The sequence below is a fragment of the Lacrimispora xylanolytica genome (assembly GCF_026723765.1).
In the GTDB taxonomy this organism is placed as follows: domain Bacteria; phylum Bacillota; class Clostridia; order Lachnospirales; family Lachnospiraceae; genus Lacrimispora; species Lacrimispora xylanolytica.
The window spans coordinates 2,875,828-2,933,498 of record NZ_CP113524.1; the positions used below are offsets into that span (position 1 = coordinate 2,875,828).

The window sequence follows — 57,671 nt, forward strand, 5'->3', positions numbered from 1 at the left end:
ATTGCCAAAATCATCCCCCAGACCCCTGCTACAGATCCGCCTATGGAGATGCCAATGACGATCAAAGCCGGACTAAGAGAAAAGGAATTCCCCATTAATTTAGGCTGAATCACATTTCCATCAATCTGCTGTGTAATTAATAGAACCACTGCAGTGATCAGGCCAGTGCCAATGCCATTGGTGCTGGCGACTACGATGACCGCTATGATGGAACCGAATATAGAACCAAAGTAAGGAATTATATTAAGAATCGCCAGCATCATGCCTAAGGCCACTGCATGCCTGGATCCTAAAACGGAAAATTCAATGGTGGTTATTATGCCAAGAATACAGGAATCTAAAAGCTGGCAGGCAATGAATTTCTTAAAGCTTTCGCTTATAATATTGCCGTACTTACCAATCACCTCTCTCGTTTTCCTTGGAAGAAAAAGTCTGGAAACACGGGACATATAATTCTTGAAATTATGTGTTTCCACCAATAAATATATAGAAGTGATGATGGCGATCACACTGCTGAAAATAACGGAAGTGAGACCAAACACAACATTTAAAGATGATAAAATATTGGTAAGCCCTATACTTTCTAACAGGATTTTGAGGCTGATTTTACTGGTCACCGTTTCTAAAATCGTATCCAGGACCTCGGTATTTTCAATGGGCAATTGCTTGATGGCTGTGATTGCATTGTTGTAATACGTGTTAAAATTAACGATAAAATCCGTGATATTCCTTTGAAGGGACGGAATAATGATGTTCATTGTTATGCTAATGATAACAATTAATAAAACATACACAATTAAGATACTGACTGACCTTGCTCTCTTCTTCCAGAACACAGATTTAGATCGCTTGAAATTTCGTTCCAAAGCAGAACAGGGAATATTCAGCAGATACGCAATGATGAATCCATAGAAAAATGGCATTAATATATTCATCCCAGCTTTTAACCAGCTCATAACGCCTGATACGTTCATGATTATTTTATAGGATATAATAACTAAGATGGCCAGCAGTAATCTGGATAAAAATCGTTTTGTTGTTGTTTTGTTGAGAAAATCTAAAATAACGAACCTCCTGACTATTTAATTACGGCCCGAAAAAGGTAATAAAAATACCTGCGATCAGGGCAGAACCTATGGTGCTGGAAACAATCGGCCCCATGGCATGCATGAGCAGATGATTATGGGGATTGTATTCCTGACCAAGCTTCTGGGAAACACGGGCTGCCATAGGCATGGCAGATACCCCTGAATTACCGATAAGAGGGTTAACCTTACCGCCTGTGATTTTACATAGCAGCTTTGCAATTAGGACTCCGCCTACGGTACCAAAGGCAAATGCGAATAGTCCAAGACAGATTATGAGAATCGTCTGAGGATTGATAATTCTATCTGCAGTAGCTGTAGAGCCTACGGAAATACCAATAAGCAGTGTCAAAATATTCAGCAGGTCATTCTGCAAGGTCCGTACATATCGTTCTGTCACACCGCTTTCCCTGATGATATTACCTAGCATCAGCATGGCAATTAAGGTTCCTGCTGCCGGTACGATTAGCAGCGTGGCGAATGTAATACCAAAGGAAAAAATCAGTTTTTGACGGCGTGTCACTCTTTTTGACTCCGGCATCACAATGACCCGCTCTTTTTCCGTGGTAAGCATACGCATAATGGGCGGCTGAATCAGAGGCACCAGGGCCATATAAGAATATGCCGCTATGGTAATAACAGGCAAAAGCTGGGGTGCCAGAAGCTCAGCCGTATAGATGGAGGTCGGTCCATCAGAACTGCCGATAATACCAATGGCTGCTGCTTCCTGTAAACTGAATCCGTCAAATGCCGGTACAACACTAGAAAGTCCCTTTCCCACCAGCAAGGCTCCTCCCAAAGCTGCAAAGATACCAAGCTGTCCTCCAAGTCCTATGAGTGCACTCTTAGGTGATGAGATGAGAGGTGTAAAATCCGTCATGGCTCCGATACACAAAAAGACCAGTGGAGGATAGATTCCAAGAGAAATTCCCTGATATAAATAATAAAGCAGCCCGCCCTTATCGTGTGCGGACAAGCCGGATAAAGGGAGATTTGCTATGGCCATACCAAATGCCAGGGGAAGAAGCAATAAGGGTTCATATTTCTTTTCTATTGCTAAGTAAGCCAGAAATAACGCAAGTACTACCATAACAAACTGAGGTACGGTGAGATGCATGAAACTAAGACTAGAAAGAAATTTATTTAAGAACATCGATAGTATCATCTCCTACTTTATTAGATATTTGTATAGCCTTCACTGTTGATAATGGCCTCTAACTTCTGGCCTTCCCTGCACATCGTGCATTCCCCCATACTGTATACCTGATACCCAGGAATGTCTTCCCTTGTAAACATGGAATGAATTACCTGTTCATCACCTGCCGGGTATGCGTTAAATAAAGCAGAGATCCCTGCGATTACCCCTCCATAATACGTGATACAATCCAGAGCGCGGCCAATCGTCGTACCACTGGAAATGGAGGCCACCAGCAAAACAATTTCCTTGTCTCTGATATACTGCTGGACGTTGCATTGAAATAACAGCTTACCGTTTGCACTGATCACCGGCTTTAATACCCGGATTTCTTTCCCGGTGTTAATGACACCTACTCCCTCCTGCATAAGCTCTTCTGCCAAATAAGCGCCAATTACTTCAGTTCCCTCCATACAGACAATGGTATCCACTGAAACATTCGCCAGATACGGTATGGACAGCTCCCTTGCCACATCTTTCGCTATGACAGCATTGGTCTTTAATTCACTGACATCAAGATAATGACTGATATGAAAGTGATTGGTAGTAAAATGTCCTGGTATTACCTTCATGGATATGAGGGGATTTTTAGTTAACGAAACACTATAAGCTCTGTCTTCCATTTTTTCTCCTTTATTCATGCCTTGTATTTAAAAAAATGCACCCACTTTAATAGTAACATAGAATGGATGATAAGAGCAAGCCCTCCAGCCATTAAGTGCCGTAAAATCAGGGTTCTTAAGGAATACTGTGTATATAAACAATATTATTATGGATTATATCCTTTTTTTGGTAATTATTATGCCGAAAATGATAAGTTTTCTAATTATGTATAAAAATACAATTTATTGATTGATGTATTCACTTTACTATGGTATAGTGTTAATGAATGTTTAGCCACATTCGTACAATGTTCAACAGAGCCATCCTCATATCGTTGGCTCTGTTCTTTGTTTTTTTTTGCTGAGAGCACTATCGAAGCCAGGAAAGTAACAAAAGGCCATAACAGGACATGGTATCCTGTCAGGGCCTCTTTGCATTTATATTAATACATATTAATGATTGCCTTTTAATAGCAATAGAAAATTATCAGCTAAACCGTGTAGCTTTTCTCTACTGCCCGATGTTCTGGCATAAACCCGAACGCCAAGTAAAGTACTATGAAGAATTTCAGCCAGGGAATCTGCACTGAGGCTGCATGAAAATTCTCCATCCTTTTGCCCTTTTCGTATCAGTTCTCCCATGAGTCTCTCTGATTGCGCAAGTGCTTCCTCTGCCTTTTCATCTACTTCCTTATCCCGCATTGCCATCTCAGTAACTGCATTAACAATAAAGCAACCACATGGGTGTTCTTCAGTGCCGTCAATCATAAGACTAAATATATTTTTGATTCCTTCCCTGGCGGTCTTTGCCTGTGAGATCACACAGTTTAATGCTTCTGAGGTGTTTAAGCTATAACAGTCTATGGCTTTTAAGTACAACGAATGCTTGTCGCCAAAGGTATCATATAAGCTTTTTCGATGAATTCCCATATGCTCGACCAAATCGCTCATTGATGTCTTCTCATATCCCTGAAGCCAAAATAATTCCATGGCTTTTTTAAGAACCTCATCTTCCTCAAATTCCTTGTTACGTCCCATTGCCCTACCTCCTGTTTTTACATCATAACATTTATAGAACGAACGGCCAAGTATTTTCAGGAAAATATCATTTAATCGTTGAAAAATGATACGGATAACGGCTGTCTTTCTGTAAAACGTTTGAATTTATTCTTTGGGTATCCTACCATGACACAGCCTGTTATCTTCTTTTCTTCCGGAATATGTAACAGCTTATTAAGCGGAGAATCTTCACTAAGGGCACATAACTCCAATAACCCAGCCCAGCAGGATCCTAAGCCTAAAGAGGGAGCGTATAACTCCAGATAAGTTAATGAAAAAATCGAACTTTCTCTGCCCACATAATGATCTTTATTCGCTAAGGATAAAATAAGACTGGGGGCATCTCTTAGAATCTTGTCAACCTTAGTTTCTCTGTATTCCTTTATTAAAGAGCCTAAATAGTTACTCCAGGTGGGATGATTCTCCAGCCAGTTGATACATTCTTCTACGATCTTTTCAATCATATTCTTATCATCGATAATCAAAAAAGAAATACCTTGTGAATTACTGGCTGTAGGTGCAAGATGAGCTACATCTACAAGCTGAATCAGTTTCTCTCTCTCTACGGGCTTACTCTTAAAGGTACGAATGGAACGACGAGACCGGAGAAAATTCTTAGCCTCTTCTGGATTTAATTTTGTCATATCCCCTATCTCGGTTTGCATGCCAAGGGGTGACTTCTCATTGTCCATAGCGTCTTTTGGGCAAACGGCCACGCAATGGCCGCAGGCAATACAGGAACCACCATTTATCTCTACCGGACCTGTTGATTCCATCTTTATTACCGTCGTTGGACATTCCTCTACACAGAGCCCGCATTTGATACACTTCTCTTCATTTACTGTTATTAAACCCATTTTGATTTACTCCTTATCTTTTTATTTATTATCTTTTTCAAAAATCACCGACACGTGCTCACTTCTTCGTCTAATCTTTATGTACCAATCATCAGCCGCACAACTGATGTTTTCTAATTATAGAATGACCGTTCTACAATTTATGCTTAGTATATCTTTTTTAGAACGACTAGTCAAGTATTTTTTATTGTTTTGATTTGGGATAAAAGAAAAAGAAGACAATGCATCTTATCATTGCCTCCTTTTACCTCTTATTAAAATACTAATCAGATTACCACACCATTAATGATCTTCATATTTCTTACCAGCTCCGGAACGGCCTTTTTGCCTTCGGTCGAAGGCTTCAATTGGTATTGGCCCCCGCACAACCGTACGAAGAATTTGAAGTCCCCCATGTTCATCCGCAGCGATTCTCCAGTCAACCATCAAGATCTCACCGTTTACAATCTCAATGCCTGAGATTCCTCGTGTGCGGGTGCAGCATCCGGTATTAAAATATGGGACATCTTCTGCCTTTGGAAATTTAGGTCTGTGGGTATGACCGCAAATCAGCATAACCCTGCGCCTCCGTATCCATTCGTCATAAATTCGTTCCACTTTATGTCTTTTAAATAGATTGCGGGCAGGGCTTGTGGGGTTATCAAAGCCAACCAGATGAAGATACCGCCACAGATAACGAAGTAACAGCATGGAGATGAACCAAAACTGGTCGTTCATGATATCCCCCTGGTGTCCATGGAGAACCAATATCTTCTGATTGTTGTTTTTATATTGAAGGACCAAGGCCTCCTTGGGCTCCAGGCCCTTAAACAAATCCACCTTCTTCTGATTATATTCATCGTAAAATTCATAATAATTCGTTTTTACGAAATGCTTTGATTTTAAATAAATATTGTGATTGCCATACAGCATGATAAAACGCCCGGTATCAAAAAACTTTTTGATGGCTGTAAACACATCGGTATGGGCAAGGCGGATCACACTGAAATTTTTATACTCCCACAATTCATCCCCGTCCCCTACCTCTACGTAGACGTAATTTTCTTTATAATAATAATTTAAAGCATGTAAAAATATATTCTGATTTCTAATAAACTCATCAGAAACACTGTCATCTCCACGATGGCAGTCACTAAAGAATATAAATTTTGAATTAGAATCAAATGGTATTCTTGTGGCATGTTTAAATGCCCTGGTCAGTCTTTTATTTGCTCTCTTATTCGCTCTCATATTTGCTCCGGATCTCTTTTTCTTTATAGTATTTAGAAATATCCTGAGTTTTATACGGATGATAAGGAGATAAAAGGAAATAGAAAATTTATGATGAAATAAATGAATGAAGCTCTAGTATTTTATCATCCCCCGGATTAGGCACTTCTCTGCCGTCTGTGTTACTGGTAGTAACATATATAGAACCATCCATGGCCTGATAGACATCCCTCAGCCGTCCAAACTCACCGCTAAGTATCCGCTCCACATGAACTGCCTGGGTTCCTGATTCGTCAAACGTGATGGCCACAAGTGCATTTCCACGAAGTGTTGCCACAAGGAGCTGACCGCTTCTGGGACCACTGGTGACAAAGGTGATTCCTGCCGGAGCCCAGGTATCCTCCCCGCTTTCCAGGACAGGCGAAATAAAATCATTCCCTGGCATTTCCCCGACGCCTGTAACCAAAGGCCAGCCATAATTGCCCCCTGGTACTATGATGTTGATTTCATCATGAGTCCTGTCTCCATGCTCGGAAGCAAACAGTATCCCCTGGTCATTCCAGGCAAGCCCCTGGGGATTTCGAAGTCCCAGGGCATAAACCGGGGAATCTGGAAATGGATTGTCAGAAGGAATGCTTCCATCGGTTCCAATTCTTAAAATTTTACCAGCCAGGCTGTTTCGATCCTGGGAAAGATTCCGGTCTCCCCCATCTCCGGTGGTTATATAAAGATATCCATCCGGTCCAACTTTTAACCGTCCGCCATTATGAATTAAGCCTGCCGGAATCCGGTCCAGAAGAATTTTCTCCTCGGATACGGTATTTCCCCCTAATCTTATACGAACCACACGGCTGTAAATTGCCCCCTGATCCTCATAGGTATACATCAGATACATATATCCGTTCGTCAGGAAATTTTTATCCAGCGCGAGCCCCATAAGCCCGCCTTCTCCCCTATTTACAAAGGGCGGGCCATATGTATACAATGTTACTGGATTTAATATACCATTTTCTATGACACGCAGATTTCCCGTGCGTTCTGTAAAGAACAACCTTCCGTCTTCACTGACCTCTACGGCCCATGGGATTCTTAAGTTCTCTGCAATGGCCTGTATCTGGGAGATATCATTTTGATTCTCAGTTATCTCCAAAGAGACATAATTCTCCTTCTGGTACCCGACTCTCCTTTGGCTCAATGTTTGAAATCTCCCGTTAAGCATGTCATCTTCCTTTATAAACATGGTATTACCTACCATTTTCTTCCTATCATTATATGAAAATATTGATTTCTATGTGAGGTATTAAGGCAGATAAATATTAAGTCCGTTAAAAATGTGTTATACTAAAGCATAGGCAGCAGCGGCTCATTCCTTACATAATGGGTATGCCTAAACATAGAAAAGAACAATGACTCGAAAGGAGAATGCTTATGAAGTTAAGTAAACAAAGATTCCATATCTTTTTCATATTGCTCACAATGCTGTTAGTTCTGGGTGTAAGTCCCGTGTATGCCAAAGAGGACGCAATACCAGCCATCGATGTGGAGGCCACTCTTCAACGGGATGGTTCTGCAGTGATAAGGGAAGTCTGGGATGTGCGAGGAGTCTCAAGCGGCACGGAATATTACAAGGCACTTAACAATATGAAAGGTATGAGCGTCCACTCTCTTATGGTATGGGATGAGACTGGAACGCAGTTTAAAACTCTGGATGACTGGAACACAAAATTATCCAGAGAGGAAAAGGCGGGCAAAAGCGGCATATTAAAAACCTCTGATGGATATGAGCTCTGCTGGGGAATTGGAAGCTATGGTGACCATCAATACACCATTCAATATACCATCGATGGATTGGTAAAAAATTATGGAGATTACGCAGGATTTTATCACCAGTTTATCTCCGACCTTTCCAGCCCTCCTCAATCTGTCCATGTTACGATTAAAATGGCGGATACAGGCTTAACAGAAGACAATGCCCGCATCTGGGGATATGGCTTTAAAGGTGAGGTAAAAATCGCAGATAATGGCACCCTTACCGCTATTTCTTCCAAATCATTGGGGAATAACGATTATGTAAATGTTCTCTCCCGCTTTGAAAAAGAATTATTCCCTCAGGCCCCCAAAGCAAATATGACATTTGAAGCTCTGCAGAAATCAGCAGATAATGATAACTCAAATACCGCTTTATATATTGCCCTATCGATAGTAGCGGCGGCTATCATTATCATTATTTTCTTAATTTCCTTCTTCGCTTCCAGATATAAGCTGGCAGATGGTAGTACCGTTCGGCTTTCAGGTATGAAACAAATTGAGGTGAATTACTCCATTCCATTCGGCGGCAGTATCCCTGCTGTTTATTCTACGATGCAGTTGCTTCGCAGGAACATTTCCTTTGATAAGCTTATCAGTGCTTATTTCATTCGTTGGCAGGAAACTGGCTATATTCATATGGAAAAACAGAAGGCAGAAGCTATCGTGTTTTATCCGGATAAAACACCTGACTCCCAGTTAGAGCGTTCACTATACGATATCTTAAGTTATGGCACCGATGCCACGGGAATTCTTTTGATTTCAGACCTGGAAAAAAGAGGGGAAGAGCTTTATGATAAGCTTAATGCCTGGGAGGAATCAGTGAAGCAGGAAGGGGAAGAGGAATTAATCCGCTCAGGCGCAGCGGCTGCCGGTGAGAAGGGAGCTGTCCTGTTTACTGCTTCCGGCTTTGAGCAGGCAAAACGGATACTGGGACTTCAAAAATATCTCCTGAAGATGATTATGCAAAAAGAAGACAAAGAGGCAGACAGACAGCTTTGGGGAGATTATTTTGTAATCGCTGCCTTGTTTGGTATTGGTGATAAGGTCTTAAAACGTTTTAAAGCCCTTGATCCTTCCCATTTCGATTATTTCGCTGGAAGATATGGCTGTAATTCCTACAGCATGTTTTACCTTATGACTATGACAAACCATATCTCCAGCACTGCATCTCCCAGTTCAAATATAAACGGTATGGGAGGCGGTACCAGTTCCTTTGGAGGCGGCGGTTTCTCTGGAGGCGGTGGCGGAGGAAGCCGTTAAATGAGATAAAGTATAAAACGCTAAAACGCAGGCTATCTTCCTTAACGGAATCGATAGCCTGCATTTTTTATTTACCAATCAGAACTGAGCATCATGACTTAAGTTCCTCTTGTTTTAAGATTCGGACTGTTTTAATTAGAAGATACAGAGTTAAAATCATATATCCCGCTCCTGCTCCAATGGAAAATATGGTCGGATTCAAGGGCCCAAATAACCAAAGAAAAAACGTGATTCCAGCTATCCCTCCCATGTAATGACCAAACAAAAAACCAATGGTTTGTTCCTTTAAAGATAATTCATGTTCGCCAGCGACCAGACGCTGGAGACCTTTCGTGGAAAAGATAAGGGATAAAGAGGTAAACAATATTACTCCGCTTATCATGATATCAGTCCATGTTCCTTTAAAAATTCGTGGGCAACCTCTTCCGGAGACTGCTGTAATTCATCCACCTTATAGTTCAGCTCGCCCATAACCTCGTCTGTTAACAGTGGATTTAATTCTTCCAAAATGGCGGGAATTTCCGGATACTGTTCCAGTGCCTCTCCACGGATAATCGGCATTGCATAATAAGGAGGAAAGAATTTTTGATCATCTTTCAGAGATCTTAAATTAAATTTCTTTAAGAGGCCATCTGTTGCATAGGCATCAATCACATCTACGTCACCTTTTTGCAGGGCTGAATAACGGGGAGCATTGTCTAAGGTAATGTTTTGGCCAATCTGAAAGCCATACGTCTTTTGAATCCCGGAAAGACCATCTTCCCGGTTGGTAAATTCAAAGGTCAGCCCTGAGGTCATACTACCTGCCTTCTTTGCAAAATCACTGATGGTCTCAAAGCCGTACTTGTCTGCTGTCTCCTGAGTTACGGCAAGTACATACGTGTTATTAAAATTCATTTGCTTTAATACATCAATATTGTAGATATCTTTTAATTCATCTTTTACCGTCTCATAGACCTTATCCATGTCGCTGATGGGCGGGTGCTTAAGCGTATCGGTATAAGCCGTTCCACTATATTCCACATAGAGGTCAATGTCACCATTTTTCAATGCTCCAAAGCATACCTGAGTTCCTCCAAGGTTCAGCCTTCTGTTAACTGAAATATCGGTACGGTCCTCGATAAGATCCGCCATCATATTTCCTACAATCTCCTGCTCCGTAAAATCCTTAGAGCCTATGGAAATAGTCCGGGAGCCTTGCATACTTCCTCCCAGAGAGGTAAATACAAAGATTCCTGTAAGCATCAGTGCAGCCACACTAATTCCAGCTTTCTGAACGGTTCTCTTTTTCTTCTTAGACACTGTATCTCCCTTTTGGAGACTTATAGGCGTTACTAACTTTTCTACCAGACCAATTAAAAAATCAACCATCAGTGCAAGCAGACAGGCTGGTATGGCTCCAGCTAGAATCTGGTTGTTGTTCACTGTCCTTATTCCGGAGAAAACAAGATAACCAAGGCCTCCGGCTCCGATAAATGCTGCCATGGTCATAAGCCCTACTGCGGTTACGGATGCAATACGCACCCCTGCCATGATGACCGGAAGGGCCATTGGGATCTGCACTTTTGTCAGCACCTGAAGAGGTGTCAGACCAATTCCCTTGGCAGCTTCCAGTGTCTGGGGATTGATGCTCTCAATTCCCGTATAAGTATTTTTAATAATGGGGAGCAGGGAATAAAGAACTACTGCTGACACAGCCGGAACCGTTCCGATTCCAAAGAGAGGAATCATGAAGCCCAAAAGGGCCATACTGGGAATCGCCTGAATGATATTGGCAATGGATAAAACCGGTTTACCGGCTTTCGATGCATAAGAGATGAAGATGCCAAGAGGTACGCCAATCAAGATAGCCAGACCAACAGAAATAGCAGTCAGCTTTAAATGTTCGATTAATAATGAAATGATTTGAGGATATTCACTTCCTAAAAATTGTATAAAACTCATTATGCCTCTCCTCCTTCATAGTCAAAATACTGCTGGCTTAACGTGGTGACCAGGCTGCTTCGTGTGATGAGACCCTTTAAGCGCTTTTCCTCATCCACCACGGGAACTGTGGATACCTGGTTTTCCGTTACTATCTTCAGTGCATCCAAAATACACTGCTCTGGTAACAGAGACGGATAATCTTCATACATATATTCCTCAGCCAGACGGGTCCTGTCTTCCACTCCCCTCAGCCTTTTAGCCTTTACGATTCCTTCCAGATGTCTTGTGGCACGATCCACGATTAAAAGACTGTCTACTTTATTCTGGCGCATTTTTTCAATGCACTTTAAAACAGTCAGATCTTTATATGCAATGACCGGATTCTCAATCATAATATCGGATACCTTTATATACTCCGGCGAAGACCAGATTCTGTTCTTCCCTACGAAGTTTGATACGAATTCATCCTTGGGGTTGTTTAAAATGTTTTCCGGCGTGTCGTATTGAAGAACATCACCGTCCTTCATAATGCAGATCATATCCGCGATTTTAATGGCTTCATCCATGTCATGCGTTACAAAAACAATGGTCTTTTTAAGCTTTGCCTGGAGCTGCACCAGCTCATCTTGAAGGTCAGACCTTGTCATGGGGTCAAGCGCTGAAAAAGGTTCATCCATGAGAATAATATTGGGGTCAATGGCAAAGGCTCTGGCAACCCCCACTCTCTGCTGCTGCCCTCCACTGAGCTCTGTTGGATAACGGTGTAAGAACTCATTACAGTCAAGGCCCACCATCTGCATCAGCTGTTCCGTATTTTTTTCAATGTCTGCTGCAGCTCTTTTTTCCAGCTTTGGAATCAGCTCGATGTTTTCCTTTACTGTCATATGAGGAAACAGTCCGGTCTGCTGTATGACGTAGCCGATACTCCTTCTTAAAGCCACCTCATCCATACTGTTTATACTTTTACCATCAATAGAAATCGTGCCCGATGTGGGCTTAATCAGACGATTGATCATTTTTAGAAGTGTTGTCTTACCGCAGCCACTCTCTCCAATCACAGCCACCAGGCTGCCACTTTTAATCGTAAATGTAACTTCATTAAGAACTTGTTTTGTCTTATATCGCTTTGAAATTCGTTCAAATTGTATCATAATTTTGCCTCCTTCTGAACAAAGTAACAACTTAATTATATTGTAAAGTTGTTACTTTGTCAAATCGGAGCACGAAAAAAGCCTGGAGCATTTCGGCTCCAAGCCTGATAAAATAAGGGTTATTGGGGTGGATATAAAAATTCTTTTACCCTGTCTGACGTATCATCCTGAGTAACAAAATATATGGTATCGTTCTCCGATAACGCAACGTATGGTCCTGGCGATTTCATAATGGTATCGTTTCTGCTGACACCTATGACCGTAGCACCTGTGCGCTGCCAGAATTGTATTTCCGTGACCGTTTGATTCAAATAAGCACAGTCCTTTGTGATTTTTATTTCAAATGGCATAAACGGATTCATGGAACGGAAATGTACAGATGCCTCAATTAAGTCCTTCAGACAATCATTTAAAATCTCCATTTCCTGTTTCTGACGGCTCACACTTTTTAAAAGATTTTCTTTGATGGTATCAATGGTCTGCCTCTTGCCGTTTTGCTGAATGTATTGTGCAGCCTTTTTCTGGGACCTGATAATAATACCATTTCCCTTTTCAGAGGTAACGATTCCAAGATCGCTTAAGATGCATATCGCCCGACGTGCGGTCTCCGGAGACACACTGTACTGGCTGGCAAGGGAGGATCGGGCATAGATTTTCTCTCCCTCCGGATATTCCCCGTTGGCAATTCGTGCAGCAACTTCAACGGCAATCTGCTGATAGCGGGGAATGGCTGTTTTATTTTTTACCTCTATGGCCATAAGACTCTCATTTCCTTTTCTTCCTTTAATAATGTTATATCAGAATCAGTATAGCCTAAAACCCATGATTAGGCAAGACATAGGCACAACAGCTCCAAAAACTGGAAATAAAGCGCTTTATTCTCTCAAATGAAAGACGTGGCATAGAAAATAACCGCTTATCTACACGATGTTTTAAAGAAAATAAAGGGTAGTAAGCGGTTATTTGATTTATTTTATAATCCCATCTTCTGTCTCTTCTTCATAATATGGCTTTCGATATCATTAGCCACCTGCTCCGGGTCATCTCCCAATGCGATTTTACCGCCTGTCAGGCTCTCCACATCTTCTGTAAGAAGCTTCACAAGCTTTGGTGCGCCAGTGATAAAAGGTGTAGGAGAAAGATGAGTATATGCGCCGTAAGCTACAGCAAATACGCCATCGATAGTTGCCTTCTGTTCCATCCACTCCGGTGCTGTCACAGCTATAGGAAGGTCTGATATATCCACATCCAGATGGTCAGCCAAAGCTGTTACAAGCATGGAAACTCTTCCGGTATCCGTACAGGTTCCAAAGCTTAAGACCGGTGGAATTTTAAGGGCACTGCATACTCCCTTAAGCCCTTCTCCTGCCTGGTTGATGGCGTCTAAGTTACACATTCCTGCCACCTCAAGACCGTGGTTTCCGCAGCCGCCTGCAACGACCAGTATATCCTTTTTAATCAGCTCCTTTGTTAAATTAACTGTATTCCAGTCCTGAGGACCGTTTCTCAGCGTGGAGCAGTTAGCCAGGGCAACAATTCCTTTGATCTGTCCTTTTGCTATGACATCTACTAAGGCATTTAAATCATTCCCCACTGCATTTAACACTGCTTCGGTTGAAAAACCTGCAATGGCTTTCTGCTTATGGTGGGGAACCATTGGTTTGATTTTATTATGGCGTTTTTTAAAGTTCTCAATTGCTACGTGAATGCATTTTTCCGCCATCTCCGCTGCCTTCTGAGGATAATATGGCATCTCATGTTCCGTTCCAGGAACTCCAATAATAGTGCTTACGCTTACCAGGGCTACCTGATACTTTTCTGCATACTGGTCAATGGCTGGAGGAGAACAGTTCTCTTCCATGACAAATGCATCTACCGTACCAGTGGCTAAAAATGGCTCTATGGCTAACCAGTTTCCCATAAGACCGATAAATACGTCGTCAACCTCAAATCTCTGAAGCAATTCCTGCCCGGTCTCAATAGAACCTACGATATGAATTCCTTTGGCTCCTGACTGTCTTGCCAGCTCTTGAAATTCTTCTGTCTTGGCTAATTGTAACGCTGCTGCTCCGATCCAAGGCTGATGTCCGTTAAATGCAATATTTACATAGTCCGGGTCCATAATACCAAGGTCAACATCCACCTCATGAGGCTTTGGCGTTCCAAACAGGATATCCTGGGTCATCTCAAGACCGATCTGGGCCGTATATATCGTGGATAATCCCAGGCGCAGTGCCTTTTTTGCCAAAGATACATAATCTCCGTCAACATTGGTCAGGCAGCTTGCAATGCTGTTTTGCACCTCGTGCTCAATTCCAGATGGATAGATGTTTAAGTCTCTCCATATCTTCTTCCTCTTTTTTGGTGCAAAGGCTTCCACCATAACGCTTTCATGGTCAGGGTTTAACTTCATCTCCCGGTCTAAGAGTTCTGCAAGGCAGGTTGCCATCTGATTTACGTTCTGGTTTGTATCAATTCCTGTTTTTTCGCACATCCATTTTAGCTTATCCACATCTGTAATCTGAAACGTGGTATTGCCCTTTCCGGTCTCTTTTAAGGTTCGGAATGCTTCATAGGCGTGGTGTGCATAGGTAGCCGCTCCCATGATATTTCTCATGAGAAGATTCCTCATTGCCATGGCATCCGGGCCGATTCCGCAGGCACCTTTTTCCGGGCCCTTCTGCTCATTGATTCTGCATGGCCCGTTGGTACACAACTGGCAGCTTAAACCCTGTAAGCAAAATTTGCATCGGATTTTTTCCTGTTCATCAAATCTGGAAAATACACTGGATAATCCATCATCTCTTATCCGAATGAGCATCTCTTCTACGGAATCGTGGTAGCTTACGCGCCCCTTTGTCTTTTCTAAAATTGCTTCTGTCATAATAGCCTCCATTCATAAAGATTCAAGGTTAGTATGTCAGATATTAGCAATTCGATTCTGATATATTTAATCAATACATAAAAAATAACGAACCAGCCTTACTTTCCATAATGGCTGATTCGTTATTCCTAAATAACAGCAGAACCTTTTGGCTCCCCTCAAAAGCAGTTACTGAAAATTAAATATCTGCTCCAGTACTTCTACCTTACCTGTATGAGGTTTGCTCATATTACCAAGTAAAGCGGCATTGGGCACCAGAACCATAGTTGTTGTCTGATAGCCTTTATCTTTTATTTTAGCACAATCAAACTCCACCAGCAGCTCCCCTGCCTTTACATGATCTCCCTGCTTCACAAATGCCTGAAAACCATCTCCCTCTAATTGTACCGTATCAATGCCGATATGAAGTAATACCTCCATTCCATCTGCCGTTTTCATGCCGATGGCATGTCCCGTAGGAAAGACAGTTATAATCTCTCCTTCTACGGGAGCATAAAGCTTCCCTTCCTCTGGTTCAATGCCAACGCCAGGCCCCATCACTTCTTCTGCAAACACAGGATCACTGACCTCAGCCAAAGGAATTACGGTTCCTTTTAAGGGGCTGTAGATGGTGTTTGGCTCGCAGATGATACTTTTTGCAGCCGGAGTTTCTGATACATTTTTTTCTTTGTTACCAAATAGATTATTTAAAAATCCCATTATAATCATCCCTTTATATGCTTATTTCATTGATTCCCACCGGTTCTTTAATACAAATGCAGCACTCTTTGGTTGTCTTGCCCGAGTAAAAATGCCTTTTTTGTTTCCATTGACTCGCATGATTCCTTCTGTGGTCTGGAAATCAGCAAAATTCCACACCAGTTCGCCCTGTACAAAATCAAATTGATCAAATATATCAAAATTCATATCCAGATATTCATTCTGGTACTCCTGGCTCCACATAATACTTGGAAGTTTATGTTCCGTTGCCATGGTATCGGTACCGAATTCAGTGAATACAAACGGTATATTCAGATTTTTATCTTTCCACTTATTCATTTCAATTAAGAACGCTTCCCTTGCATCTACAAGTTCTGGTCCTCCTTTGATATACCAACCGTAATACCGGTTCAAACAGATAAAATCACAAAGCTGATAACACTTACAGAGTTCCGGCTGGCTGTTCTTTTCAAAGGCACCAGTCATAGGACGATTCTGGGGGTCCAACGCTCTTGCAGCATCAAAAATTGGGGTGAAATATTCCTTAGACTGCTCACTGGTGGTTTCTGGCTCATTAAACAAACTCCATGCGATGACAGAAGGATGGTTTTTGTCTCTTACAATCATTTCCTCTACGGCCTGAAGATGTGCCTTCTGCAGATTGGGTACGGTAGGAGTTTCAAAAAATCCGGTATACTTACCAGTTCCAGCCGCAGCAAAGTTTCTGGTGGATCTCATCATTCCCACTGCAGGAACCTCATCAATAATTAAAAAGCCTTCCTCGTCTGCAAACTGATACCACTCTTCCGCATATGGATAATGGCTGGTACGAAAACAATTGGCACCCATCCATTTCATACATTCAAAGTCTCGTTTTAAAACACCCCAGTTAAAACCGCGGCCAATGACTTCAAAATCTTCATGCTTTCCAAAGCCTTTTAGATAAACAGCCTTGCCGTTAATCTTAATTTCTTTTCCTTCGATGTTCACCGTCCGGATGCCGATCTTTGAAGAATACTCATCGATTAAGGTTTCCCCATCCCAGATACGCATAACTGCCTGATAAAGATAGGCATTCCCTACGTTCCAAAGATGTGCACCTGGGACAAGGACGCTTCCCTGTTTTCCTGTGCTTTTAGCCACCGGCTGTTTTTCCTGATCCAACAATTCAAAGGAAACCTCATGGGTTCCATTGGTCATAATCTCGTAGCGGACAACGGCATCTTCTCCGTTTAATTCATAATCCACGTTAAAGTCTTCGATAGATTCCTTTGGCTTTGAAACAAGCCATACGCTTCTTTGAATTCCGGAATAATTGAAAAAGTCGAAATAGGGCTTAGCCAGTTTTCTTCCATCGCTCAGCACTGTGGTGGTTCCGCATGGAAGGGTCTCTTCACTTAATTCGTTGTTAGCCTTCACCACAAATGTATTCATTTCGCCAAATTTCACATGGTCTGTTACCTTGGCGACCACTGGAAGGAAACCACCTTCATGTTCGCTTACCAGATTGCCGTTGCAGTATACAGATGCGCGATGGGTAATGCTTCCAAAGCGGATTTCCAGCTCCTGTTTCTCCCATTCTACTGGTACGAACACTTCTGTCTCATACCAGAAATCCCCGCAGTAATCCCGCTCTTCTTTTGTTGTAAAAAAATCAGAAAAGCTGGCAGGAACCGGCATGGAGATGGAGTCTGGCAGCTTATGCTGCCAGCCCTCTAATAATCCTTTTTCCTCAGGATCAAAACTAAACTTCCACATACCATCCAAGGAGTGGGCCATTCTGGCCTGGTTACTGATTGGATATAATTCTGAAAAATTCAGCATTGTTAATCTCCTATTCTTATTTTGTTTGTTCCTCATTCTTATAGGCAAAGAGGTATGTCACCAGGAATACTCCTACAAAGGATACTACCATTGATATAATAATCGCCGGTCCTGACATAGCATAAAGAGCTGGCATTGTCAAAACATTGATGGGGACCTGAGCGGTACGGATGCTTCCGGTCACAGCAGCGATAATACCACTGAGTCCGTTAACCACACACATGCAGATAAATATTCTCTTATTTTTCATTAAAACACCATAGATACCTGGCTCAGTAACACCGCCAATAAGAGCTGAGATGGATGCGGAACCTGATACTAATTTAAGATCTTTATCCCTTGTTTTCAAGAATACGGCCAAACATGCTGCTGCGATACCAAAGTTAGCACCGAAGGTCGGCGGCATAATATAATCATAACCTAAAACAGAGTAATTGTTCATGATAATCGGTAAAAAGCCCCAATGTAAGCCAAATACAATAAACAGCGGCCATAAGGTTCCCAGGACTAATCCTGCAATGGCTGGGGAGAAGGAAAACACTGCCTGGATTCCTCCGGCTAAACCACGGCTCACTACATCAGTTACTGGTCCAATGGCAATGAGAGCCAACGGGAAAACAATTACAAAATCCACCAACGGAATAATTATACTCTGAATAATCTTAGGAATTACTTTCATTAAACCTTTTTCCAGCTTTGACTGGGCATAAACCGTAATAAGAATCGGAAGTACAGAGCTAGGATAGCTGATCAGTTTTACAGGAATAGAGAAAAATGTAACAACTGCTTCCTTATCATTAAAGAGTCCGGTCATACTAGGATAACACATGGCGCAGGCAATTGCCATAGAGATAAACGGCTTGGCGCCAAACTTTTGAGCTGCACAGTATGCAAGGAATACCGGCAGGAAATAAAAGATACCATCGGATGCTGCATAAAGTATGGTATAAGTAGTGGAAGTTTTATCAAGAAGAGACAGGGTGGTGAAAAGTACGAGAAAACCTTTTAAAAGCCCTGCTCCGGTGAACGCTCCCATAAACGGCATGAAAATACCAGAGATTAAATCTGTTATTTTTTCTACAACACTGCCTTTTTTATCGCCAGAAGTTGAGTGAGCTGCTTCTACGGATTCACTACTATTCTTGTCTCCAATGGAAGTCTGAAGTAGAATCTGGTCATATACATCTTCCACGTCACTTCCGATTACGACCTGGTACTGACCGGCTGCCTGCATTACCTTAATAACGCCCTGCATATTTTTTAATGTTTCTGTATCTGCCTTGCTTTCGTCCTTTAATTTAAAACGAAGCCGAGTAATACAGTGGGTGAGGGAATTTACATTTTCTTCCCCACCAACATGCTCCACAATATCTTTGGCTAATTTTGAATAATCTGCCATACTAATTTCCTCCTATAATTTTCTATCAAAAAAGCCTGGTCATCCCCTATTAGTAAGAAGAATAACCAGGCTTTGCTGAACTTAATCATAACACTGCCAAACTAACTGTTTTTCAATTGTGATAAATGAACTGCCAGATAAATCAATTCATCGTGGCCTGCTTTGTAATGATACTTTTCTTCAATATAATTACATACCTTCTGACTGCAGCGGTATTCATCGGGGTAGTTTCTAAGAAGCTCCTCGAGCATACGTGCTCCGCCATGCTCTTTATAATAATACTTTGTCATGACCCGCTGTGCAAAAAATTTCAAATGGGTCATATATCGGTAATAGGGCAGCGAATCTTCTTTTACCTGAAACTTAAGCTCTGACATAATAAGGTCATTTAATTCACTTACCATTACAATCATCTTTTTTGCATTTCCGCTTATTTGATTATGACGTGCCGTCACAAAATGCATAGCCACAAAGCCTGCTTCATCATTGGATAACCGGTAACCAAATTTCGCCTCGATCAAATCAAGCATCTTCTGTCCGACCTTGTATTCATCTGGATAGAATCGTATGATATCATGAAGAATGGAATTCGGTACAACAAGCCCCTGCTTAAAATTCTCTACCGCATGGTAAATATGATCGACCAGGGAAATATGAATGGTTTCATTCAGGGTCATATCATAGACCTGGACTGCGTAATCTATCACATCCTCTGCCACCATTATATATTCCTGGGGCACGGTATCTAAAATTTCGCGGAACTGACTTTTATGATTTTTATCTTTTAGGATAAACTGTTTTTCCACCCGCTCCTGGTCGATGGCGTCTCCGTTTCGGCTCTTAAATCCAAGTCCGCTACCTAAAAGCAGGACATCCTGTCCATTTTCATCGTTGGATATCACAGCATTTGTATTTAATATCTGCTTAATAATCATTTTCATAAAAGTATCCTCAATTTCACTGTTTAAATGAATCATAACGTTACAGATATATTTAAAAAACAAAAAAACAAGTATGCACCAAAAAAACAGATGCAGACTTGCCTAATTTAATAGTAACACTCCTGTAAACTGATTACATCTTATCACAGGAGTGTTTTTAAAACAATCGTTATTTTAACTAATAATCTTCAGTACATTTTGTACACTTTTACAGATTTTCTCCATTGGTCCCTATGACATTTTTATACCATTCAAAGGATTTTTTCTTATATCGGTTTAAAGTACCAGTTCCGTCATCATTACGGTCAACGTAGATAAAGCCGTAGCGTTTCTTTAGCTGTGCAGTGGAAGCGCTGACTAAGTCAATGCAGCCCCAGCTGGTATAGCCCATGACTGGAACTCCATCTTCTATGGCTTCTCTCACCTGAATGAGATGATCTCTTAAATAATTGATCCGGTAATCATCAAGGACCGTTTTTGTTCCATCTGGCTCTGTGATTAATTCATCCACGGCTCCCAATCCATTCTCCACGATAAACAATGGCTTCTGCCAGCGGTCATAAAACTGATTTAACACATAGCGGATTCCCTGAGGATCGATGGCCCAGCCCCATTCACTTTGTTTTAAATAAGGATTTGTCACTCCGCCCATGAGATTTCCTTCCCCAGCCTGTGCCTTTAAGCGGTCTGCGGCTTCGCATGCGCTCATATAATAGCTGAATGATACAAAATCAACGGTGTGATTCTTTAACAGCGCTTCATCTCCATCTGCCATCTGAATCTGTATATCATTTTCTTTAAAATATCGTTTCATATAACCAGGGTACTCGCCTCTCACATGCACATCTCCGAAAAATGTATTCATGTGATCGGCTTTCATGGCTGCTATAACATCATCCGGGTCTGAGGTCAGGGCATACATTGGCATGCTTAAAATCATACACCCAATTTTGCTATCAGGCATCATTTCATGACCTATTTTCGTTGCCAGGGCACTGGCTACCAGTTCATGATGAATGGCCTGGTATAAATCCTGTTTTTTTAGCTGGCTCTTATCCGTATAGATTCCGCCGCTCATAAACGGTTCATGGAGCACGGAGTTAATCTCATTAAATGTGAGCCAGTATTTTACCTTGCTGCCGTAGCGGTTAAATATGGTTCTGACGTATCGCTCATAAAAGCTTATCATGTCCCGGTTAACCCAGCCATCGTACTTGACAGATAAGTGCAACGGAGTCTCATAATGAGAGATGGTTACCAGAGGCTCGATTCCATATTTTAACAGTTCATCAAACAGATCATCGTAAAACTGGAGTCCCTTTTCATTAGGTTCTTTCTCATCTCCACCAGGAAAGATCCGGCTCCAGGCAATGGAGGTTCTAAATACTTTAAAGCCCATCTCTGCAAAAAGCTTAATGTCGTCCTTATACCGATGATAAAAATCAATACCAATGAGCTTCATATTGTCGGATGTGGGTTCCTTTGTTATCGGCCCTTTGATACCGTGAGGGGCTACATCCTGGGTACTTAACCCTTTTCCGTCTTCGTTATATGCTCCTTCACACTGGTTCGCAGCCACTGCTCCTCCCCATAGAAAACCATCTGGAAATCTCATATTCATAGTGAATCCTCCTTTGGAATAAATATAGATGACGACTATATTATCAGATTTTTAACAAAGTGACAACCCAAAACATCTATTCAAAGATTCTCCAGGCTACGATAAAATTGCTTTTCCACCAGGCAGAACGCTTCCGATGGACTACCTTTCCATTGCCGGAAGAAGCATCAATTACCATGCCTCCATCTGCTGCAATTCCCATATGTCCCTTTTCTACAATAATATCTCCAGGTCTTATATCTTCATAATTTGAGATGCGTTTATATTTCCCCATATTTCTCCAGCCGCTTGAAGTAAGATAGCTCTGTCTTACTCCGATTTGGTTTAAACACCAATACACAAAACCGGAACAGTCAAAGGAACCAGGCCCTTTGGATCCCCATACATACTTCGAGCCCACTTTAGAAGATGCGATATTAATAAGTGCTTTCACATTTCCATTTGCCGTTCCGCCACCGCTTTTGTCTGTGTCAGGCTTTTTGCTGCCAGCGGATCCCCCGGTTTTGCCTTTCACGCTCTTATCTCCAGAGAGATAGGAAAGTGTCTGCACACCTACGGATCCATCTGGGGGCAGACCATTATCGGACTGAAAGGTTTTTACTGCCTGCTCGGTGATTTCTCCAAAATATCCAGTGGCATTGGAAGAGGACAAATATCCATATTTATTTAAAAGCTCCTGAACTCTTTTTACACTTTCTCCCTGTTCTCCAAGCACCAGGCCGTTAGGTCTTGCCTCTCCCCCTTCCAGGGCAATTCTTGTGGAGGGTCCCAGGTAACCGTCTACTACCAAATCGTTTCTTGCCTGAAACTGCTTTACGGCCATCACGGTATCTGTGCCGTAATTACCATCTGGCACTGTAGTCAAATACCCTAATCCCTTTAATTGCTTTTGGGCAGAAAGAACCACGTCGTTATTCTCTCCATATGCCAAATAATCGGGCTTAATCTCTTCACTGTAAAGCAGGTTTATTGTCTGTCTGCCCACTTTACCGTCTACCGATAACTGATTTAGTTCCTGCAATTTAATGACTGCTTTTTCTGTGACCTCATCAAACTCACCGCTCACATTTTCTTTCTTCATAAGATAACCCAACTCATAAAGTCTGTTTTGGATTCTTTTAACGTCATCACCTGATATACCAAGAGAGACCGCATAATATTTTGCCTCATCAGAAAGAAGGATTGCCAAAGTCTCTGGTCCCACCACTCCATCCTGAACAAGATTGTTTTGCCTTTGATATATCTTTACAGCACTTGCGGTTACCGGGCCATAGAATGAAGTCGGTTCATCATTTTCCATAAATCCCAGTTCCATCAGACGGTCCTGTAAGGTTGCAACAAATGGATGCTCCACGCCTTCTTTTAAGTATTCGGGAGGCGGCGTATCCGTATTTTCCTCACGTTCTGCTTCTGACGGAGATGCTTCATTTTCTGTCTTAAGATTAATATCTGGTTCCCCTTTTTGCAGAGATAACACCTCTTTTTCCTGTTTTGGACCGAGGCCCTTCTTCTGATTATGTACAGAAATTGCAAATATTCCTGCCAGCACTGCAATGACAGCCGTAGCGGCAGCCGCTCTTTTATGTTTTTTGATTAAGTTTAACATTCTAGTATTTTGGATCCTTTCCCTTGTCTGTTTATACTCCGGGGCCTGCTGATGTTACACTGCCCTCTGTGGTCTCTGTCCCACCCTTCTCCATATCGGGTGCGGTTTCCTGCTCTATGAAAGGAGGATTAGTCGTAGTTTCAACTTCTTGCTTTGTCTCAGTCGTTTCCTTTTCGGCCTTTTTCGTTTCCAAGGGTTTTACAACACCAGAGGTATTCCTTTTTACCACACCTGGTTTCCCTTTATATGTACTGGAGTGAAAATATACTTCCGTTAAAACGGCCCCATCTTTTGAGGTTATTAAATAAGTCTTCCAGGTCGACCCTTTGACCCCTGGAGTAACCACTACCTCCTGGTCCAGCTTCAGGGTTTGATCTTCCTCGTATTTGGATTCAGGGGGGTCGTATTCTTTTACTTTCTCCGAACGCATGGAGATTGTTATTCCCTGTTCCAGAATGGGGATTGCAACGATTGAAATCGTTATTTTCTTATCTTTAAAAACTGCCCGTATAGCCATGGAAGTTTTGCTGTTGTTGACAAAACGAAGATCAGGACCACTATAACCGTCATAGCTTACCATGGCATCTTCTCCTGGTATAACATAAGATGGCTCGAAGCTGTGAGGATGGCGTTCGGTTGTTTTAATTCCAGCCAGTATAATGGCATTATATAAGGTGGAGGAGACCTGACATACCCCTCCGCCTGGCTCCTCAACAAATTCTCCGTTTCGATAGGCCCCGGCTGGCTTATACCCCCGTTCAACCGTTCGGTTTCCTGTGGTCTCATTAAAGGAGAAGGCTTCACCAGGGTATATGACAAGGCCATCCAGTGCATTGACAGCTAGTTTTATATTATTGTTTCTGTTTTCATTGTTGGTAGCAACGGTTTCAAATGTTCCAATCACCTGATACTTTTCTTTCACCTGAGAAGCCGTTAGGTCTGGTGGCTGTTTTACCGCTTCGGCTTCCACTTCTTCATTGAATTTCTTTTGGTTTACACGACTCATGATTTTATCTGCTGTCTTGTCTTCATCAATCTTGATTCCATTTTCTCCGTCTGAATAAATCCATTTGTTATTATCCTTATCACGCCCGGTAAGCTGTGCATTGACAGGGTTTTTATTCCACTTAGCTGCTGCATCTTTTACCTGACTTCTTACGCGTTCTTTTGCATCGGCCAAATCGAGGGTATACTCTCCGTCTTCATTCTTTGAGTAAATCTCCTCCAGAAGTTCATCAATCATTCCAGGAAATGGATTCTTTAACTCCAAAGACTGTTCTTTATATTTAAGTCTTATGTTCCACGAATAGTATTCCAACAACGTTTCTCTTGCTTCTTTTTTATTCAGCCCCGTAATAGAAACCCCATCCACCTTTATTTCGTTTAGCGATTCCGTCTCTGTATCGGTTTCCATCATAGTCTCTATGCTTTGCTCTATGGTATTGGTCACTAAAATATCTGTCTTTCGTTTATTCTTTGAGACAGAAGCCCTTACAAAAATGGCTAACCCTATGAATATTACCACAAATATCACAGCCTGTTTGGCAAATCTTCTTCCGGCCCAAAACTTTCGTTTTCCCATTTTATCCTGTTTTCTTATATGATTTCTTTCTCTATCGCCTTTATGGCGCATATTGAACACTCTCCCTTTTTTTGGCATTGGCGATATCAGACACTTCATTAATCTAACACATAAATATGGGGATTTTATGGGGATAAAAACAGCATCGTCAAGGATGCTGACGATGCTGTTTGATTGGTGCTTTTATTTCAGTGGCAGGATGATTGTAAAGACAGCTCCTTTGTCCGGGCCGTTTTCTGCTGTTATCTTCCCTCCATGTTTTTCTACAATAGCCTTTGTAATTGATAGACCAATTCCCATCCCTCCGGTCTTCTTGCTTCTTGATTTATCCACCCGGTAAAACCGGTCGAACAAATAGGGCAAATCCGTATTTGGAAAACCAATTCCAGTATCATATACCAGTACCCGTATCTGCTTCCCATTATTTTTGTATTCCACCGTGATCGTCCCGCCTCTGGGGGTGTAGGCCAATGCATTGGAAATCAGATTTACCATGCACTGCTTGAATCGGTTATAATCGGCGTACACAGGTGATTTTTCTGGTACGATCTGAAGCAGATTAATTTCCTTTTCTTTTGCCTTTAACTCAAAATCCCGGAATACAGCCTGATTCATTTCTTCAAATTCAAACATGGTCTGATCCAGGATCTGATTTCGATTCTCCAGATCATACAGTTCCTTTAATTGGTCCACAATCTTTACCAGTCGCAGGATTTCTCCATGGCAGCTCTCCAGACGGCTCTCCGTTGCTTCCCATACACCATCTATCATTGCCTCCATATGGCTTTGAAGATTGGTTAAAGGAGTACGAAGCTCATGGGCCACATCGGTAGTGATCTGCCGTTTTTGTTTTTCCTCCATTTCAAGAGCCTTGGACATTTCATTAATGGAATCTATTAATTTATTTGTTTCCACGACAGGAGAACGAGTTTTTGTCTGTGCACCGTATTCTCCTCCGGCAATTTTCTGAGCCAGGCAAATGACACTTGTAATGGGTTTTGTTACGATCCACGCGATTAAAAAGCCCAGTACGATTACAAGAAAAATAGCCGCACCCCCGATAAACAAAAGAGAGCTGTTTAAATCTTTCATCAGACTCAGCTCCTGATCGTTTAGTGAATACGGTCCATAATAGCCTATTTTCAGCGTTCCTGTGACTTTGTCTTTCTGTTTCAGTGTAAAGGTTTCTTCTAAATAGCTGCCATTAAAATTGGGATATTTCCGTTGCATGGTATTTTCCGCATGTCTCAGTACTATGTTACACTCTTCCGCCCGGTGGCTTTTCGCATCCCAGTCAATTTGCTTGTTGGTTGACTGGACATGAATGATCATGCCATTTTGCAAGGCAGCATAGCCAATGATTTCAATTCCTTCTTTCTCATACATTTCTGTCTTTGAATTATATAACTGATCAATTTGAGTCTTGATCTGTTCCATCTGATTTCTTTGCTGTTTTCTCGCATACTGTTCAAAAATATCATCTGCCGTTAAATTGAATAGGATGCTGAGGGCAAAAATTATGAGCAGTGCAATGGCTGAATAGGATACAATTAAAGTGTTTTTTAAGGTTAATTTCATAGCTCTGCTCCGGCAAATTTATATCCCATCCCATGGACTGTGATAATATAAACTGGTTTTTTCCTGTTGTCTTCGATCTTTGTTCGGATGCTTTTAATATAAGTATCAATGCTTCTGTCATAACCATCAAAATTATCATCGAGAGCAAAGGTAATTAACTGCTCTCTGGTAAATGTCCTGTTTGGGGCTTTGGCAAGGGTAATGAAAATCTTATACTCCGTAGGGGTAAGCCCGGCTTCTCTTCCCCTGATTTTCACATTCCGGTTCTCAAAATCAATGACCAATTCTCCCTGACGAAAGAAAAGAGGAACGCCTGTAAGCTGGTCACTTTCCACTCTTCTTAAGACCGCTTCAATCTTTGCGACTACCGTTCTTGGGCTGAATGGTTTAAAGATATAATCGTCCGCTCCCACGTTCAGTCCCTTAATGAGATCCTGCTCTTCCGTCTTTGCGGACACCATAATGATGGGTACCCGGGAATTCATGCGAATCATCTGACAAATCTGTTCCCCCATAATATCCGGCAGCATCAGGTCTAAGATAACCAGAGAAACGTCATGATTCCGAAACAGTTCCATGGCATTGGCTCCGTCATAAGCACAAAGAATATCATATCCCGCTTTCTCTAAGTATGCCTGTAAAACTTCCACTATTTTTTCTTCATCATCCACAATCAGGATGGTTCGGTTCTTTTTCATATCAGCTTCCTCATTTTGTAAATATAAACTTCCCTTTGCGCTTCTAAAACAATGAAACGGTTGGTTACATTGTTTGTTTTCCTCAGATATAGTAGCAAAATTATATGGGGAAAATATGATGATTCTCTGAAATAACTATGATTTCATACTATATTTCTTATCCATCATACGTCTTATACCAATAAAGACCAGTGCTCCAATCAGGGAACCCATCAAAGCTGCCCCTAGAACATCACTGGGAAAGTGAACAAATAGATATAACCTTGAAAAGGCAATCAAACAGGCCAGCGGGATGGCTATATAACCAAACTTTCTATTGCTCATCGTAAGAATGGTGGCTGAAATGGCTGAGGAAAGGGTATGTCCTGACGGAAAGGAATAGTCGGTTGGATTTGTAATTAAAAGTGTAATCGTATCTTCTATCCAGTTGGGCCTTGAACGGCCAATCAAATTTTTCAGAAGCAGATTTCCAATCAAAAGCCCTGCCATCAGTCCAACAAGAAGCGTAATTCCATAGGTTCTGTATCGCATGGTACACAATAATACAAATGCTGTCAGGAGCCAAATAAATCCACTGTTTCCTAGCCATGTAATCTTAGGCATTAAAAAATCCAGTGCAGGACAGTGAAACGTATCTCGTATCCAATATAAAACTGTCCAATCAATCTTTGTAATGAATTCTACCATCTTGTACGCCTCTTTTATTGTATTATTTTATTTTTCAACTCTTACCGATGATATATTTAACCAACGATTACCATTTTACTTTCTATTGCATTTCTCTTATTATATCCTATCTATATCATGCTATAAACCATCAATGTCATTCCTGATCTGTTCGAATTTTTCATCCAAAAACAAAATTTTATCATTGTTACTATGATTTAGATATATTTCGTCACAGTATTTTGGTATTATAAAATACCCCGAAGGAGATACTATAGCTCTAATAAATCATGCATAATAAGGAGGTCAAGAGGAATGAGAAGTTTACAAAGTATGGTTGTGGAAGGATTAATTAAAATAATTATGAGACAGGCCGATCCCACCACTTACATGGAGAAAAGAAGGAAAGAAAACGCATCTCCCTATGTCCTTCCTGTTAATTCGCAGAAAAAATACAGAATAAAGAAGCTTAGTTCTTATTCATTGGACACTTATATGCTAAAGTCGGCCTCAAATCCAGATAAGAGACAAATTTTATTCCTGCCTGGCGGAGGATATATCGAGCAGCCGCTCCTGTGGCATTGGCGCTTTTTATACCAATTATCTCAAAAACTAAATGGAACTATTACGGTCCCCATCTATCCCAAAGCACCGAATCATCAATATAAGGAGTCCTTTGATAAGGTTCTCCCCATTTATAAGGATTTATTAACAAAGACGTCCCCAGAAAACATTGTGATTATGGGAGACTCTGCCGGAGGAGGCTTTGCACTGGCCTTTTGTCAATTACTATTAAAGGAAGGAATCTCGCAGCCAGGCAACATCATACTTCTGTCCCCCTGGCTGGACATTGCTTTACGTAATCCACAAATTGCACCTATGATAAAAATGGAACCTATGCTGAATCTTAAACTTTTAAGAATGGCCGGCAAGGCGTATGCTGGAGATACTGACACGAGTGATTACTTATTAAGCCCAATTAATGGCCCAATCAATGGTCTTGGAAAAATCTCATTGTTTATCGGTACCCACGAATTCTTTCTGCCTGATGCCCGAAAATTTAAAATGCTGGCAAAAAAGCAGAATGTTTCTATTAATTACTTTGAATATCCCAAAATGAATCATGTTTTCCCTGTCCTCCCGATTCCAGAGGCCAGGCTTGCTATGAAGCAAATAATAAATATCATAGAAGGAAATCAAATAACGTAAGAAGCATTCTTACAGCCACAGGCATTCATACCTGTGGCTGTGTGAAAGAATCTATTAATTACATACAATTTCCTTTATCACCATGTCATCGCCCTCCAGAATTTCCATATCCCTTCCGTTGCAATCAGGGCAGTTTAAGTCGTTGTATACTGCATTAAAAACCCTGTTGCAGTTTTTACATTTCACAATGCCGGGAATGACGATGAGCTCCAGCTCAGTTTTTTCCATAAACGTCTTATAAGAAGCTGCTGGCCAGCTTTTTTCCAAGTACCTGGGGACGATACCGGAAAGCTCACCAACTTCAATGACAAGCTTGTGAACTTCTGTTACGTTCTGTTCCTTTACAATGCGCTCAATGGTATGAACCATAGAATTTAATACACCAAGCTCATGCATGATTCCTTCTCCCTTTCTCCTATCCCCGACTGCCAACGCTTTCTTTGAGGGTGGCTTTCGCAATCTTCCCGGTACGTACAATTGCATTGGCTGCAATCTTTACCGGAAGTTTTTCATACGTATTGGGAATCGTGTCATAGGTTCGTTCCAAATGAATGGCATCAAATTTACACTTCGTGGTACACATGCCACACCCCAGACACATATAAGGGTCGATTTCAACTGCACCGCAGCCAAGGCAGCGTTCCGTCTCTCTTTTTAGCTGCTCCTCGGTAAAGGTCATACGTTCATCCTGAAAGCTCCCTTTTTTCTCAGAGGAATGGCCCGCTCTTTGACGAGGCGTCATATCAAAATCCTGTAAGCCAATGGCAACATTATTCTTATCAAAAGCATGAAATTCCCGGCGGTCACGGCCAAATACCAGAGACTGTCCCGGCTGTACATAACGGTGAATGGAGATTGCAGCTTCTTTTCCTGCTGCTATGGCATGAATTGCATATTTAGGGCCGGTAAAGCAATCACCGCCGACAAATACATCCGGTTCCAACGTCTGTAAGGTCAGATTGTCTGCTTTTGCAGTACCGCCCTTATGAAACCCCACCTTACTGTCTATTAGAAGACCGCCCCATGCAATGGACTGACCGATGGAGATCAGGACAGCATCCGCTTTTACGGTCAGGGTATCATCTTCATCGTATTGTGGACTGAAATGTTTGTTTTCATCGAACACACGGAGGCAGCGCTTAAATTCTATACCGCTTACCTTACCATCTTCTGTCAGAATGCGCTTAGGGCCCCAGCCATTATGAAAAATAACGTTATCTTCCTTGGCTTCTTCAATTTCCTCCGGTAATGCCGGCATCTCACCGGGACTTTCCAGGCAATAAAGATCCAAAAAGTCTGCTCCTTGCCTAACCCCTGTACGTGCAACATCCATGGCTACATTACCGCCTCCAATTACAACTACATGGCCAGATAGTTCTGCCTTTCTTCCAAGGTTTACATCCCGAAGGAAATCAACGCCGGAGATTACACCCAAAGCCTCCTCCCCTTCGATGGAAAGACTTCTGCCTCCCTGTGCACCGATTGCCAGATAAAAGGCTTCATACCCTTCTTTCCTCAGCTCTTGAAGCGTAACATCCTTACCCACTTCAATTCCTGTTTGAAAGGAAACGCCCATCTCTTTAAGAACATCGATTTCCGCATGAAGAACGTCTTTTTCCAAACGGAAGGCCGGAATACCCAGGGAGAGCATACCGCCAAGCTTTCCTTCCTTTTCAAATACCGTGACCTGATAACCATCAATTGCCAGGTAATATGCACAGGAAAGGCCGGAAGGTCCGGAGCCCACCACTGCAATTTTATTGCCAAGATGATAGCGCATAGGCGGGATATATCGTATGGAGCCATCTAGTTCCTTATCTGCAATGAATTTTTTGATTTCATCAATGGAAACAGGTTCATCAATATCTCCCCGGGTGCATTCACTTTCACAACCATGGGGACAAATCCGCCCGCAGACCGCTGGAAATGGATTTTCTTTCTTAATAAGCTCCAGCGCTTCCTGGTAACGGCCATGAGCAGCAAGCTTTATATAACCCTGTACCGAAATATGTGCCGGGCAGGCAGTTTTACAGGGAGACGTTCCTTCTTCTGTTACATCTTCCCGATTTTCCCGATAATCCACATTCCAGTTGCTTTCCTTCCAGATATGATCCCGGGCGGTAGGTTCTGCTTTTATGGTTATCGGGGTTTTGGAGCAAAGCTTTTGTCCAAGCTTTAACGCGTTTACTGGACAATGCTCCACACATTGTCCGCAGGCTACACAATTTTCTTTCTTTATCTTTGCCGTGAAATTGGAACGTATGGCATCTGGCGTGTTAAAAAGGGTTGCAAGCCTTAAAGAAAAGCAGGAGCAGCCGCAGCAGTTACAAATTGCCGCCGATTCTCCCAGTCCATCGGTATGGGGCATTTCATGCATCAGACCATTATTTTCTGCAAATTGAATCAATTCTTTTGCTTCTTCCCGTGAGATTTTACGTCCTCTTCCCGTTTTTATGTAATATTCGGCTCCTTCTCCCATCTGAATGCAGATTTCCTGTTCCAGATGACCGCAGCCCTCATTCATGACACGGCGTGACTGGCGGCAGGAGCAGTCAGAGACCGAAAAAGTGTCGTATTTATCCAGATAATAGGAAAGGCGTTCCCAAGGCTTTGTTCCAGGGATATCTTTGATGGCCTCTTCCACTGGGATCACACGCATCATAGCCATTCCCTGAGGAAATTTTGCTGCCATGGGTGCAAGCCGCAGTCTGGTGTACTCTTCAAAGGCTTTTCCGATCTCAGGGTGTTTATTTAGCTGTTCCCGGTTATTTACCATCATTTCCAGCATACCAGGTGCAAATATATTTACAAAAAACCTTTCTTTGTGGTCTTCCTTATCCTTCCACACTTTAGCCACACCAGTTATGGCCAGCTGCTCCAACAAAGATTTCGTTTCCTTTTTGCTCTTTCCCGAACGCTTTGCAATATATTCAAACGTTCGAGGTTTACGCAGTCCGATAATCATAGCTATGTCAGCCATATCATCTGTTACAACACAGTTCAGAGAGTAGTATTCAGGAGAATTCTCATCAATTTTATTCATGACTCCGGCAATGCCACCTACCATCTTAGCCAGCTTTACAATTTTAGGTCTTAATTCACTCATAATTTCCTTTCCCGCGCTTGTTTACGCATATAAAGTTTATGATTATTTTTTAAGATCGTTATTTTTTTATCACTCACACCATGATTTTACTGCATTGTTTAACCAGTCGGTCCATTCCTTTATCCCTTCATTCTTTAACGCACTAATGGGTATAATAATGGCATTGGGATTACGAAGTCTGATATCAGCTTTACATGTTTCCAGATCAAAATCAAAGTATGGCATTACATCCACCTTGTTTATCAGCACTACATCACAGACAGAGAACATCAACGGATATTTCAGGGGCTTATCGTCTCCTTCTGGTATTGAGAGAATCATTGCATTTTTTACTGCGCCCGTATCAAATTCAGCAGGGCATACCAGATTGCCTACATTTTCTAATATGACAAGGTCAAGTCCGTCGGTATCAAGACCTTCTAACCCTTGCCGGGTCATCTCTGCATCCAGATGGCACATGCCGCCGGTATGAAGCTGAATGGTCTTTACACCCGTTTTCTGAATGGTTCTTGCATCTACGTCTGAATCAATGTCTGCTTCCATGACTCCAATACGAAGCCGATCCTTTAAAGCTTCAATGGTACGGGTCAGGGTAGTCGTCTTACCAGCACCGGGACTTGACATGAGGTTAAGTAAAAAGACCTTCTTATCCTTTAATTCCTCACGAAGCTTTGAGGCCTGTAAGGAGTTGTCTGAAAAAAATACTTGTTTTTATCTCAAGAACCTTGAAATCTTCCAAGTGTCACGCTCCTTTCTTTTTATTCTCTTTTTTTGTCATCTGCTTTCCTGTCAATCACGTTTTAGCATTCATTCAATTCAATAAATTTTATTACCGTAAGGGTGCAGGAATTTTCACATCATTGTTTTGGTTCAGCCAGGGGAATGGCTGAATTATTTCCATCCATATTATTATAAAATAATCTATGATAACTGGCAATCATGCAAAAAATTATTGTGATTTTTTCATATTTTTTTGTAGGATTTTTGTGAGAATGTATGAGAAAATGAGACTGTTTTGTGGTATGACCAATACCAGTTAAAGTAATTAAGGCAAGTGGCGTTTTAAAACCTTATTGATAAAAATTATCCCGCTTTCAAAAGAAAGCGGGACCTTGTATCTTATATGACTCTCCAGGGATTTTCCTTTCCCTGTAATTCATATTGACAGCTTAAAATAGAATACTCCACCATATCGCTTACTGCTTCATCCGTATAAAAGGCTGTGTGAGGAGTGATAATTACATTTGGCATGGATTGCAGGATGGCCAGCTCCCGGTTAGAGAGCACTTTATATTTACAATCCTTATAGAAAATTCTTTTTTCATTCTCCAGCACATCTAAGGCTGCTGCACCAATTTTCCCTGCTTCAAGCCCTCCGATCAATGCCTTGGTATCAATCAGTGAGCCACGGGCAGCATTAATTAAAACTACTCCGTCCTTCATCGCTTCTATTTCCTTTTCTCCTATGAGGTGCTCTGTCTCTGAGGTGGCAGGCACATGAAGAGATATTACATCACTTTCCTGCAAAAGCTCATCTAAGGGAACAAAGGATACTAAGGAAGCGAGTTCTTCTTTGGGGTGGGGTGTATAGACCAGTATCTTACAGCCAAAGCCGCGAAGCCGGTGAATTACCGCCTCTCCAATTCTTCCAGCCCCAATAATACCAACGGTACAGGTGCGAAGCTCCCTCCCCCGTACATTGGCAAGAGAAAAATCCTGAACCAGCCCACGGGTCATAATTGTCTTCACTCTTCTAAGTGCCATCAGGATGAGCATTACTGTATACTCTGCCACACTGGCCTGGGTATAGTTTACAGTGGAAACAGGTATTTGAAGGGACTTGGCCGCTTCTATATCAATATGATCATAGCCTATGGTACGAGTGGATACATAGCGGATTCCACTTGCTTTCCATCTCTCAAGAATGCCTTTGGTAATGGATGAGGTAACTATACTGACAGCGTCACAGCCTTCTGTATTTCCTGCGTTCTCTAATGTGGGACTGTAAGGCAACGTATGCAGCTCCACCCCATACTTCTTAGCAAACGTTTGAAAAAATGCGGCTTCGTCCCCACGGACGTTATATGCTAATAGCTTCATGATTCGTCACTCCTTTTTTCATTCGAGAAACCATTCATCTTTTCCTTACTTTATCATATATCTGTCTAAAATTCCCTCAACCTGCGGCTTGCAATCTTCCAGCCAGTGATAGAATTCCTTCTTTGTCTTTATAAGGTCTAAACCAATCTCATATAAAAATTCAGGAAGGTTCTCCCTTGTAATGTCTCCGCAGTAATCAGCCAGCTTTGCTTCACCCACACCAAGCTTTCCTCCTAAATGCAATTCAAAGGCATCCTTTACTTCTCCCTGTACGTTCAGCTTTTTCCCGCAAAAGCCAATGACTCCGATTTCATGGGCACTACAGGAATTAGGGCAGCCTGAGATATGTATTTGAGGCAGGACATCCTCTGTAAAGTTCTTTTCCTTAAAATAGGCAATTACCTCTTTTAATGTTTCCTGACTTTCTAAAATCCCGATCTGACAGGTAGGTACGCCAATACAGGCAACAGATCTCTCCAAACGGGTCTCTCCACCAATATGCTTTGTAAGGTCTAAGACTTTTTCTGCTTCCGGTCCGTTTAAATTCCTGATATAAAAGCCTTCGCTCATTGCAAGTCTCATCTCGGCTTCCGGAATATCCTTTAATAATTCTATCATAAGCTTTAAATCATCTAGTGATAACTGGCCTCCAACTGGATGAACATAGACGCAGTATAATCCTTCCTGCTTTTGTTCTGTCAAACGACTGCTTTTAACGTCTGTTTTTACGCCTGCCTTGTTGTAATCCTTCTTGTCGATGGAAAGCGTAAGAACTTCCTTCTCTTTCACATCTTTTAAATGCTCTTTATAGCATTTCATAAATTCTTCTGCTCCCATTCGATCCACAATATATCTCATGCGAGCTTTATTTTTATTCTGATAATCTCCCTCACTCATGAAAATCCGTGTAGCTGCTTCCACATGGTATAATACATCTTCTGGCTGAATCAATTCTGGATATTCTAATCCAAGCTTTGAATTTCTTCCAAGTCCGCCTGCCACGTAAACCTTAAAATACTCCTTACCATCTTCTATTACAGCAACAAATCCCAAATCAACCGCCCCTGCATGTGACTCATCTTCTGCATTGTTTGAGAAGGATACCTTTAATTTTCTTGGAAGCTTGTAGGTATAAATCTTTTGCAGGAAATGGTCTCCCACAGCCAATGCGTAAGGAGATACATCAAATGCTTCTCCTTTTTCCACACCGGACAAGGGAGATATGGCGACGTTTCTTGGAAAGTTACCGCCGGAGCCTCTCGTATAGACTCCCCGCTTTATCCCCGCTTCCATAACCTCACAAACCTGATCTATATTAATTCCATGAAGCTGGATTGCCTGACGTGTTGTAAGATGGATATCCTTTCCCCCATATTTTGCAGCATAATCATAAATAAACTGGAGAGCATGAATCTCGGCTATCCCGGAATGGATTCGAAATCGAATCATACATTCCTTGCCATTTCTATGGGCGTATACTCCCATGCCGCCGGAGGCTCCTTTAAAATCCATCTTGCTTACTTCACCTGTCAGGAATTTATGACCTAATTCTCTAAAACCATCAATTTCACCCAATAATATTTCATCTAATGTCTTCACCATTCACCACTCCTTATACTGATTGCATGATATCCTTGTATATAGTATACTGTGTTTAAACCAATAAGTATAATATTTATTTTTTATTATACCCATTAATATTTCTAATGCATTATGTCCAATCATTGAGAAAAATAAGAGGTAACTATTTTGATAGAAGAATTAAAAACCTTTCTTGCTGTTGTTGATAAAAAAAGCTTTACCAAAGCTGCCGCTGCAATCAATATATCTCAGCCCAGCGTAAGCCTTCATATCTCTAACCTGGAAAAATACTTTCAAACAAAACTCATTGAACGCTCTAATAAACAAAGAAGTATTTTTATCACTGCCCAGGGGGACTTACTGTATAAGCGTGCGAAGCAGATCTTATCTGTTTTAGAAGAAACAAAAGAAGAACTTCTGCAATCCGACCATTCTCCCAGCGGAACGTTACGGATCGGGGCCAGTATGACCATTGGAGAATTTCTTCTTCCTTCTATATTAAGTGAGTTCATGAAGCTATATCCAAACATAAAACTTGACATGACTGTAGAAAATACGGAGCACATCTATGAGAAATTTAAAAATTATGATATAGACATTGCTCTGATTGAAGGCACTGTGCCTGTAGAAAATTATATCCATCACAATTTTTATAAGGATGCTATGGTCATAGTCGCTCCCGTTTCATTTCAGTATGATAAAAGCGCCCAGCTAAAAACAGCTTTGTCAAATCAAACCTGGATACACCGGGAAAAGGGCTCTGGCACCGGAGAGAATCTAAATATATTTTTAAACAGCTATGGCATATCGCCCAAAAATCTAATCACCATGGGGAGCAATTACTCCATTAAAGAAGCCGTAAAAAACCATATGGGAATCAGCTTCATATCCTCCTTAGTTGTAGACGAGGCTATGAAAAATAATGAGGTTAAAATAATTCCTCTGGAAAATCAATACTATCGATATTTCTCCTATCTCATCCATGAAAATAATTTACCAAAAGCAGTAGAATTGTTTCTTCAACGCCTGCATCAGCAGGAGGGACCTATTTAGACTTTTATATCGATCCGGTATTCATAGACAGGTTTTAACAGGATTTTCTCCACACTGGCAACCACGGAATCCACCTCTTCCTTTCTGGCTGCCATTGTGGAGTCCACTTTGATGTGGCTCCCTTCTTTTATGGGAGTGATTCGCAGAGTTAATTTTTCACCTGCCAGACGATGTTCCAACAGCTTTAACCCCGTCTCCCACACCTCACCGTTGCAGAAATTATCGGCTATCATATCTCCATCTATAAAAAGCTGGCCGATATCTCCTCTGTATTGGATTGCCAGAATCATTTCTTTGACTCCATCCATATAATGATCCGGTACCTGTATGGTATATCGCGCTGGTCCAATCTCTTTTACGTCTAAAGGTAACTCTTTTTTCTTTCTGCTTAGGAGAAAGCCTTTGAAAATTCCAATGGGCTTTGTGGCCTTAACCGCCTCTAAGTTCACTTCCGGCCAGAAATAAATGGATTCTTTTTCTCTTTCTGATTCCATACGAAGTGTTTCACCGTCCTTAAGAAGAGTTCCTTCTGTTAAAACGGCTAATTGCTTTCCGTTTAAATGAATCTTATAAAAGCGCAAGCTCTCTTTTGCCCTCAGAGTAACAATCCTGATCTTAGATTTCATTCCCTCTACAAAAAATACATCGATTTCATCCTGCTTTGGATGGATTTCCACTGTTTTATCCGTTTCTTCCTGCCTGTATTCTCCTTCCACTCCTTTTACTGTTTCAGCGTCAAACACGTAGCGGGGCTTTAATCCTTCAGGTGAAAAGAAGAAATAGGTAGAAACGCCCTCTTCTCTGATGATAGTCAGTGGTTGTACCGTTGCATATTTTAATAGAATGCCTTCCATATCCATTCCAAAGGGAAGAATCGCATTTTCTCCAGAAGCCAGGGATATATCAGAAATCGTAATTTCTTCATTTCTCATCTGGACAGTGACCCTACAGCCCCTTTTCTCTTTCGTCCTTACATGGTCCTGATAATTGTTTAAGAATAGAAAGCCGCTTGTTCCATCAAACCGCACTGCAAAGCGAAGGGTCTCTACATCAGTAGGCGCTATTTCCTCTCCATGCTCCGGAAGGTAAGTCTTCATGTGGCATAGTTTTTCTCCCCATTCCTGAATGAACAAATGAATTCGCTTCAGCCTGTCATAGGAAGGCCGCTTCTGACCGTATTCTCCAATTGCTGCCTGATAGTCGTAAGACAACTTAGGAACCTGGCTTTCATTTAAAAACGGAGTCCTTTGTCCTCTTGGGTTCGTTCCTCCCCTGAACATATAATATCCCAGAAGGTTGCAGCCAGAAGCCAGTTTTACATTTGCCATGGCATCCACGCTTTCAAAGGGAAGTACAAAACGGTAATGGTAACTGCACATCATACCTCCTCCCATCTCACAGCATGCATAAGGCATGGTTTCCGGCTGGTAGAAGGGTTCAAAATTATACGTTTTGGGAACCTTATTGTTATGATAATCCCGGTAGATGTATTCAGGAGTTACCGGATGCTCGCCTTTATGGGAGTAAAAAATCCAGGGCCAGAAAGCATATCCTCCCCAAAGAGGCAGCATCTCCTTCACAGGCGCTGCCCCACCGCCCCAAGCGGTACAGGTATAGAAGGGAACCTGGATTCCTGCCTTTTTTGCTAGTTCCTTTATTTTTACCATATAGCTGTCTCCATCGGCCCCTGTGGGAATCCATTCATCGGAAACTCCTGTTGTAATTTCCCAGCCGGCTGCAGAATGCTGATATTCATTATCAATCTGAGCACCTATGATAGGACCTCCATCTTTATAATATAGCCCTTCCAATTGTTTTGCCAGCTTTTCAAAGTAACGCTGCACATAGAGCAAATACCCCTTATCAAGACTTCTCACCTCAAAATCCATCCCATAAAGCCAGTCTGGGAGCCCCCCATTGCGCACCTCTCCATGGGCAAATGGTCCAATCCGGAGGATGACAAACATACCATGCTTTTTGCATAATTCTATAAAACGGCATAAATTACGCCTTCCCTCAAATCGGTATGCTCCTTTTTCTTCCTCATGATGAATCCAGAATACATAAGTGGAAATGATATTGATTCCGTTCATTTTCATCTTGATTATCTCATCTTCCCAATATGTGTCATCACAGCGGCTGAAATGAAATTCACCACTGATTCCAAAGAAGGGCACTCCATTCATCTCCATGTAATAGTTTGTAAACGATATTACATTTCCCTGGGAATCACTGCCACTAAAATTATCTGAAAGCTGATAAATGTTTTTATCCCTGTGATTTTTTAACGAAATGATGTAATTGTTCATTGTTTTACTCCTTTGCCGCTGAAATAATATCATGGAAATGGTGACAAGACGAAAAACCGCCCCAGCGTTACCTGAGACGGCTTTTAATTGTCATGATACATTATTGATGTAAATATTCCTTTGTAAGCAAATCCAGGAAAACATATAATTTATCATTCATAGTTGTATAATCATTGTTCCTTAATACATCTGGCTGCTGAACAAACTTTCTTTCCTTATCTTCTCGTAGCTCAGCTTCTGAATGTTCGATTAGAAGTTCTACCAGTTCATGAGTGAATTCCATATGACACTGGAACCCATAAACAAACGTACCGTATTGTATTATCTGCCTGGGGCAGCCTTCGCTGTAAGCGATTACCTGGCTTTTTTCTGTCAGCCCCGGCATATCATTATGCCAATGCCCCACCATGCAGCCATTGTCAAAGTGGGAAAAGAATCTATGATCCTTACCTTCTTCGGTTAAAAAGACGGGAAAACCGCCAATTTCTTTTTCAGAACTTTTTTCACACCTTGCACCATATGCCTCGCCAATCAGCTGGGCTCCTAAGCATACACCAATCACTGCCTTATTTACATCAATGCACTTCTTAATCAAGGCTATTTCTGCGGCCCCATCAAAATGAGGACACATCTCAATTGTCGTACTCGGTGACTGAGGGCCACCCATTACAATTAATAAATCAATCTGCTCGAATGAAAGGGGAAGCGGTTCACCTTTATATACCCTTGAATAACCAATGCTGTGTCCTCTCATCTTTGCCCATGTTAAAAACGCTCCCGGTCCTTCGAAAACTTCGTGTATAATAAAATGTATGTGCACCCTAAATACCCCTTTCATTTTTATTGTATCATAACACATACCAATAAATTTTGATATTTTTTCTATAAATTTTTTTCATAATATTTTATTAATAGGTAAGATGAAAACCTTTTGCATAAAATTACTTTGCCTGTAAATAATAACGCTGACAATGGCAAGAGTAAAATAAAGATCTATGCAAAGGAGCAAATTATATGAATCGTGATAAACTCATTTCCCAGGTAAAAGACGAATATGCACGCATTGCATCTTCTGAATCTCAACAGCATTTTCACCAGACTACAACCGAAATAACACCGGAAGCTTATTATGAAAATCTGTTAGGTAACGTTATTACCGAGATTAACAACGGAACCTTTGACAATTTCAAATCTGGTGAAGAAATAGTAACCGCTATTGCAAATGATAAATCATGGCTTTCCAACTGGAAATAGATACGTAACTAATAAAAAAGCCAGCCTTCAATTATAATTGAAGGTTGACTCATCATAGCCAGCATATCCACTGAAAATCGGTTTGTCGATATGCTGGCTCTTTCCTTTACATACAAGTACTATTGCTTACATGAATCCTAAAAAAATTACGGTTCCTCTCCCCAGTTTAAGCTGTCAGAGATATATGCTGTAACCTTTGACCAATCCGCATAGCCGCTTCCGGAACCTGCGAATGAATAGTCATCTGACTGATCATAAGTTGTCCAGTCCGTTTTGGTTATTCTTGTCTGTATCTCTATGGATTGTCCTGCTGCCAGACTGCCTGCTCCAGATGTAAATCCGATTTCCACATAATGATCTGCATCTGTCTCAGCATTTGACATCTTAACAAAGGATCCTGTTACATTGCTGCTGCCAATGGAGGACCAGTCACACCAGAAGTTTTGTCCTACATCTCCATTCACGGTGTAATAATATCTGAGTTTCACTTCAGAGAGATCGATACTTTCTGTACCAGTATTGACGAGCTTGAATTTCGGGCTCAAAGAATTGCTCTGCTCTGCTGTTGTTATATTAAACATCTGTACCTTAATACTACCCTGTGAAATGGTGGTATCTACTACAGTCAGAGTCAACACCGGATCGGTTCCTGCGCTTAAATCAAATACTATTTTGTAGGTTCCTTTTTTCAGATTAGCCAGTGATTCTTTTAAGAATGTGATGGTGCTTCCAGATATTGTATAATCCTCATCTTCAACCAGCTGCTGACTTCCAAGCTTAATGCCTTTCAGTGTATGGCCAGCTGCATCCAATGTAGTTTCAATATCCGCCTGCTTCTCAATATTCTTATCAAACGTGGCTGTGGTCGGCGTAATGGTTCCGCCAAGAGTCGTATCCGTAATGGTTACGGTAAGTACAGGATCAACACCCTTAGAGAAATCAAAGGTAAGCTTTAATTCGCCAACACTCTTATCTGCTAAATAATCTTTGGATAATTTCACTGTGTTGTCAGTTACAGTATAATCGGTACCTTTCGCTAAAACAGTGCTTCCATCTTTAATTCCAGTAAAGGTATTTCCATTTAAGGTGAGTTCTACAGATATATCTTTTTGCTTTGTAAGATTCTTATCAAAGACTGCTGTGATTGGAGTAATTGCAGAATTATTTACGGGCTCATTGCCATCACCAAAAAGGAGAGAATAAACGCCATTTGCAATAGCGATATCACATTGTGCCCAGAAGCGGTGGTAAGTTAATTCCACAGGTGTATTATTGTTATAAGCAGTGAGAAGCTTCTGATAATCTGGATCAGTTTTGTACTTGGAACGAATGTCAATAAATTTAACTCCAGGTTTAATTACATCGCCATTAGGCATCTTCCCTGACCAGCCGGCTGGGATAAAGACTTCCTGATCAAAGATCCGCTTAAAGTCAGCTCTTTTCTCTGGTACTGCAAGTCCCTTATCATCTCTGTATAATGTCCACATACGGTCTAACAGTTCCTTAGCCAGCACTCTAGCTTCGTCATCGCCTGATGCTTTGCTGTAGTACAGTAACGTATTTGCAAGAGAACCAGAGACACCAAGGTCTGCACTGTAACCAGTAACTTTTACATGGAGATTAGGATTTCCAGTGTAAGTTCCGGTCCAGGTATCTGGCTGTCCGGACCAGTCAAGTCCGCTTGGGACTTCAAAGGTACCATCACTATTCAGTTTTACTACTGTCTTAATCCAGCCTACCCACTTATCCAGAAGGTCTTTTGCTCTGGTATCTCCCGTCTTATAATATAATTCAGCGACACGCTGCATGGACCATGCCTGGAATCCAAACCAGGTATTGCTTCCCGGATCTGCATAAACAGGGTTGGCCTCATAGCCCATACCGTAGAAGGTAGATGTTCCTGCCGGCCATGTTTCGTAACGGCCATTATAAGAGTTGCTGGCTCCACCTGCAATTGCACCTTCAGAGGTCTGCAGCCACTGATAGAATTCAAGCTGTCTGTCAAGACTCTTTTCCCAGTCTCTGGCTCCATTCTGGGATTGAGGTTTTAAATCATTATTTTCTGATAAAATCCAGGCTGCCATTGGGTTCTGATAACCAAAGTGATTATGGCTGCAACCGATTTTCCATGACCAGTCAGCGTTTACTCCGCCACCCCATGCATAATACCAGGACATCAGATAATGAGCTGCATCATATCCGGTACCGGCAACAGTCGGAGCACCAATTTTGCGGAAGTATTTATCAAACATGGCATATCTTAAATAATCACCCATTTTACTGGCTTTCTTGTTATAAGTTCCAAGGTTAACGCCATGGTCTTTCGCCCATTCGTCTGCCCAGTAAGTAGCCTGAATGGCTCTGGCATCTGCATCTGGTGCATCTGTATATTTAAACTGAGCTGCATAGTTGCTGTCTCCTGTAAAAAGATCAAGATACCCATTCTTGCCGCCAAATTTCATAGCGTCCCAGCATGGCTGCGGAACCGTCTCAAACACGGATTCCTCTTTTCCTCTCTGGAATGTATTGATATAGGATGGAGCTGTCACACCATCAGCTCTGCTTCCAAAACCATACCAGTTATCAACATCTAACAGCCAGTGCATTCCATACATGGTGCCCTTGCCGTAGGTAGATACAAGGTCACTGTTAATGGGATCGACACCAACCGCTGCACCGGAATTCAATGGTGCAGGATATTTGTCCGGTAATTCAAACTCAGGAGCATAGGTAGCGGGTTTGCTGGCCTGATATTTGCTCATACTGGAATCTGGCTGATCTTTATCCGTTGGAATCATGTATGTTTCTGCTTTGTCCCAGGCTGTTTTGAATTCGTTGAAATCTCCTGAGAATTTACCATACATAGCCTCCAGCCAAATATAATAGCTGAACGCTTCGCTGGTAGTAACATGTCCATAATCAGGAGCTTCCACGTTCAAAGTCTCAATAGAATGGTATGGAATCCCCTTAGAGCTGAAATACCCATTTTCCGGATCCACAATATCTTCTCTTAGTTCCAGGAACCTGTTTTGATATTCGTCTGTGCCTTTTGCCTTACTTTCTGCTGCATTACTTTGCATCGCTGGTCCAAAGCCTGTGGTCAGCATGCTCGGTAACACCATAGCTGCTATCAAAAGCTTAGCGATTCGTTTCCTCCTCTCTCTGGTTAAGAAAGCATGAACATGAACCTTACAAGTTGGCCTATTGCCTTTAAATAATTCCTTATGTATCATACTGTAACCTCCTCTTAGTTTTTATCTAACAATTCCTTCGTCAGCCGGATCCTTACCTGCGTAACACCCCTCACCTCTCACCCTCCTTTTTTCGTTTTTTACAGGAGAACATCCATCTATCCGAGTGAATTGAAAGTTCCATTGAAAACCTCTTGCTCCTTTCTTGTCCATATTTTTGCGTCTGATTTTTGTATATGTTAAGTGTTTTATTCGTCTCATGAAGCAATTTAAAAATATACGGATAAATACATACATTATGGCTTATGATTGTCTTTGAAATTTAATATTATTCAACCATTTATCTAATATTTATTTAACTCATTCATTTGTTATCCAATATTAATTTATCACTTTATTATTAATATGTTAATTGTATGTAATAAATCCGATTCTGTTCGTAATTTTCAACACACTTTACCATAAACACCTGCAAAGGCCATGGCCTGATCATAAGGATTTATTCTACTGTTATAACTTCTAACCTTGTACCCATTCGGCTGAACAATTCATTGGATATACTGCCCTCATTGTCAGCAATCACAGGTGCCAGCAACGCCTTACCATTTTCTTCACCGATGAATGTTACAATATCACCAACTGTCACATCTTCTATGCCCGTTACATCAACCATTAGCTGGTCCATACAAATACGTCCTACAATCGGCGCCAGGTTCCCATTGATAAGCACATGTCTGCTTTCAGATGATAAATTTCTTGGCAATCCATCTGCATATCCAATTGGTATGACAGCTATGGTACTGTTTTTGGCTGGGGCAAAGGTTCTATGATATCCCACACCTTCCCCTATAGTTACCTTTCTTAAAAGAACTACTTTGGATTTTAATGAAAGAACAGGGTGTAAATTAAGCTGTGTTTTTATTGGATCACTGGAACTGCTTAATACTCCGTAGAGAGATATGCCTGCCCTCACAAAGTCGCATTTAAGTTCCGGGTAATTAAGGAAACCATAACTGCTTTGAATGTGTATTTTAGGGCACTTATAACCTGAATTCTCAATGATGTCTACGAGCTGATAAAACCGCTTTATCTGTATTTCTGTAAACATTATATCTTCTGGGGAAAGACTGTCAGATGCACACAAATGAGTGTAGATCCCAGTGACATTTATATGTTTCATGTTAAACACGTCTATGACATGTTCGTGATCAGAAGCATCAAATCCAAGACGGTGCATTCCTGTATCGATTTTAATATGAGCGCTCACCTTGCAGCCTTGCTCATTAAGAAGTATGGCATAAGGATGATCGATTAATGTCTGAGTAAGTCGATATTTATAAAGCTCCCTCGCTCTTAGAGGGCTTGTATATCCAAGTATCAGAATGTCACTTCGTATTCCATATTTTCGTAATTCAATTCCTTCGTCTATGGTAGCGACCGCAAATGATTTGACTCCTGTTTTTTCCAGATGAGTCGATACGGCAAATGCACCGTGTCCATAGGCATTCGCTTTTATAACCGCCATCAGATTGCAGTTTTCAGGCATCTGGCTTTGAAGCTCTTTTGCATTGTTTTCTATATTATTTAAACTGATTTCTATCCAGGCTCTGGCTTTTGCTTTTTTATCTTGTAGTTTTTCTTTATTCCTGATCTTTTGTATAAACAGAGCCAGGAATAGGGAAAAGAAAATGGAACAAACGCTGACTGTCAAGTAATGAACCATACTGTTTTCAATAAAGACCCATTGTAATCTCATCATTTTAGCTGCCATTCGAACCATGACAATTATCATAGGGTGAATGATGTATAGGATAAGAGGAGCCGTTCTAAGAGATAAGAGCTGTTTTCCAGTAAAGGAGCGCAAGAAAGAAAACAGATAATACATCGCAGGTATCAGCATCACATACATGCTGTCATGCCTTTGATAACCAAGTTGATGCAGCAAAAGCCCTTCACCAAGCATCAGAAGAAATGAACACATAAATTTAACCAGACTCGTTTTCCAAGAGCTGCGAATAGGATTTCTGGCGAGGATCCCTCCCAGCACAAAAAAGATGGGAGCAAATAAAATACCATTTCTTGTATAATCAAATATTTGAAACAGATAACCATAGAAGCCTTTAAAAAATGGCAGCTTTTCAGAAAGGCCATAATAGCTATCTCCAAACAATCCTATGACATAGAGTACCATAGCAGCCATAAATGCCTTCTTAAAGCCAAGCCCTTTTACCAGATACCACGCAATGACTGCTCCCATGATAGAGGCAGGAAGGTACCAGAGATGATACAGCGTGCCATCAAAGAAAATATCCTTGATTATATTAGGAAATAGATTCTCTATGGCAAAATAGCCATTATATATGTTCAATGGAATGTAAGCTGCAATGGCCAGTCCATAAATGACTGATGTCTTTTTTACAAATGTTCTTAGCTTATCTCCACTATATGTGTATTCTGATATCAGAAAAAATCCTGATGCCATAAAGAAAAATGGTACCGCCATTCGGCCAATCAGCCGTGTTAATATAAAATCTCCCATTTCACTATAAGTAGACAAGGGTGAGGTATGGATTGCTATAACTAAAAGCGCTGCTACATACCGGAAAGAATCAATGCCTACATAATGTTTCCTGTTATTCACTTGTATTCCTCCACATTGTCACGATGAATCCGTCTACATTGTTTCCGGATACCAGATAAATGACATCGTTTCTCATTGTTAATGTTGTCTCGCCTGTTAAATTCGCCGGTAAATAAAAGATCTCCCATTCTCCGCTTACATTCTTTATCTTTACATGCGTCTCATTGTATAAAAACTGCTTCATGTACTCCAGATATTCTTCCAGTACGAACCCGTGATTGTACATAATCTCGGAATGAGGATGGCCTACATAACGAAAGTGCCAAGGTTCGTGACCAATACCGGTGATTCTTTCCTTTCCTTTGGGGTATCGTTCGATAAATCCATACTGCAAGGCTGTTTTTCGAAATTCATTGCAAATACCCTCATAGGGAAATTCGGGACAGATAAAATCGATATCGCCTTTATTAAGCCCTAAATCTATGGCAAGTCCGGTTTGATGTTCGCTGTGATAAGGCAGCGCAACGAATTTTTCAGTAAATTCTTTCCCATTTTCTTGTAAGGAGTTATCATATATCTCGGTTTGTTCCGCTGCCGCACGATAGCCGCTTACCGGTACAATCTCGTCCTTACAGCCTATCTTTTGCCAAACCAAATGCAGTGCATTAACGGCTTCCCGCCCCATAAGGATATGGGGGTATCTGCTATCAACCGGCTGCAGCTCATTTTCCTTAGATGAACGCAGGGGAGAAGCACCATTTACAAGAATTAGGTTTCCGGTATATATTTTTTCTTTTGGCAATCCAATGGTATTTATCATAAAGTGTATAACCCGATCAGCTTGTCTAACATTTCAGGAAAAGACAACCCGATTCCTTTCATCATATTGGGATAACGGCTATGAGTGGTAAAACCAGGGATTGTGTTCACTTCATTAAATACGATTTCCCCGGAAGGAGTAAGGAACATATCCACTCTGGCAAATCCGGAACAGCCAAGTACTTTGTATATTAACTTTGCTGTTTCCTGTATCCTTTTTTCAGTATCAAAATCAATTCTTGCAGGCATATGGATGAAGGAGCTTTTCAAGGTGTATTTTTCAGTGTAGTCAAAAAATCCCTGGGTCAGCTCTATTTCATCAACTCTGCCAACCGTCAAATCTTCTTTTCCCAATACAGCGCAGCCAACTTCAAAGCCATCTATATTTTCTTCCACAATTACTTCATTATCATGTTTAAAGGCAATCTCTACTGCTCTATGCAATTCACCCTGACTATATATTTTAGTGATTCCAAATGAGGAACCTGCTCTGACTGGCTTAACAAAAAGCGGATACGCTAATTCAGCTGATATTTTCCTTAAAGCTGCTTCCATCTCAAGATATTGAAAGGTAATGGACCTTGGCACCAATACGCCTGCAAGCCCAACCAGTTTATGCGCCCTGTCTTTATCCATGCAAAGCGCGGAAGAAAGCACATTGCAGCCAACAACGGGAATCCCAGCCAATTCAAATAATCCCTGTACGGTTCCGTCCTCTCCATTTTTTCCGTGTAACACTGGTAAGACTGTATCAACTTTCATAACAGTGTAACTGTCTTCAAAAAATTCTAAAAAACCTTTGACCGAAGGATTCTGAGAAACCACCACGGGATGCAAAAATTGTGGTTCATAAAACCACGTATCGTTCCTTATCGTTTCGTAATCTCCTGTATAATGAAACCATTCACCATCTCTTGTGATTCCAATTGGGATGATCTGGTATTTTTCTGTATTTATATTTTCAAATACAGAGGCTGCCGATTGAAGTGACACCTTATATTCCGAGGAATTCCCTCCAAAAATGACTGCTATTTTTTTCTTTTCCATTGCAATTCTCCTTTTTATGACCTTGTATGTGATATGTGCTCCCCGTTCCTCTGGGCGTTATTTTCTGTTACATAAAAAAACACCCTTGCTTTGACACAATAATTGTATCAATAACAAGAGTGCTGTTTATTCGTTTCCCCATATGGAATTCTATTGTTTTTATATGTTAATTCTAACAATTTTCCTACGAAAGCGGCAATGTGACCGTAAACTCTACGATATCATTTTCACTGTGTGCGGTTATGGTCCCATGATGAAGGGATATTATTTCTTTCGCAATGGCAAGTCCAAGACCGGCCCCTCCGTTGTTTGTACCGCGTGATGAGTCCAGGCGATAGAATTGTTCAAACACCCTTTCCAGTTTTTCCTTTGGAATTGTATTTCCATGATTTAGAAACTTTATGGTCGTATGGGCGCTTGTTTGTGTTACGCTAATCTCAATCACCGTTCGTTCAAAGCTGTAAAATACAGCATTTCTAAGCAAATTATCGAATACACGCTGTATTTTGTCTGCATCACATCTCACTGTTATATTGGGAGAAATGCTGTATTTGCATTCCAATTTTTTCTCTAACAGCATTGGTTTAAACTCAAAGATAAGTTGCTCTAATAATCGGGTTACGTTCACATTGCTATACTGAAGTTCAATGCCTGACAGGTTGAATCTTGTAATTTCAAAAAACTCATTGATTAAGTCCTCCAGACGTTCCGCTTTGTTAAGGGAAATGGACAAGTACTTAATCCGTAGTTCCTCCGATATTTTAGTTTCATCACGCAGCAAGGTAAGGTATCCAATCACCGAGGTGAGGGGTGTTTTTAAGTCGTGAGCCAAATACACAATTAAATCATTTTTTCTTTGCTCTGCGTCCTTTGCAAGCTGCGCATTGCGCAAAGCCATTTCCCGCACCTGATTCAGTTCATCCTGAACCGTTTTCAAAACATCTGGAAGTATAATCTGTTCTGTAGTGGGGGCTGCAAGCTTTTCAGATGCAGTGATAATGTGATCAAGATAAGAAAGCGGCTTTTTTACAAAAAGATAGGTGATATAAAACCAGCCTGCCATCATTGGAATTCCTAAAAAAACTACAATATAATCCCTTACAAACCTGAGAATTTCATAAAATGGATTATATCGATACCACGAAATACTGGATACAAATAAATACGCTATAAATGAAAAGAGAAGAAAAGCAACAAAGAAGAAACCTAAGGCTATAAAATATTGCAGGGCAATACTTCTGCTTATCTGGCTTTTATAATTTGATCTGGACCTTGATGATTTACTCAATGGTATAGCCGACCCCCCATACAGTTTTAATGATTTTAGGATTCTTTGCTGGCTCCTTTAATTTTTCTCTCAGTCTTCCGATATGGGCCATGACCGTATTGTTATTATCCAGGTATTTTTCTCCCCAGACTGCTTCAAAAAGTTCCTCTGATGATATTACCTTGCCTCTATTGTCACACAGATACCAGAGAATTGAAAATTCTATGGGTGTAAGTGTAACCTCCTTATTAAACAGTTTACATCTATGGGTTACTCTATTAATGATCAGACCATTGATATCGATTTCGTCCTTCTCTATACTTAAGGATTCTCTGGAGTTGTTGTTATATTTGACATAGCGGCGTAGCTGGGTCTTTACTCTTGCCAGGACCTCTAAAGGATTAAAAGGCTTTGTGATATAATCGTCTGCTCCTAAGGTAAGACCCATGATTTTATCCGTATCTTCACTCTTAGCAGTCAGCATAATGACGGGATAAAAATAGTTTTCTCTGATTTTTTGGCATATACGAAAACCATCCATACCAGGCAGCATAACATCTAAAATAGCCATATCCAGCTTATTCGATTCAATGCATTTAAACGCTTCTAATCCATCATAGTATTTATATACCGTATAGCCATCATTTTTAAGATATACCTCTAGCAGATCAGCTATTTCTTTTTCATCATCAACAATTAAAATGGATTCATTCATATGATGTTTCTTCCTCCTTATGATTCCTCATGGTATGAATGCCTGCTATCCTTTATTATAGCCAAAGAATCCCTAAGAGTATCCTGGTAGATATGTAACATTAAAAAAGCCCTGGGCTGTGCCAAGGGCTTACGATCGATCAAATCATATCAGGCGCATCATAAGCTGTCTGTTAAATTGCCTGATAAGGACGTATTATCCGGCGGTGTGAGTTCATACATAATGGGACCGCTGAACAGAGTGCCTGTCAGCTGATCAAGTTTAGGTGTATAGAAAAAGGCTTCCATCATAGCATCAAAAAGGCAATCTGCCGCAATGCCTCCTGCAAACGCTCCAACCAGTCCCCCAAGTATACCGCCTATCACAGTTCCCAGATCTCCCATGATCCAGCCAAAAAGCAAAGTACCTCCCACTTCTCCTAAAAGGCCTCCTCCGAAGGCTCCTCCCACACTTACCAGAATCTCTGCTCCTGCTTGGTTTTTATCCTGTGCCTCTACCAATTGCCAGGTGATAACTCCCAGTGTGAAAACAATTAAGGCAGTACCAAAATACCTCATATATGACAAAATCTGAAGTTGATCCTTCCCTGCATACCTCACCACATACGACTCCAGGTTAAAATCCTTATCTTTTATAAAATCATCATAAGTTTTTTTCTTGTAGGCAGCTGTATTTCCCCATACATCTGAAGTTTTATTCGCCCATTTTTTAATAGAATCATTGATCATATCATAGAGGTCCTCATTAGGATCTATAATCTCACTACTGAAAAAAGGGTTTTTATATGTCCCGGTTTTAGAATCGTATTCAAATAAATCAATAGAATTATTTATTTTGCTTAGATATTCAGCCCTAAGCTTAAAATTTTTAATGGTTTCATAGGAAAATATAATTCCTGCTCTGGCTGCCTGCCATATATTCTGTACCTGCAAGTTGTCTTTGCCTGAGCTCCCGGACTGTTGTTTTTCCATTTGCAGCAGATTGTTAGCTTCTTCATAGGCCTTAGCACAATTCATCAAATCATTCATCTGCGCCTGTGGTTTGCTGTAGCGGAACCGTTCTATGGTGTTCACTTCATTGTTATGCAGAGCATCAATTAAGGCTTGAGTGTCATCAAAATCTAAGGTATAGTTCATTTTCTATCCATCCCTTTCTCAATTCAGGGTCATATGATCAGGCCTTTCTGGTAACCGTATATTGGGCGATGGGAGACGTAGCCGACCCTATCATGGAGCTGACAGAAAACGTGCCGTTATCAGCATTAGAACTAATTCCTGACGATGTCAGCTTGCTTTCCACTTCACTCCACGACTGTACCCCTGGCCAGTGATCTTTTCCTTGAACATCAACATAAGAACTGTTGCTTCCGATATACGGATTATCCCAAGCGAATAAAAAGTCTGAGCCTGAATCTCCTCTAAAAACCACGCATCCTACTGAGCCAGTAAAGATTCCTGCCTTTACATGCAAAAATACGCTGTATTCTCCATTGGCTATCGTTGTATCAAAGGGATATTTTTCAGTCTCACCTGACCAGTTCCTATTGGCCTGATACCTTAGTGTCTCTCCGCTGGCATTGAATATCATTACCAAAGTGCTGGCCCCTTGTCCATACTCATTCTTCATGGCATTGACAGCCTTTGTAGCTGCCATCTGAAGCGAATCTCCTCTGGAATCGGTTGCCGTCAGCTGCTGCATGGCTACCTTGGATAAAATAAGCGGTGTTATATTTGGTTCTTTTACATATTGCGGATAACTTTTTACCACATCACTATTAACTTCACTTCCAATTATCATTTTGTATCCCCCTTGTTTTTTGATAATATAAAGTATGCGATACTAGTCCCAGTGGTGTGTGATATCCCTTGTATGCAAAACCCCAGTCAGCCACCTCGCCGTTTGGTCGTATCAATTCCTAAAAGCTTTCCCAGATTACCCCCAAAAATTTTACGTTTATCCTCGTCTGTAAGCGGCAGATAACCATATTTCCACTGAAGCTCCTCTGGTATCTGGAAATCCAACAGTCCCACGGATGCCGCACCGATCTGAGCACCGTAACCGGCACTGTCTGTTCCCCAGATGATTCGGTCAGGACCCACAAAGCGAATTGCCTCTCCAAGAATATGGGCGAACTTATACGGAGCAGTCAGCGCCCATGGTACAAGCAGACTCAGGCACAAATAGACATTGGGATGACCAAGCGCTACCATGTTAAGCGCATCGGAATAGGGATATCCCATGTGAAATGCTACAATTTTAAGTTGCGGGAAATCTCTTGCAACATCATCAAGCTGTGTGGGGTGGCAGTATTTGCTCTTTCCCGGCGGAACCCAGGAAAATCCGGTATGCATGCACAGAACCGCCCCCAATTCCTCGGCACGTTTGTAAAATGGCCACAGCTCTGGATCGTTAATATATGTATCCTCAGGGGAATAATATTTAAAAATCTTAGCCCCTTTCTCCATCCAGTATTCCATCTCCCATATGGCATTTTTAACCCCCCGCTGCTTAATGGGTGATAGGTTTGGCTCGATAATGAAACGGTCAGGGTGAGTCTGTACTGCCTTCCACGCATCACCGTTGGTGCACCAGCGGCTGGAATATCCCGTCGTATCCATCATGGACTCCGGCAGCAGACATGCAACATCAACTCCATACTTATCCATAGCCCGAAGTATATTCTCAGGATCTGTACTCTTTGTCATCTCCCACGGCTCGATCATATTCAGAAGATGATCCGGTGCACCCTGTAAGGTTGGTCGCATAATGCCATCAATGGCGCGCCACCACATCTGAACGCCGGGGAAATGGTTCACAGGGCCCATATCGCCGATGATATGGCATTCTGGATCAATTTTAAAGAAGCCGTCTTCCCATACATTGTGATTCATAAGTGAAACTCCTTTCCTTAGATCAGTGGTAAGTTCTTGCTTTTTTCCATAAACTTCTGGGCTTTGACATCCATGAGACCATCTTTTTTCCAAAGGTCTGGATAATACTTCTCAAAACCAGCCGTCGGATTGACGGAGCAGCGAATCCATCGGTTTTCAAACAGGTTCATGTAGCACTGCTGACAGCGTACACATTTGACAATATCACTTTCACGGCCTTCTTTCACCTTTGCAGGCCAGCAGGGATCGGCGATGGATTGACGTCCCAAGGATATGATGTCAGTTTTTCCGGAGGCAATCGCCTTTGCAGCTGTTTCAGGATTCGTAAAGCTTGGAGTTATTATGGGAAGTCCGCCGGATGCTGTTTTAAACCCTGGCGCCCATTTTGTAAAGTCATCTTCCCCATCCGGGGCAAAGCCAGCGCCCAGATTTTCATATCCGCCCTGAGATACATTGAAATAATTAGCTCCTGCCTCCGTAAACAGCTTAACAAATGCGCACGCTTCCTCATGGGTCAGCCCCTCTGGCATTAACTCGTCACCAGACAAACGACATCCTAACACCTTATCAGGGCCAACTTTCTTACGCACACGCTCTATTATGTTTGTGACAACACGGCCGCGGTTTTCTATACTTCCGCCATAGAAGTCGGCTCTCTGATTGGAACGGCCTGACAAGAACTGATGCAGCAGATACCCGTGAGGGGTGTGAAGCTCCACACCATCGTAGCCAAGATCGTAGCATGCGCACACCGCTTCCACCATAAAGTCCTCAAGCTGTTCAATCTCATGTATCGTCAGTTCACGAGGGGTATGTCCACAGATAATGTGGTAATATTCCGGTGCCTTTTCCTGAAACATCTTAAGGATAAGAGGTTTGATTGCTTCGTATTCGTCATCGCTTAAGCTTTTGATTTTATCGTAATCCCAAATTTCCGGAGGAAATGAGATTCCAGCCTGTTTCGTAATACGGGTAAATTGCCGAAACCAGCCTTTGGTGATGTTACGTAAGTCAATGGCAAGAGGCACTGGACTTGGGGCGCCTGAAGCAATGCCATTTTCATCTGGGTGTCCCTGCCGTCCCCAACCGGGAGAAACCTGAATGAATACCTTTGCCCCCTTATAGGAATGGATGACCTCCGCCATCTGGCTAAGCTGACGGTATTTCTTCTGACTGTCCACAAGCAGCGGATTCAGGCTGTCACTGCCCCGCCATGGAAAGGGATTTGCTACCACACATTCGGTGATAATCAGACCAAATCCGCCCCTTGCCCGAGCCGCATACCAGGCATTAGACTGTTCGCTGGCATATCCTTCCGGCCCTGTATAGCCCATGTTCATGGGGGACATGGCAATACGGTTTTTGAGTTCAACGTTACCAATCTGAATTGGTTCAAATAATACATCAGTGCTCATAAAATAACTCCTTTCAGTATCTTGGATTGTTACAGATGATAAATAATTGACATCTGTTACTATATCCATTATACTTTCAAGGAGTGTAAATACAACGCTCAATATGTAGGCAAATGTATCTTAATTGACAAAGGTATGGAACCTGTTTCCGAAAAGAGGAGCTGTGAATCGAATGGACTTACGGATACAAAAAACTTATATGGCGCTGACAAGCACCTTTTTTGAGTTATTGGAAGAAAAACGATTTGAGGATATTACTGTTAACGAACTGTGTAAACGGGCAATGGTACGACGTGCCACATTTTACAAGCATTTTGGTGACAAATATGAGTTCTTCACATTTTTCATCCGGGAAATTCAGGAGGAGTTTGATCGGGAAATCGCAGACAGCCCGGATATTAACACACCCATTGACTTTTATATCAATATCGTCCACCGGGTCATGAGGTTTATGAAGGAAAAAGACAAGCTCTTACAATCCTTGCTTAAGAGCGACTGTTTACCGGCTTTGCTACGAATCCTATCGGAACAGGTGGAATTTGATATACTTCAAAAGCTTAAAACTGATGCAGAAAATGGGCATAAGCTCATTGCTGATCCGGAAGTAATGGCACATTTCTTTACCGGCGCCATACTTGAGACCTTGCAGTGGTGGCTGACGCAGAAAAAGCCACTGCCGCAAGAAAGAATAGAAGAACAGATTTTATCCATGATGAGGGCGGTCTATATGTCCGTAAATGTTGGCTGAAGATTTTAGAGAGCAAAGCTCCTTGTATGTAAGCGTTCTGCTGTAAATTCTATTGTACTAATTATATTTTTACTAAAAAGTGATTCAATAGTATTTAGGATATTAATATCAAGTTAATTCTATTTGAACTTTTCAGTATTTCAACAATGGTTAGAATGTAGATTTATTCATAAGCAGAATTGATTTTACAAGAAAGCAAATATATAATAGCAAGTGTTGGTATTCCTAATCATAATCTATATAGAAATAAGACATGACCAATTATTATATGAGGTGAAAAAGATGAAAAAAACTGTTTTTTTATGCATATGTCTATCCGCTGGTATCCTGTTAAGCGGCTGCCAAAAAGAAACTGCGCCAACCAGCAAGACCATGGAACCTACGGTTGAAACTACAACAAGCGAGGCCGCTTCATCAAAAAATGAAACGCAAGAAAGCACGGAATCTGCTCCTGTCAAAGGGAATGTGCAATTATTTGAAGGCACCTATTTCGATGAAGGTGTTTACAAATATGTAGATATTCCAGCGCCAGAATCTCCTTTTGTTTATTGTGAAATTATGATCAGCAACATTACTGATACCTCTTTTGATTTTACTATTAATGAAAGAGTTATGGCGACTGATGAGAGCAGGGTTATCTTCCCAACCAGTACCGCTTATTTCACTGGAGACGGTACCGAAGCCACCTATCATGGCGGGGACCAGACCTTTCATTTTGATTTTCCCCATGACCAGGCACTTTATCCCATCATCCGTGATATGAAGGTCACTGGCTTTTCTAAGTTAGAAGGAAATAATTATATTAATAACAACATCCCTGGACATGAGGCCGGATAAATCCGCGCCTTTCAGGTAGAATGTGACAGTTGGGTATTTGCGTTACTTGTCACATGGAAAAATGATTTAAAGCGTGATTATGTATATTATAGACCTGTCTTAAACTATAGTTTGTCATTTCACTGATTTCTTCCCATGTATAACCTGAGATGTACTTTAATAAAAGTACATCTTTTTCTATTTCTGATTCCATACGGCTCACATTTTTTACGATTCTTTTGCATATTTGATTCTTTTCCCACAGCTGCTTTCTAAAACAAGAGAATACCTCCGTCATTCTTAACTCCCCTTGATCTGTTTCATTATCACCGGACAGAACAGATAGGGATTGATCTTGCTCCTCTTTAAGACGAGTCAATAATTGTTCCAATGTCTTTATCGATACATTGAGTGCCTGATATGATTGTAAGAAGGCTTTTTTCTTCTCCTTTTTTTCTATCTCACCATTCATTAAGTAATCCTCCTTAAAGGTATTTACCTGGTAAAAAGAAGAATGGGTATGTTTTGTAAACCACAATTCATTTTAACCTCTTTCATATGCTTTAAACCATTGCATTGTATTGCATGCGACAATGGTTGTAACATTCAGTTATAGAAAACACGGATCCAATTTTCTGTAACAAAAATATTTTAATGGGAGGTTTTTAAAATGGGAAAAATTGAAACTGCTACTCAATGGATGATTCATCTTGCTAATGATGACACACACGGATATGATCAGGAAAACAGATGGGGGCCTGACTACGATTGTTCTTCTGCTATCATCACCGCGTGGCAAAATGCAGGAGTACCTGTAAAAAGCAATGGAGCTGGGGCTACCGGTACGATGTACAAACCTTTTCTTAACTGTGGGTTTTCAGACGTTACCTCTAAAATCACACTATCTTCCGGCAAAGGATTAGCATATGGCGATGTACTCCTAAGAACTGGAAGCAGCGGACATACTGCCATGTTTATAGGAAACAGTCAAATCGTACATGCCAGCAAGAATGAAAATGGAACTACTACCGGAGGAAAAACTGGCGATCAGACGGGAAAAGAAATTTGTACCCGTTCTTACTACAACAGCCCATGGACTTATGTACTAAGATATACAGAGGGAGGCGGCGGTACAACTGGAGACAGTACCATAAGGAGTTTTCAGACGTGGCTCAATAACAACTATTCCTCTGGATTGACCCCGGATGGTATCTATGGATCAAATACCAAGACAGCGGCCACAAAAGCTTATCAAAAAGTTCTTGGCGTGACTGCTGACGGCATTTTCGGTGCAAATTCAAAGGCAGCAGTAAAAACCTTAAAATCCGGCAGTACAGGAAATGCCGTTTACCTCCTACAGGGAATGCTCTATTGCCGGGGATTTAATCCCAATGGGGTAGATGGAACCTTCGGTTCTGGAACAACAGCCGCTGTAAAGAGTTTTCAGTCAAGTAAAGGGCTTACAGCAGATGGTCTCGCAGGCGCCGATACGATGTATGCGCTTTACAATTAATATTGGCACAGTCAGAATGTTGGAGGTGTACTTAAACAGCGCACTTCCAACATTCTTTTTGCTGCGTCTAAAGATATCTTTGTCTTCAAATTAATGTAAGAAGTTATTCCTTGTAGCCCTCTATCCACTTATGGTATACTTTTTTCTATAAAATAAGGAATTAAATAAGGTTGAAATCTCATTAACAGGAAAAGGATGTGTTTTATTGAATCGGATTATTACTCTATTTATAATTTCACTGATAGGCAGTTTCGCATTGACAGGATGTAATTGGAATAAAGCCTCAAAAGTATCTAATAAGGAAAAATATTTTGAAGCTACGGTTCTGTCTGTAACTTTAAACAGCCTACTTGTTGAGCCTGCAGAAGGAACGACGGAGAGGAATAGCGCTGACAAAATTGAAAT

46 protein-coding genes and 1 pseudogene (2 of these 47 only partly in view) are annotated in these 57,671 nt (G+C 41.4%); 8 read left to right on the forward strand and 39 right to left on the reverse strand.

What is annotated here, in order from left to right; translation table 11 throughout:
- The 7 genes from OW255_RS13535 to OW255_RS13565 form a co-directional block, all read right to left on the reverse strand.
- Nucleotides 1-956: the 5' portion of an AI-2E family transporter gene (locus OW255_RS13535; RefSeq protein ID WP_268114340.1), read on the reverse strand. 118 nt of this gene lie to the left of the window's left edge; only the first 956 of its 1,074 coding nucleotides appear in the window; it begins with the start codon at nucleotides 954-956; its stop codon lies off the left edge, out of view.
- Nucleotides 957-1,086: 130 nt separating this feature from the next.
- A complete protein-coding gene (locus OW255_RS13540) occupies nucleotides 1,087-2,250 on the reverse strand; it encodes a sodium ion-translocating decarboxylase subunit beta (protein ID WP_416861595.1) in 1,164 nt (387 codons plus the stop codon).
- Between the two features lie 11 nt (nucleotides 2,251-2,261).
- A complete protein-coding gene (locus OW255_RS13545) occupies nucleotides 2,262-2,903 on the reverse strand; it encodes a hypothetical protein (RefSeq protein WP_268114342.1) in 642 nt (213 codons plus the stop codon).
- Between the two features lie 432 nt (nucleotides 2,904-3,335).
- On the reverse strand, nucleotides 3,336-3,920 hold the full coding sequence (locus OW255_RS13550; RefSeq protein WP_268114343.1) for a TetR/AcrR family transcriptional regulator: 585 nt from the start codon (nucleotides 3,918-3,920) through the stop codon (nucleotides 3,336-3,338).
- 71 nt (nucleotides 3,921-3,991) lie between these two features.
- Complete coding sequence (locus OW255_RS13555) at nucleotides 3,992-4,798, reverse strand: nitroreductase family protein (protein ID WP_268114344.1); 807 nt, start codon at nucleotides 4,796-4,798, stop codon at nucleotides 3,992-3,994.
- Between the two features lie 282 nt (nucleotides 4,799-5,080).
- Nucleotides 5,081-6,028, reverse strand: a complete 948-nt coding sequence (locus OW255_RS13560) for a metallophosphoesterase (RefSeq protein WP_268114345.1) — start codon at nucleotides 6,026-6,028, stop codon at nucleotides 5,081-5,083.
- Nucleotides 6,029-6,116: 88 nt separating this feature from the next.
- The gene (locus tag OW255_RS13565; RefSeq protein WP_268114346.1) at nucleotides 6,117-7,157 is read right to left on the reverse strand and encodes a PQQ-dependent sugar dehydrogenase; all 1,041 of its coding nucleotides are present in this window, start codon (nucleotides 7,155-7,157) and stop codon (nucleotides 6,117-6,119) included.
- 278 nt (nucleotides 7,158-7,435) lie between these two features.
- Between OW255_RS13565 and OW255_RS13570 the strand changes: the two genes are divergently transcribed.
- Complete coding sequence (locus OW255_RS13570) at nucleotides 7,436-9,076, forward strand: DUF2207 domain-containing protein (RefSeq protein ID WP_268114347.1); 1,641 nt, start codon at nucleotides 7,436-7,438, stop codon at nucleotides 9,074-9,076.
- Nucleotides 9,077-9,454: 378 nt separating this feature from the next.
- On the opposite strand, the gene OW255_RS13575 is transcribed toward OW255_RS13570, so the two are convergent.
- From OW255_RS13575 to OW255_RS13640, 14 genes are all read right to left on the reverse strand, one after another.
- The gene (locus tag OW255_RS13575) at nucleotides 9,455-11,020 is read right to left on the reverse strand and encodes an ABC transporter permease/substrate-binding protein (protein ID WP_268114348.1); all 1,566 of its coding nucleotides are present in this window, start codon (nucleotides 11,018-11,020) and stop codon (nucleotides 9,455-9,457) included.
- The gene (locus OW255_RS13580; protein WP_024835208.1) at nucleotides 11,020-12,153 is read right to left on the reverse strand and encodes an ABC transporter ATP-binding protein; all 1,134 of its coding nucleotides are present in this window, start codon (nucleotides 12,151-12,153) and stop codon (nucleotides 11,020-11,022) included. Before OW255_RS13580 ends, OW255_RS13575 begins: the two co-directional genes overlap by 1 nt.
- Before the next feature lie 119 nt (nucleotides 12,154-12,272).
- Nucleotides 12,273-12,911 (reverse strand): GntR family transcriptional regulator, encoded by a 639-nt coding sequence (locus OW255_RS13585; RefSeq protein WP_051464591.1) that lies wholly within the window; start codon nucleotides 12,909-12,911, stop codon nucleotides 12,273-12,275.
- Nucleotides 12,912-13,126: 215 nt separating this feature from the next.
- The gene (gene cooS, locus OW255_RS13590; protein ID WP_024835206.1) at nucleotides 13,127-15,037 is read right to left on the reverse strand and encodes an anaerobic carbon-monoxide dehydrogenase catalytic subunit; all 1,911 of its coding nucleotides are present in this window, start codon (nucleotides 15,035-15,037) and stop codon (nucleotides 13,127-13,129) included.
- 168 nt (nucleotides 15,038-15,205) lie between these two features.
- Nucleotides 15,206-15,736, reverse strand: a complete 531-nt coding sequence (locus tag OW255_RS13595; protein WP_268114349.1) for a PTS sugar transporter subunit IIA — start codon at nucleotides 15,734-15,736, stop codon at nucleotides 15,206-15,208.
- Nucleotides 15,737-15,757: 21 nt separating this feature from the next.
- Complete coding sequence (gene uidA, locus OW255_RS13600; RefSeq protein WP_268114350.1) at nucleotides 15,758-17,560, reverse strand: beta-glucuronidase; 1,803 nt, start codon at nucleotides 17,558-17,560, stop codon at nucleotides 15,758-15,760.
- A 16-nt stretch (nucleotides 17,561-17,576) separates the two neighbouring features.
- A complete protein-coding gene (locus OW255_RS13605) occupies nucleotides 17,577-18,959 on the reverse strand; it encodes a PTS transporter subunit EIIC (RefSeq protein ID WP_268114351.1) in 1,383 nt (460 codons plus the stop codon).
- Nucleotides 18,960-19,060: 101 nt separating this feature from the next.
- Nucleotides 19,061-19,900 carry a PRD domain-containing protein gene (locus tag OW255_RS13610; RefSeq protein ID WP_051464590.1) on the reverse strand — a complete coding sequence of 280 codons (840 nt, stop codon included), beginning with the start codon at nucleotides 19,898-19,900 and terminating at the stop codon, nucleotides 19,061-19,063.
- Nucleotides 19,901-20,108: 208 nt separating this feature from the next.
- Nucleotides 20,109-21,515, reverse strand: a complete 1,407-nt coding sequence (locus OW255_RS13615) for a glycoside hydrolase family 1 protein (protein WP_334308260.1) — start codon at nucleotides 21,513-21,515, stop codon at nucleotides 20,109-20,111.
- Between the two features lie 82 nt (nucleotides 21,516-21,597).
- Nucleotides 21,598-23,127 carry a C40 family peptidase gene (locus tag OW255_RS13620; protein WP_268114353.1) on the reverse strand — a complete coding sequence of 510 codons (1,530 nt, stop codon included), beginning with the start codon at nucleotides 23,125-23,127 and terminating at the stop codon, nucleotides 21,598-21,600.
- 31 nt (nucleotides 23,128-23,158) lie between these two features.
- Complete coding sequence (locus OW255_RS13625) at nucleotides 23,159-24,760, reverse strand: VanW family protein (protein ID WP_268114354.1); 1,602 nt, start codon at nucleotides 24,758-24,760, stop codon at nucleotides 23,159-23,161.
- Nucleotides 24,761-24,892: 132 nt separating this feature from the next.
- Complete coding sequence (locus OW255_RS13630; RefSeq protein ID WP_268114355.1) at nucleotides 24,893-26,287, reverse strand: sensor histidine kinase; 1,395 nt, start codon at nucleotides 26,285-26,287, stop codon at nucleotides 24,893-24,895.
- A complete protein-coding gene (locus OW255_RS13635) occupies nucleotides 26,284-26,985 on the reverse strand; it encodes a response regulator transcription factor (RefSeq protein ID WP_024835199.1) in 702 nt (233 codons plus the stop codon). The genes OW255_RS13630 and OW255_RS13635 overlap by 4 nt, the downstream gene beginning before the upstream one ends.
- A gap of 135 nt (nucleotides 26,986-27,120) precedes the next feature.
- The gene (locus OW255_RS13640) at nucleotides 27,121-27,672 is read right to left on the reverse strand and encodes a phosphatase PAP2 family protein (RefSeq protein ID WP_268114356.1); all 552 of its coding nucleotides are present in this window, start codon (nucleotides 27,670-27,672) and stop codon (nucleotides 27,121-27,123) included.
- Between the two features lie 294 nt (nucleotides 27,673-27,966).
- On the opposite strand from OW255_RS13640, the gene OW255_RS13645 reads away from it, so the two are divergent.
- Nucleotides 27,967-28,860, forward strand: a complete 894-nt coding sequence (locus OW255_RS13645) for an alpha/beta hydrolase fold domain-containing protein (RefSeq protein WP_268114357.1) — start codon at nucleotides 27,967-27,969, stop codon at nucleotides 28,858-28,860.
- Nucleotides 28,861-28,914: 54 nt separating this feature from the next.
- Here the strand turns inward: OW255_RS13645 and OW255_RS13650 are convergent, their stop codons facing one another.
- The 5 genes and pseudogenes from OW255_RS13650 to OW255_RS13670 form a co-directional block, all read right to left on the reverse strand.
- Nucleotides 28,915-29,256 (reverse strand): hydrogenase maturation nickel metallochaperone HypA/HybF, encoded by a 342-nt coding sequence (locus tag OW255_RS13650; protein WP_268114358.1) that lies wholly within the window; start codon nucleotides 29,254-29,256, stop codon nucleotides 28,915-28,917.
- A 19-nt stretch (nucleotides 29,257-29,275) separates the two neighbouring features.
- Entirely contained in the window at nucleotides 29,276-31,966 is a 2,691-nt protein-coding gene (locus tag OW255_RS13655) for an FAD-dependent oxidoreductase (protein ID WP_331485630.1), read from the reverse strand.
- A 69-nt stretch (nucleotides 31,967-32,035) separates the two neighbouring features.
- Nucleotides 32,036-32,705, reverse strand: a pseudogene (hypB, locus tag OW255_RS13660) (hydrogenase nickel incorporation protein HypB).
- A 380-nt stretch (nucleotides 32,706-33,085) separates the two neighbouring features.
- Entirely contained in the window at nucleotides 33,086-34,066 is a 981-nt protein-coding gene (locus tag OW255_RS13665) for a D-isomer specific 2-hydroxyacid dehydrogenase family protein (RefSeq protein ID WP_268114359.1), read from the reverse strand.
- Between the two features lie 45 nt (nucleotides 34,067-34,111).
- Nucleotides 34,112-35,668 (reverse strand): nitrite/sulfite reductase, encoded by a 1,557-nt coding sequence (locus OW255_RS13670; protein ID WP_331485631.1) that lies wholly within the window; start codon nucleotides 35,666-35,668, stop codon nucleotides 34,112-34,114.
- Nucleotides 35,669-35,815: 147 nt separating this feature from the next.
- Here OW255_RS13670 and OW255_RS13675 point away from each other — a divergent pair, with 147 nt between their 5' ends.
- Nucleotides 35,816-36,700, forward strand: a complete 885-nt coding sequence (locus tag OW255_RS13675; RefSeq protein ID WP_268114360.1) for a LysR substrate-binding domain-containing protein — start codon at nucleotides 35,816-35,818, stop codon at nucleotides 36,698-36,700.
- On the opposite strand, the gene OW255_RS13680 is transcribed toward OW255_RS13675, so the two are convergent.
- Both OW255_RS13680 and OW255_RS13685 read right to left on the reverse strand, forming a co-directional pair.
- On the reverse strand, nucleotides 36,697-39,009 hold the full coding sequence (locus OW255_RS13680) for a beta-galactosidase (protein ID WP_268114361.1): 2,313 nt from the start codon (nucleotides 39,007-39,009) through the stop codon (nucleotides 36,697-36,699). The genes OW255_RS13675 and OW255_RS13680 overlap by 4 nt on opposite strands.
- A 100-nt stretch (nucleotides 39,010-39,109) precedes the next feature.
- Complete coding sequence (locus OW255_RS13685; protein ID WP_268114362.1) at nucleotides 39,110-39,829, reverse strand: glutamine amidotransferase-related protein; 720 nt, start codon at nucleotides 39,827-39,829, stop codon at nucleotides 39,110-39,112.
- A gap of 194 nt (nucleotides 39,830-40,023) precedes the next feature.
- On the opposite strand from OW255_RS13685, the gene OW255_RS13690 reads away from it, so the two are divergent.
- The gene (locus OW255_RS13690; RefSeq protein ID WP_024835188.1) at nucleotides 40,024-40,263 is read left to right on the forward strand and encodes a hypothetical protein; all 240 of its coding nucleotides are present in this window, start codon (nucleotides 40,024-40,026) and stop codon (nucleotides 40,261-40,263) included.
- Nucleotides 40,264-40,409: 146 nt separating this feature from the next.
- Here OW255_RS13690 and OW255_RS13700 read toward each other — a convergent pair whose 3' ends face one another.
- The 10 genes from OW255_RS13700 to OW255_RS13745 all read right to left on the reverse strand — a co-directional run bounded on the left by OW255_RS13700 (nucleotide 40,410) and on the right by OW255_RS13745 (nucleotide 54,189).
- Nucleotides 40,410-43,496 carry a glycoside hydrolase family 48 protein gene (locus OW255_RS13700; protein WP_331485632.1) on the reverse strand — a complete coding sequence of 1,029 codons (3,087 nt, stop codon included), beginning with the start codon at nucleotides 43,494-43,496 and terminating at the stop codon, nucleotides 40,410-40,412.
- Between the two features lie 457 nt (nucleotides 43,497-43,953).
- Complete coding sequence (gene vanT / locus OW255_RS13705; RefSeq protein WP_268114363.1) at nucleotides 43,954-46,095, reverse strand: serine racemase VanT catalytic subunit; 2,142 nt, start codon at nucleotides 46,093-46,095, stop codon at nucleotides 43,954-43,956.
- The gene (locus OW255_RS13710; RefSeq protein WP_035317553.1) at nucleotides 46,088-46,855 is read right to left on the reverse strand and encodes a M15 family metallopeptidase; all 768 of its coding nucleotides are present in this window, start codon (nucleotides 46,853-46,855) and stop codon (nucleotides 46,088-46,090) included. Before OW255_RS13710 ends, vanT begins: the two co-directional genes overlap by 8 nt.
- Entirely contained in the window at nucleotides 46,852-47,901 is a 1,050-nt protein-coding gene (gene vanG, locus OW255_RS13715; protein ID WP_268114364.1) for a D-alanine--D-serine ligase VanG, read from the reverse strand. The genes OW255_RS13710 and vanG overlap by 4 nt, the downstream gene beginning before the upstream one ends.
- A 184-nt stretch (nucleotides 47,902-48,085) precedes the next feature.
- Nucleotides 48,086-49,195, reverse strand: a complete 1,110-nt coding sequence (locus OW255_RS21085; protein ID WP_416861723.1) for a sensor histidine kinase — start codon at nucleotides 49,193-49,195, stop codon at nucleotides 48,086-48,088.
- Nucleotides 49,182-49,883: a VanR-ABDEGLN family response regulator transcription factor gene (gene vanR / locus OW255_RS13725; protein ID WP_268114366.1), complete on the reverse strand. Its 702-nt coding sequence runs from the start codon at nucleotides 49,881-49,883 to the stop codon at nucleotides 49,182-49,184. The genes OW255_RS21085 and vanR overlap by 14 nt, the downstream gene beginning before the upstream one ends.
- Nucleotides 49,884-50,041: 158 nt before the next feature.
- Nucleotides 50,042-51,019, reverse strand: coding sequence for a hypothetical protein (locus OW255_RS13730; RefSeq protein ID WP_268114367.1), 978 nt, complete (start codon nucleotides 51,017-51,019; stop codon nucleotides 50,042-50,044).
- Nucleotides 51,020-51,056: 37 nt separating this feature from the next.
- Nucleotides 51,057-51,680, reverse strand: a complete 624-nt coding sequence (locus tag OW255_RS13735) for a hypothetical protein (protein ID WP_268114368.1) — start codon at nucleotides 51,678-51,680, stop codon at nucleotides 51,057-51,059.
- Nucleotides 51,681-51,766: 86 nt separating this feature from the next.
- Nucleotides 51,767-52,774, reverse strand: a complete 1,008-nt coding sequence (locus OW255_RS13740) for an amidohydrolase family protein (RefSeq protein WP_268114369.1) — start codon at nucleotides 52,772-52,774, stop codon at nucleotides 51,767-51,769.
- 17 nt (nucleotides 52,775-52,791) lie between these two features.
- Nucleotides 52,792-54,189, reverse strand: coding sequence for an NADH:flavin oxidoreductase (locus OW255_RS13745; protein ID WP_268114370.1), 1,398 nt, complete (start codon nucleotides 54,187-54,189; stop codon nucleotides 52,792-52,794).
- 172 nt (nucleotides 54,190-54,361) lie between these two features.
- Between OW255_RS13745 and OW255_RS13750 the strand changes: the two genes are divergently transcribed.
- Together OW255_RS13750 and OW255_RS13755 are read left to right on the forward strand one after the other, a co-directional pair.
- Complete coding sequence (locus OW255_RS13750; RefSeq protein ID WP_268114371.1) at nucleotides 54,362-54,937, forward strand: TetR/AcrR family transcriptional regulator; 576 nt, start codon at nucleotides 54,362-54,364, stop codon at nucleotides 54,935-54,937.
- 282 nt (nucleotides 54,938-55,219) lie between these two features.
- Complete coding sequence (locus OW255_RS13755; RefSeq protein ID WP_268114372.1) at nucleotides 55,220-55,774, forward strand: hypothetical protein; 555 nt, start codon at nucleotides 55,220-55,222, stop codon at nucleotides 55,772-55,774.
- 49 nt (nucleotides 55,775-55,823) lie between these two features.
- Here the strand turns inward: OW255_RS13755 and OW255_RS13760 are convergent, their stop codons facing one another.
- Entirely contained in the window at nucleotides 55,824-56,225 is a 402-nt protein-coding gene (locus tag OW255_RS13760; RefSeq protein WP_268114373.1) for a sigma-70 RNA polymerase sigma factor region 4 domain-containing protein, read from the reverse strand.
- 198 nt (nucleotides 56,226-56,423) lie between these two features.
- Here OW255_RS13760 and OW255_RS13765 point away from each other — a divergent pair, with 198 nt between their 5' ends.
- Entirely contained in the window at nucleotides 56,424-57,266 is an 843-nt protein-coding gene (locus OW255_RS13765) for a C40 family peptidase (protein ID WP_268114374.1), read from the forward strand.
- 205 nt (nucleotides 57,267-57,471) lie between these two features.
- Nucleotides 57,472-57,671, forward strand: partial view of a hypothetical protein gene (locus OW255_RS13770; protein WP_268114375.1) — the 5' end (the start) only. The gene runs 211 nt beyond the window's last position; 200 of the gene's 411 nt are visible here — the first part of the coding sequence; it begins with the start codon at nucleotides 57,472-57,474; its stop codon lies beyond the right edge, outside the window.

Excerpts from the sequence above, each read along its gene's own strand:
- OW255_RS13540 (WP_416861595.1), bottom strand. The coding sequence starts at position 2,250 with ATGATACTATCGATGTTCTTAAATAAATTTCTTTCTAGTCTTAGTTTC.
- OW255_RS13545 (WP_268114342.1), bottom strand. The coding sequence starts at position 2,903 with ATGGAAGACAGAGCTTATAGTGTTTCGTTAACTAAAAATCCCCTCATA.
- OW255_RS13550 (WP_268114343.1), bottom strand. The coding sequence starts at position 3,920 with ATGGGACGTAACAAGGAATTTGAGGAAGATGAGGTTCTTAAAAAAGCC.
- OW255_RS13555 (WP_268114344.1), bottom strand. The coding sequence starts at position 4,798 with ATGGGTTTAATAACAGTAAATGAAGAGAAGTGTATCAAATGCGGGCTC.
- OW255_RS13560 (WP_268114345.1), bottom strand. The coding sequence starts at position 6,028 with ATGAGAGCGAATAAGAGAGCAAATAAAAGACTGACCAGGGCATTTAAA.
- OW255_RS13570 (WP_268114347.1), top strand. The coding sequence starts at position 7,436 with ATGAAGTTAAGTAAACAAAGATTCCATATCTTTTTCATATTGCTCACA.
- OW255_RS13575 (WP_268114348.1), bottom strand. The coding sequence starts at position 11,020 with ATGAGTTTTATACAATTTTTAGGAAGTGAATATCCTCAAATCATTTCA.
- OW255_RS13580 (WP_024835208.1), bottom strand. The coding sequence starts at position 12,153 with ATGATACAATTTGAACGAATTTCAAAGCGATATAAGACAAAACAAGTT.
- OW255_RS13585 (WP_051464591.1), bottom strand. The coding sequence starts at position 12,911 with ATGGCCATAGAGGTAAAAAATAAAACAGCCATTCCCCGCTATCAGCAG.
- cooS (WP_024835206.1), bottom strand. The coding sequence starts at position 15,037 with ATGACAGAAGCAATTTTAGAAAAGACAAAGGGGCGCGTAAGCTACCAC.
- OW255_RS13595 (WP_268114349.1), bottom strand. The coding sequence starts at position 15,736 with ATGGGATTTTTAAATAATCTATTTGGTAACAAAGAAAAAAATGTATCA.
- uidA (WP_268114350.1), bottom strand. The coding sequence starts at position 17,560 with ATGCTGAATTTTTCAGAATTATATCCAATCAGTAACCAGGCCAGAATG.
- OW255_RS13605 (WP_268114351.1), bottom strand. The coding sequence starts at position 18,959 with ATGGCAGATTATTCAAAATTAGCCAAAGATATTGTGGAGCATGTTGGT.
- OW255_RS13610 (WP_051464590.1), bottom strand. The coding sequence starts at position 19,900 with ATGAAAATGATTATTAAGCAGATATTAAATACAAATGCTGTGATATCC.
- OW255_RS13615 (WP_334308260.1), bottom strand. The coding sequence starts at position 21,515 with ATGAGATTTCCAGATGGTTTTCTATGGGGAGGAGCAGTGGCTGCGAAC.
- OW255_RS13620 (WP_268114353.1), bottom strand. The coding sequence starts at position 23,127 with ATGTTAAACTTAATCAAAAAACATAAAAGAGCGGCTGCCGCTACGGCT.
- OW255_RS13625 (WP_268114354.1), bottom strand. The coding sequence starts at position 24,760 with ATGCGCCATAAAGGCGATAGAGAAAGAAATCATATAAGAAAACAGGAT.
- OW255_RS13630 (WP_268114355.1), bottom strand. The coding sequence starts at position 26,287 with ATGAAATTAACCTTAAAAAACACTTTAATTGTATCCTATTCAGCCATT.
- OW255_RS13635 (WP_024835199.1), bottom strand. The coding sequence starts at position 26,985 with ATGAAAAAGAACCGAACCATCCTGATTGTGGATGATGAAGAAAAAATA.
- OW255_RS13640 (WP_268114356.1), bottom strand. The coding sequence starts at position 27,672 with ATGGTAGAATTCATTACAAAGATTGATTGGACAGTTTTATATTGGATA.
- OW255_RS13645 (WP_268114357.1), top strand. The coding sequence starts at position 27,967 with ATGAGAAGTTTACAAAGTATGGTTGTGGAAGGATTAATTAAAATAATT.
- OW255_RS13650 (WP_268114358.1), bottom strand. The coding sequence starts at position 29,256 with ATGCATGAGCTTGGTGTATTAAATTCTATGGTTCATACCATTGAGCGC.
- OW255_RS13655 (WP_331485630.1), bottom strand. The coding sequence starts at position 31,966 with ATGAGTGAATTAAGACCTAAAATTGTAAAGCTGGCTAAGATGGTAGGT.
- OW255_RS13665 (WP_268114359.1), bottom strand. The coding sequence starts at position 34,066 with ATGAAGCTATTAGCATATAACGTCCGTGGGGACGAAGCCGCATTTTTT.
- OW255_RS13670 (WP_331485631.1), bottom strand. The coding sequence starts at position 35,668 with ATGGTGAAGACATTAGATGAAATATTATTGGGTGAAATTGATGGTTTT.
- OW255_RS13680 (WP_268114361.1), bottom strand. The coding sequence starts at position 39,009 with ATGAACAATTACATCATTTCGTTAAAAAATCACAGGGATAAAAACATT.
- OW255_RS13690 (WP_024835188.1), top strand. The coding sequence starts at position 40,024 with ATGAATCGTGATAAACTCATTTCCCAGGTAAAAGACGAATATGCACGC.
- OW255_RS13700 (WP_331485632.1), bottom strand. The coding sequence starts at position 43,496 with ATGATACATAAGGAATTATTTAAAGGCAATAGGCCAACTTGTAAGGTT.
- OW255_RS13710 (WP_035317553.1), bottom strand. The coding sequence starts at position 46,855 with ATGATAAATACCATTGGATTGCCAAAAGAAAAAATATATACCGGAAAC.
- vanG (WP_268114364.1), bottom strand. The coding sequence starts at position 47,901 with ATGGAAAAGAAAAAAATAGCAGTCATTTTTGGAGGGAATTCCTCGGAA.
- vanR (WP_268114366.1), bottom strand. The coding sequence starts at position 49,883 with ATGAATGAATCCATTTTAATTGTTGATGATGAAAAAGAAATAGCTGAT.
- OW255_RS13730 (WP_268114367.1), bottom strand. The coding sequence starts at position 51,019 with ATGAACTATACCTTAGATTTTGATGACACTCAAGCCTTAATTGATGCT.
- OW255_RS13735 (WP_268114368.1), bottom strand. The coding sequence starts at position 51,680 with ATGATAATTGGAAGTGAAGTTAATAGTGATGTGGTAAAAAGTTATCCG.
- OW255_RS13740 (WP_268114369.1), bottom strand. The coding sequence starts at position 52,774 with ATGAATCACAATGTATGGGAAGACGGCTTCTTTAAAATTGATCCAGAA.
- OW255_RS13745 (WP_268114370.1), bottom strand. The coding sequence starts at position 54,189 with ATGAGCACTGATGTATTATTTGAACCAATTCAGATTGGTAACGTTGAA.
- OW255_RS13750 (WP_268114371.1), top strand. The coding sequence starts at position 54,362 with ATGGACTTACGGATACAAAAAACTTATATGGCGCTGACAAGCACCTTT.
- OW255_RS13755 (WP_268114372.1), top strand. The coding sequence starts at position 55,220 with ATGAAAAAAACTGTTTTTTTATGCATATGTCTATCCGCTGGTATCCTG.
- OW255_RS13760 (WP_268114373.1), bottom strand. The coding sequence starts at position 56,225 with ATGAATGGTGAGATAGAAAAAAAGGAGAAGAAAAAAGCCTTCTTACAA.
- OW255_RS13765 (WP_268114374.1), top strand. The coding sequence starts at position 56,424 with ATGGGAAAAATTGAAACTGCTACTCAATGGATGATTCATCTTGCTAAT.